The sequence below is a fragment of the Acidisoma cellulosilyticum genome, from assembly GCF_020621385.1.
Lineage (GTDB): Bacteria > Pseudomonadota > Alphaproteobacteria > Acetobacterales > Acetobacteraceae > Acidisoma > Acidisoma cellulosilyticum.
On the sequence record NZ_JAESVA010000010.1, the window covers coordinates 108,350 to 163,999 of the forward strand.

57 protein-coding genes (2 of these 57 only partly in view) are annotated in these 55,650 nt (G+C 61.6%); 43 read left to right on the forward strand and 14 right to left on the reverse strand.

Going from position 1 to position 55,650, the window contains the following annotated elements; genetic code table 11:
* Positions 1-473, forward strand: partial view of an ATP-binding protein gene (locus ACELLULO517_RS22395; protein ID WP_227309662.1) — the 3' end only. 2,425 nt of this gene lie to the left of the window's left edge; the window shows 473 of its 2,898 coding nt (coding positions 2,426-2,898); the start codon falls outside the window, past its left edge; the stop codon is at positions 471-473.
* A 128-nt stretch (positions 474-601) separates the two neighbouring features.
* Here ACELLULO517_RS22395 and ACELLULO517_RS22400 read toward each other — a convergent pair whose 3' ends face one another.
* Entirely contained in the window at positions 602-1,357 is a 756-nt protein-coding gene (locus ACELLULO517_RS22400) for an alpha/beta fold hydrolase (protein ID WP_227309663.1), read from the reverse strand.
* A gap of 540 nt (positions 1,358-1,897) precedes the next feature.
* Complete coding sequence (locus ACELLULO517_RS22405) at positions 1,898-2,464, reverse strand: hypothetical protein (protein WP_227309664.1); 567 nt, start codon at positions 2,462-2,464, stop codon at positions 1,898-1,900.
* Between the two features lie 1,001 nt (positions 2,465-3,465).
* Between ACELLULO517_RS22405 and ACELLULO517_RS22410 the strand changes: the two genes are divergently transcribed.
* The gene (locus ACELLULO517_RS22410; RefSeq protein WP_227309665.1) at positions 3,466-3,951 is read left to right on the forward strand and encodes a DUF4126 domain-containing protein; all 486 of its coding nucleotides are present in this window, start codon (positions 3,466-3,468) and stop codon (positions 3,949-3,951) included.
* 189 nt (positions 3,952-4,140) lie between these two features.
* Positions 4,141-4,602: a nuclear transport factor 2 family protein gene (locus tag ACELLULO517_RS22415; RefSeq protein ID WP_227309666.1), complete on the forward strand. Its 462-nt coding sequence runs from the start codon at positions 4,141-4,143 to the stop codon at positions 4,600-4,602.
* A 601-nt stretch (positions 4,603-5,203) separates the two neighbouring features.
* On the opposite strand, the gene ACELLULO517_RS22420 is transcribed toward ACELLULO517_RS22415, so the two are convergent.
* A protein-coding gene (locus tag ACELLULO517_RS22420) for an IS3 family transposase (protein ID WP_227309667.1) occupies positions 5,204-6,384 on the reverse strand; the annotation gives its coding sequence in 2 pieces (ribosomal slippage) (positions 5,204-6,111 and positions 6,111-6,384; 1,182 coding nt in all).
* A 742-nt stretch (positions 6,385-7,126) separates the two neighbouring features.
* Between ACELLULO517_RS22420 and ACELLULO517_RS22425 the strand changes: the two genes are divergently transcribed.
* From ACELLULO517_RS22425 to tnpC, 4 genes are all read left to right on the forward strand, one after another.
* Entirely contained in the window at positions 7,127-8,452 is a 1,326-nt protein-coding gene (locus ACELLULO517_RS22425) for a glycosyltransferase (protein ID WP_227309668.1), read from the forward strand.
* 153 nt (positions 8,453-8,605) lie between these two features.
* Complete coding sequence (tnpA, locus tag ACELLULO517_RS22430; protein WP_227309669.1) at positions 8,606-8,977, forward strand: IS66-like element accessory protein TnpA; 372 nt, start codon at positions 8,606-8,608, stop codon at positions 8,975-8,977.
* Positions 8,974-9,321, forward strand: coding sequence for an IS66 family insertion sequence element accessory protein TnpB (gene tnpB / locus ACELLULO517_RS22435; protein WP_227309670.1), 348 nt, complete (start codon positions 8,974-8,976; stop codon positions 9,319-9,321). Before tnpA ends, tnpB begins: the two co-directional genes overlap by 4 nt.
* Positions 9,322-9,371: 50 nt before the next feature.
* Positions 9,372-10,955, forward strand: coding sequence for an IS66 family transposase (gene tnpC / locus ACELLULO517_RS22440; RefSeq protein ID WP_227309671.1), 1,584 nt, complete (start codon positions 9,372-9,374; stop codon positions 10,953-10,955).
* Between the two features lie 111 nt (positions 10,956-11,066).
* Here the strand turns inward: tnpC and ACELLULO517_RS22445 are convergent, their stop codons facing one another.
* Entirely contained in the window at positions 11,067-12,005 is a 939-nt protein-coding gene (locus tag ACELLULO517_RS22445) for a LysR family transcriptional regulator (RefSeq protein WP_227309672.1), read from the reverse strand.
* Positions 12,006-12,105: 100 nt separating this feature from the next.
* On the opposite strand from ACELLULO517_RS22445, the gene ACELLULO517_RS22450 reads away from it, so the two are divergent.
* The 6 genes from ACELLULO517_RS22450 (at position 12,106) to ACELLULO517_RS22475 (ending at position 17,815) form a co-directional block, all read left to right on the forward strand.
* Complete coding sequence (locus ACELLULO517_RS22450) at positions 12,106-13,530, forward strand: aldehyde dehydrogenase family protein (protein ID WP_227309673.1); 1,425 nt, start codon at positions 12,106-12,108, stop codon at positions 13,528-13,530.
* Entirely contained in the window at positions 13,527-13,916 is a 390-nt protein-coding gene (locus ACELLULO517_RS22455) for a carboxymuconolactone decarboxylase family protein (RefSeq protein WP_227309674.1), read from the forward strand. The genes ACELLULO517_RS22450 and ACELLULO517_RS22455 overlap by 4 nt, the downstream gene beginning before the upstream one ends.
* Before the next feature lie 96 nt (positions 13,917-14,012).
* Positions 14,013-15,482, forward strand: coding sequence for a class II fumarate hydratase (fumC, locus tag ACELLULO517_RS22460; RefSeq protein ID WP_227309675.1), 1,470 nt, complete (start codon positions 14,013-14,015; stop codon positions 15,480-15,482).
* A gap of 16 nt (positions 15,483-15,498) precedes the next feature.
* Complete coding sequence (locus ACELLULO517_RS22465) at positions 15,499-15,756, forward strand: cupin domain-containing protein (RefSeq protein WP_227309676.1); 258 nt, start codon at positions 15,499-15,501, stop codon at positions 15,754-15,756.
* Positions 15,753-17,057, forward strand: coding sequence for a threonine/serine exporter family protein (locus ACELLULO517_RS22470; protein WP_227309677.1), 1,305 nt, complete (start codon positions 15,753-15,755; stop codon positions 17,055-17,057). The genes ACELLULO517_RS22465 and ACELLULO517_RS22470 overlap by 4 nt, the downstream gene beginning before the upstream one ends.
* Positions 17,054-17,815 (forward strand): DUF1275 family protein, encoded by a 762-nt coding sequence (locus ACELLULO517_RS22475; protein WP_227309678.1) that lies wholly within the window; start codon positions 17,054-17,056, stop codon positions 17,813-17,815. Before ACELLULO517_RS22470 ends, ACELLULO517_RS22475 begins: the two co-directional genes overlap by 4 nt.
* 50 nt (positions 17,816-17,865) lie before the next feature.
* Here ACELLULO517_RS22475 and ACELLULO517_RS22480 read toward each other — a convergent pair whose 3' ends face one another.
* A complete protein-coding gene (locus tag ACELLULO517_RS22480) occupies positions 17,866-18,396 on the reverse strand; it encodes a Dps family protein (RefSeq protein ID WP_227309679.1) in 531 nt (176 codons plus the stop codon).
* Between the two features lie 329 nt (positions 18,397-18,725).
* On the opposite strand from ACELLULO517_RS22480, the gene ACELLULO517_RS22485 reads away from it, so the two are divergent.
* The 5 genes from ACELLULO517_RS22485 to ACELLULO517_RS22505 all read left to right on the forward strand — a co-directional run bounded on the left by ACELLULO517_RS22485 (position 18,726) and on the right by ACELLULO517_RS22505 (position 23,409).
* The gene (locus ACELLULO517_RS22485) at positions 18,726-19,514 is read left to right on the forward strand and encodes a DNA/RNA non-specific endonuclease (protein WP_227309680.1); all 789 of its coding nucleotides are present in this window, start codon (positions 18,726-18,728) and stop codon (positions 19,512-19,514) included.
* Positions 19,515-20,726: 1,212 nt separating this feature from the next.
* Positions 20,727-21,236 (forward strand): hypothetical protein, encoded by a 510-nt coding sequence (locus ACELLULO517_RS22490; RefSeq protein WP_227309681.1) that lies wholly within the window; start codon positions 20,727-20,729, stop codon positions 21,234-21,236.
* Between the two features lie 62 nt (positions 21,237-21,298).
* Positions 21,299-22,360 carry a hypothetical protein gene (locus ACELLULO517_RS22495; RefSeq protein WP_227309682.1) on the forward strand — a complete coding sequence of 354 codons (1,062 nt, stop codon included), beginning with the start codon at positions 21,299-21,301 and terminating at the stop codon, positions 22,358-22,360.
* Between the two features lie 3 nt (positions 22,361-22,363).
* Positions 22,364-22,957, forward strand: coding sequence for a hypothetical protein (locus ACELLULO517_RS22500; protein WP_227309683.1), 594 nt, complete (start codon positions 22,364-22,366; stop codon positions 22,955-22,957).
* Positions 22,954-23,409 (forward strand): hypothetical protein, encoded by a 456-nt coding sequence (locus ACELLULO517_RS22505; protein WP_227309684.1) that lies wholly within the window; start codon positions 22,954-22,956, stop codon positions 23,407-23,409. Before ACELLULO517_RS22500 ends, ACELLULO517_RS22505 begins: the two co-directional genes overlap by 4 nt.
* A 141-nt stretch (positions 23,410-23,550) precedes the next feature.
* On the opposite strand, the gene ACELLULO517_RS22510 is transcribed toward ACELLULO517_RS22505, so the two are convergent.
* The 9 genes from ACELLULO517_RS22510 to ACELLULO517_RS22550 all read right to left on the reverse strand — a co-directional run bounded on the left by ACELLULO517_RS22510 (position 23,551) and on the right by ACELLULO517_RS22550 (position 32,001).
* Positions 23,551-24,618, reverse strand: a complete 1,068-nt coding sequence (locus ACELLULO517_RS22510) for a M50 family metallopeptidase (RefSeq protein ID WP_227309685.1) — start codon at positions 24,616-24,618, stop codon at positions 23,551-23,553.
* A gap of 64 nt (positions 24,619-24,682) precedes the next feature.
* Entirely contained in the window at positions 24,683-24,991 is a 309-nt protein-coding gene (locus ACELLULO517_RS22515; RefSeq protein WP_227309686.1) for a hypothetical protein, read from the reverse strand.
* Positions 24,992-25,057: 66 nt separating this feature from the next.
* Entirely contained in the window at positions 25,058-25,438 is a 381-nt protein-coding gene (locus tag ACELLULO517_RS22520) for a hypothetical protein (RefSeq protein ID WP_227309687.1), read from the reverse strand.
* Complete coding sequence (locus ACELLULO517_RS22525) at positions 25,431-27,851, reverse strand: DotA/TraY family protein (RefSeq protein ID WP_227309688.1); 2,421 nt, start codon at positions 27,849-27,851, stop codon at positions 25,431-25,433. Before ACELLULO517_RS22525 ends, ACELLULO517_RS22520 begins: the two co-directional genes overlap by 8 nt.
* A 65-nt stretch (positions 27,852-27,916) precedes the next feature.
* A complete protein-coding gene (locus ACELLULO517_RS22530; RefSeq protein WP_227309689.1) occupies positions 27,917-29,278 on the reverse strand; it encodes a hypothetical protein in 1,362 nt (453 codons plus the stop codon).
* 17 nt (positions 29,279-29,295) lie between these two features.
* Positions 29,296-30,501 carry a hypothetical protein gene (locus ACELLULO517_RS22535; RefSeq protein WP_227309690.1) on the reverse strand — a complete coding sequence of 402 codons (1,206 nt, stop codon included), beginning with the start codon at positions 30,499-30,501 and terminating at the stop codon, positions 29,296-29,298.
* A 9-nt stretch (positions 30,502-30,510) separates the two neighbouring features.
* On the reverse strand, positions 30,511-31,062 hold the full coding sequence (locus tag ACELLULO517_RS22540) for a hypothetical protein (RefSeq protein ID WP_227309691.1): 552 nt from the start codon (positions 31,060-31,062) through the stop codon (positions 30,511-30,513).
* On the reverse strand, positions 31,055-31,528 hold the full coding sequence (locus ACELLULO517_RS22545; RefSeq protein WP_227309692.1) for a hypothetical protein: 474 nt from the start codon (positions 31,526-31,528) through the stop codon (positions 31,055-31,057). Before ACELLULO517_RS22545 ends, ACELLULO517_RS22540 begins: the two co-directional genes overlap by 8 nt.
* Before the next feature lie 56 nt (positions 31,529-31,584).
* Positions 31,585-32,001: a hypothetical protein gene (locus tag ACELLULO517_RS22550; protein WP_227309693.1), complete on the reverse strand. Its 417-nt coding sequence runs from the start codon at positions 31,999-32,001 to the stop codon at positions 31,585-31,587.
* 179 nt (positions 32,002-32,180) lie between these two features.
* Between ACELLULO517_RS22550 and ACELLULO517_RS22555 the strand changes: the two genes are divergently transcribed.
* The 25 genes from ACELLULO517_RS22555 to mobF all read left to right on the forward strand — a co-directional run.
* On the forward strand, positions 32,181-32,651 hold the full coding sequence (locus ACELLULO517_RS22555) for a helix-turn-helix domain-containing protein (RefSeq protein ID WP_227309694.1): 471 nt from the start codon (positions 32,181-32,183) through the stop codon (positions 32,649-32,651).
* Positions 32,652-32,764: 113 nt separating this feature from the next.
* Complete coding sequence (locus ACELLULO517_RS22560) at positions 32,765-33,919, forward strand: hypothetical protein (RefSeq protein WP_227309695.1); 1,155 nt, start codon at positions 32,765-32,767, stop codon at positions 33,917-33,919.
* Between the two features lie 21 nt (positions 33,920-33,940).
* The gene (locus tag ACELLULO517_RS22565; RefSeq protein WP_227309696.1) at positions 33,941-34,570 is read left to right on the forward strand and encodes a DotI/IcmL/TraM family protein; all 630 of its coding nucleotides are present in this window, start codon (positions 33,941-33,943) and stop codon (positions 34,568-34,570) included.
* Positions 34,571-34,605: 35 nt separating this feature from the next.
* Entirely contained in the window at positions 34,606-35,574 is a 969-nt protein-coding gene (locus ACELLULO517_RS22570) for a DotH/IcmK family type IV secretion protein (RefSeq protein ID WP_227309697.1), read from the forward strand.
* On the forward strand, positions 35,574-36,851 hold the full coding sequence (locus tag ACELLULO517_RS22575; protein ID WP_227309698.1) for a DotG/IcmE/VirB10 family protein: 1,278 nt from the start codon (positions 35,574-35,576) through the stop codon (positions 36,849-36,851). Before ACELLULO517_RS22570 ends, ACELLULO517_RS22575 begins: the two co-directional genes overlap by 1 nt.
* An 88-nt stretch (positions 36,852-36,939) precedes the next feature.
* Positions 36,940-38,424, forward strand: a complete 1,485-nt coding sequence (locus ACELLULO517_RS22580; protein WP_227309699.1) for a hypothetical protein — start codon at positions 36,940-36,942, stop codon at positions 38,422-38,424.
* Positions 38,425-38,444: 20 nt separating this feature from the next.
* On the forward strand, positions 38,445-38,996 hold the full coding sequence (locus ACELLULO517_RS22585) for a hypothetical protein (protein WP_227309700.1): 552 nt from the start codon (positions 38,445-38,447) through the stop codon (positions 38,994-38,996).
* Between the two features lie 91 nt (positions 38,997-39,087).
* On the forward strand, positions 39,088-39,594 hold the full coding sequence (locus ACELLULO517_RS22590; RefSeq protein WP_227309701.1) for a hypothetical protein: 507 nt from the start codon (positions 39,088-39,090) through the stop codon (positions 39,592-39,594).
* Positions 39,595-39,664: 70 nt separating this feature from the next.
* On the forward strand, positions 39,665-39,985 hold the full coding sequence (locus tag ACELLULO517_RS22595) for a hypothetical protein (protein ID WP_227309702.1): 321 nt from the start codon (positions 39,665-39,667) through the stop codon (positions 39,983-39,985).
* Complete coding sequence (locus tag ACELLULO517_RS22600; protein WP_227309703.1) at positions 39,982-40,575, forward strand: hypothetical protein; 594 nt, start codon at positions 39,982-39,984, stop codon at positions 40,573-40,575. The genes ACELLULO517_RS22595 and ACELLULO517_RS22600 overlap by 4 nt, the downstream gene beginning before the upstream one ends.
* A 17-nt stretch (positions 40,576-40,592) precedes the next feature.
* Positions 40,593-43,655 (forward strand): ATP-binding protein, encoded by a 3,063-nt coding sequence (locus tag ACELLULO517_RS22605; protein ID WP_227309704.1) that lies wholly within the window; start codon positions 40,593-40,595, stop codon positions 43,653-43,655.
* Between the two features lie 3 nt (positions 43,656-43,658).
* A complete protein-coding gene (locus tag ACELLULO517_RS22610; RefSeq protein WP_406566287.1) occupies positions 43,659-44,150 on the forward strand; it encodes a helix-turn-helix domain-containing protein in 492 nt (163 codons plus the stop codon).
* 313 nt (positions 44,151-44,463) lie between these two features.
* Positions 44,464-44,940: a DotD/TraH family lipoprotein gene (locus tag ACELLULO517_RS22615; RefSeq protein ID WP_227309706.1), complete on the forward strand. Its 477-nt coding sequence runs from the start codon at positions 44,464-44,466 to the stop codon at positions 44,938-44,940.
* A complete protein-coding gene (locus ACELLULO517_RS22620) occupies positions 44,933-45,889 on the forward strand; it encodes a type IV secretory system conjugative DNA transfer family protein (RefSeq protein ID WP_227309707.1) in 957 nt (318 codons plus the stop codon). Before ACELLULO517_RS22615 ends, ACELLULO517_RS22620 begins: the two co-directional genes overlap by 8 nt.
* Positions 45,890-46,051: 162 nt before the next feature.
* The gene (locus ACELLULO517_RS22625) at positions 46,052-47,206 is read left to right on the forward strand and encodes a type IV pilus twitching motility protein PilT (protein ID WP_227309708.1); all 1,155 of its coding nucleotides are present in this window, start codon (positions 46,052-46,054) and stop codon (positions 47,204-47,206) included.
* 1 nt (position 47,207) lies between these two features.
* On the forward strand, positions 47,208-47,456 hold the full coding sequence (icmT, locus tag ACELLULO517_RS22630; RefSeq protein ID WP_227309709.1) for an IcmT/TraK family protein: 249 nt from the start codon (positions 47,208-47,210) through the stop codon (positions 47,454-47,456).
* Complete coding sequence (locus ACELLULO517_RS22635; RefSeq protein ID WP_227309710.1) at positions 47,453-47,887, forward strand: hypothetical protein; 435 nt, start codon at positions 47,453-47,455, stop codon at positions 47,885-47,887. The genes icmT and ACELLULO517_RS22635 overlap by 4 nt, the downstream gene beginning before the upstream one ends.
* A 17-nt stretch (positions 47,888-47,904) precedes the next feature.
* A complete protein-coding gene (locus ACELLULO517_RS22640) occupies positions 47,905-48,441 on the forward strand; it encodes a lytic transglycosylase domain-containing protein (protein WP_227309711.1) in 537 nt (178 codons plus the stop codon).
* Between the two features lie 2 nt (positions 48,442-48,443).
* Positions 48,444-49,616: a secretion/conjugation apparatus DotM-related subunit gene (locus ACELLULO517_RS22645; protein WP_227309712.1), complete on the forward strand. Its 1,173-nt coding sequence runs from the start codon at positions 48,444-48,446 to the stop codon at positions 49,614-49,616.
* A 61-nt stretch (positions 49,617-49,677) separates the two neighbouring features.
* A complete protein-coding gene (locus ACELLULO517_RS22650) occupies positions 49,678-50,217 on the forward strand; it encodes a hypothetical protein (protein WP_227309713.1) in 540 nt (179 codons plus the stop codon).
* A gap of 96 nt (positions 50,218-50,313) precedes the next feature.
* Positions 50,314-52,569, forward strand: coding sequence for a type IV secretory system conjugative DNA transfer family protein (locus tag ACELLULO517_RS22655; protein WP_227309714.1), 2,256 nt, complete (start codon positions 50,314-50,316; stop codon positions 52,567-52,569).
* A gap of 16 nt (positions 52,570-52,585) precedes the next feature.
* Entirely contained in the window at positions 52,586-52,951 is a 366-nt protein-coding gene (locus ACELLULO517_RS22660) for a hypothetical protein (protein ID WP_227309715.1), read from the forward strand.
* A gap of 20 nt (positions 52,952-52,971) precedes the next feature.
* Positions 52,972-53,664: a hypothetical protein gene (locus ACELLULO517_RS22665; RefSeq protein ID WP_227309716.1), complete on the forward strand. Its 693-nt coding sequence runs from the start codon at positions 52,972-52,974 to the stop codon at positions 53,662-53,664.
* A complete protein-coding gene (locus tag ACELLULO517_RS22670) occupies positions 53,654-54,004 on the forward strand; it encodes a hypothetical protein (RefSeq protein WP_227309717.1) in 351 nt (116 codons plus the stop codon). The genes ACELLULO517_RS22665 and ACELLULO517_RS22670 overlap by 11 nt, the downstream gene beginning before the upstream one ends.
* Positions 54,001-55,650, forward strand: partial view of a MobF family relaxase gene (gene mobF, locus ACELLULO517_RS22675; RefSeq protein ID WP_227309718.1) — the 5' portion only. It continues 1,464 nt past the right edge of the window; only the first 1,650 of its 3,114 coding nucleotides appear in the window; the start codon lies at positions 54,001-54,003; the stop codon falls past the right edge of the window. The genes ACELLULO517_RS22670 and mobF overlap by 4 nt, the downstream gene beginning before the upstream one ends.

The following is a 55,650-nucleotide window of genomic DNA, read 5'->3' on the forward strand; positions in this document are numbered from 1 at the left end:
AACACCACGCCTTAACGCCCGCACTCCATGCGACGTTGGCTGAGGGCCTCATGAACGTCGGCCAGATCGATGAGGCGGCGGAGGTAGCCGAAGCCGGGCTGCGTCTCAGCCGGGCTTTCGGCGAAACCTTGAACGTACCCGAGCTGCTGAGAGTGCGCGGGGAGATATGGCTCCGTACGTCGCCGGCGGATTTGGACGCCGCTGAGCAGGCATTTCAACGCTCGCTGGCGCAGGCCAAGGCGCAACGCGCTCTCAGCCTTGAATTGCGCTCGGCGATAAGTCTTTCGCGGTTGTGGTCCAGCCAAGGCAGATCCGAGGACGCTGCCGACCTGCTTGACGGCCTCTACACACAGTTTGCCGAAGGACGGCAGACAGCGGACTTGAGACTTGCGGGTCAAGTCCTATCTGAACTCAGGTGCAGCCGCGCTGGTCATGTTCCAGCTTCAGGCCCGGCCCTGGCGGCGGGCGTGTAGGAAGCCCAGACGAACTCAATTACGTCTCCCCATTGTTGACGAAAACATGCAACGGGGACGGATCCAGTTTTGGCCCTGCGAGCCGACGTGAAGGGAGGGAGCCCTCCTTTCACTGCCGATTTAAGCTCTCATTCTCCCTTTGCGGCCTCTTCGATGAGCGCGGCGATAGACTGCGGATGTGAGACCATGGATGCGTGGCTCGACGGTACCGTAATGGTCGTGGCGTGCATGCGTTGGGCGAACATTGCTTCGGCCTGCGACGGAATCATGAGATCGTTGGCCGAGATCGCGTAGTAGTCCGGCTTGTCATGCCAGGCGGCGATCGTCGGAACGGCACCGAAGGCGGCTGCGGCGATCGGCTTTTGCTTCTTGGCCATTGCCTCGCCTTCGGCGGCCGGGATGTCGCCGACGAAGACATGCGCGTAGGCGGTGGGGTCAATCGACAGGAAGCCCTTGCCGTCCGGATGGACCGCCTTCAGACCTTCAGTCGGTGGCCCGCCGCTCGTGAGAGCTTGGAGCGTTTCACCCTTGTCCGGTGCGAAGGCCGCGACATAGACCAGCGCCTTGACCTTGGGAATGTCCCCAGCTTCGCCGATCACCACGCCGCCCCAGGAATGGCCGACCAGGATGGTCGAGCCCTTTTGGGCGTCCAGCACTTTCTGGGTGGCGGCGACATCGGCCTCAAGCGAGGTCATCGGGATATCGACCTCGGTAACCTTGAAACCCTTGGCGCGCAGCAGGTGCGCAACCTTGTCCCAGCTTGATTTGTCGGCGAAAGCGCCCGGTACAAGCACCACGTTGTGGGCGGTGGCGGCCGAGGCGGCGATGGGAGCGGCCATGGTTAAAACCGTTGCAAGAGCGGCGGCGGCGGAAAGCATTCTCATTGGGCTATCCTTTCGATAGCGATCAAGCCGTAAGATCAAAGGAGTTCTGATTCGTGGGCTCGTCGCTAACAGCTATTCGGGGCTCCACAAAAGCGTGCATTGTCCGGTGATTGTGGATCCTGAAGGAGCCCTCCTTTTTGCTGAAAACTCTCCGCTACGCGAGTTGTCCGGTGTAAAGCCGCGTCATGTATTGTAAGGGCAAAACTCTCAAGTTTCGTCCACCCAGCCAGAGTGATCAAGGTTCTGACGACAACCGATCGCGTCACGATCGAGGGCGTGACACGGCCAACATCGACGGAATGTCCTGACCGCCGCGGATCACACGCTGCTGGGGCGCTTTGCCGCAAGCCTACGGTGCGATTTTGAGGCCATCAAACCGGCACTGGCAGTCCCTTGGACTGCCAGTGCCGGTCGAAGGCCACGTCAGTCGCGTCACAATGCTCAAGCGCACGATGTATGGCCGCGCTGGAGTCGGTTTGCTGCGTGTACGCGTTCTGAACGCGTCCTGAGGCGAAACAGCACGCAGAATGCGGGACCCGCCTATGAGGCGACGCTTGGATCCGAGGTCTTTTCCAGACTTGTCAGCATAAAATCCATCCCGTTAGCCATGTCCTGCACGTTCGGCCCTCCATTCGCGGTGCCGGCGCTGTAGCCCATGAGTTCGACTCCATCAGGCAGGGAGTCGTACATGCCGACCGCTCCACTCTCGCCACTCGACGCGGTCGGACTTTCATTCTCAGAACTGGAAGGCGTACCAGCCGACGACGCGCTACCGCCGGTCATTCCCGTTTCCCAGTCTTGAACCTGCTCTTCGACGCTCTTCGCCATTTGTTGTACTTGGCCGCTGCTGACGGGGGACAACGCGACGACCCCGATTGTGATTCCATTCGATAGATGAGCGGCAAAGGCGGCAGAAGGATCGGAAAGGTTTACAGGAAAGCCCGTACCTGTCGCAGCACTTGACGAGGATGACGCCTGCCCGGCGTCCTGAAGATCCTTCAACCAATCGGCAAATGTCGCGGCAGCGTCGGAGTCGGTGTTTTGAGGCTGTGAGACGGAAGAATTGGCCGCTCCGGTACTGGACGCAGAAGTCGCACTTACAGACATCGCTTGTTGTCCTCAGAGATGAGATGTGAGCTGGAACGCAAGATAGATGCCAATGGTTTAGCTTGAGAATTGGAGGGTTTTAGAGCGTCCGAGGCGTTGAAGGATCGGCAGATTTTGCCAAGCCGGCAGGGGTTGCCGAGTGGCGGCACGGATTGCCGAGTGGCTGTCGCCTCCGTGGCCACGATGCTCCCCACCTCCGGTTCGCATCATTCCGACTTATTCCATGCCATCGTGTAGGAGGCGCACCAGGGCACGTCGGCGGCTGGCCTCCTTACGCGGCAACCGGAACCAGGGATCGTTCCCGTCTGACTTCTGAAGTTCTTCTTGGCACTTCCGCCGTCTTACATTTTCGAAATTTCCGAAGACACACGATCTGCGGCGACGAGAAGGGCAGCAGTCCGGTCGAAGGCCAGATCTGCCGTATCAAGGTGCCGGAGCGCACGATGTATGGTCGCGTCGGATTCGAACTGCTTCAAGCGTGGGTTGTGAAAGCAGCATAGGATGCGGACAGCACGCAAAGCGCGGGAGACCCAGTTTCACTCCGGCATCAAAACCTTGGTGGCTGAAGGCGCCCGATCCTGATCACCGTTGATGCCGCCCCTTGCGTCCCGGGCCGGCATCGCCAGGCTCTCCGTGGGCCGACTTACGCTCAGCCCATCAACATTTTGCACCCTGTAACAGCACTTAACTATCCCCACACCGCGTGGAGTGTGAGGTTAGGGTGTGGTGGAGCGAGCAGCGCGAAGAACTAGCGGGATCGTCTCGGTAATGTTCGGAGCGCGGACAGCAGGAGTGAAGGCAATCAGGTACCGCCATGGAGAGGCGAAATGTCTCTTATTCTCGCCCTTCGGGAGACTTCATGGCCTTGCGCCGCGTACTGTCGCCGCCTTTGACATCAAAGATGTCAGGGGCGCCGCCACGCAAATCGTCCAAAACCATCAATACGTGACCGTGCCCTTCCTTGCAGACGAGATCGCGCCCGTCGTGTCTGCTGGAGAGGAATGGATCTATCAGGAGACACGCCCATGATATTCTTGCTTGCTCTTTTGATTGGCGTGGTGGCCGGCTTGCGCGCCATGCTGGCGCCAACCGCCGTCAGTTGGGCAGCCCATTTGGGCGTGATCAACCTGTCAGGCACCTGGCTGGCGTTCCTCGGCTACCATTGGACACCATGGATCCTCAGCGTTGCCGCCATTGCCGAATTGGTGACGGATCAACTTCCCTCTACGCCCAGTCGTAAAGTGCCCCCACAGTTCGGCGGAAGGATCGTCATGGGTGCCTTGAGCGGGGCCGCGATCGCTGCTCCGTCAGGCGCTTGGATCGGTGGTGCAGTGGCCGGGATCGTCGGCGCGGTCGCCGGCACCTTTGGTGGGGCGGCAGGGCGGGCGCGCCTGGCCGCCGCCTTCGGCAAGGACCGACCGGCTGCATTCATTGAAGATGCTGTGGCCTTTCTCGGCGCCGCCCTGATCCTCGTCTTGGCAATGTAACTCAAGATGGTCGAGGTCACTGCTCGCGTCCACGGGGACCACTCCTTTGAGCAGCTCAGCCGACTTTAACAGAATGTGACCAGCGCTTACTGCCGATAACAATCCACAGGACAAAATGCGAGCTAGTTGATTGGGCCGGCACGCTCTCACGGTGCCGGCCACCCCACGTAGCATGATAGGGAGGCCAAAATGACCGCACTCGTTCCACCATTCACCCACGAAACCGCCGCTGCAAAAGTCAGGGGCGCAGAAGACGGCTGGAACAGCCGAGATCCGCAACGGGTCTCCCTCGTCTACACGGAGAATAGTTACTGGCGGAATCGGGCCGAATTCATAAATGGCCGGAGCGAGATCATCTCGTTCCTCACGCGCAAATGGAACAAGGAACTGGATTATCGGCTGATAAAGGAACTGTGGGCTTTTACCGATAATCGGATCGCGGTCCGCTTTGCTTATGAATGGCATGATGATGCCAACAACTGGTTCCGCTCCTATGGAAACGAAAATTGGGAGTTCGACTCAGCCGGCCTGATGCAGCGTCGGCTTGCTTGCATCAATGACCTCCCAATTAAGGAAGCTGATCGGAAGTTCCATTGGCCCCAGGGACGCAGGCCGGATGATCATCCCAGCCTTTCGGACCTGGGCCTCTAACGGCCTGTCTCTAAACGATGCTAGAACGGCTCATTTCGGCTCCAATCTGCCAGGGACTCAATGTCCGCTCTCCCAGGGAGCTTATGCGGGACCGGACAGGCGGAAAACCACCCCTCGTCCGGAGTGTTGATTGGCATGGGCGTGCGTCATCCTCGTCGGTTGAGCAGGACAGACGCTGTGGCGTAGCCCGTTTTGGTTGCCGGTCGGCGACATCCTCCCTTGCGGGAGCGCCACCTTACCCGGGAGGCAGGTTGGCGTCGGGCGTCAGTCCAACTCATGGTGTCGGGCTGTTCCTAGCCGACTCCGGCCCGTGTGACAATGTGGCACCAGCTGCGCGCGGTCGGTGGCGGCTTAACATACGGAATGGTAGATTGCGGTTTATCGTCGGCACGGGCAGATCGACGCAATCCTCCATCAATTTTTCGCAAACGAGGGGCCATATGTCGAACGGGCTGGGAAGGACCGTGGTCATGCTAATTGGCGTGGCTCAATGGATTTATGCGTTTATTCTCTCGGTTTGCGTAGGCATGGCCAATAACGACGAGAGCCCTAACTTACGAATCAGTTTTCATACTGGCAAGCCCCCGATGACTGGTCCACTTCATATGTAGTTAATCCTGTGGCTTTGGACCGTGGCTAATTTGAACGCGGCCGGTTCGTTGAACACCGGTTGCGGCGCCGGCCATATCAATGCCTCTGGTGCTGGCGGCCTGTATCCAAGCGATGAGTGTGGTCGGATCGTGTTGTATTGCCGGCGCCAGGCTTCGATCAAAACCCTGGCTTCCTGCAACGTGTAGAAGATTTCTCCGTTGAGGAATTCGTCGCGCAGCCGGGCATTAAAGCTCTCGATATAACCGTTCTCCCACGGGCTTCCTGGCGTGATATAGGCGGTCTGGGCGCCAACAGCGGTGATCCAAGCCTGCACCGCATTAGCGATGAACTCGGGCCCGTTGTCTGAGCGGATATGCCCCGGCACACCGCGCAGCATGAACAGGTCAGAGAGAACATCGATGACATCGGTCGAATTCAACCGCCGGGCCACCTGGATTGCCAGTGCCTCGCGGGTGAATTCATCGACGATGTTCAACATCCGGATCTTGCGGCCGTCATGCGTGCGATCCTCGACAAAGTCATATGACCAGACATGGTTGGGGCGCTCAGCACGGAGGCGAATGCACGAAGCCTCATTCACCCAAAGCCGTGCCCGCTTCGGCTGCCGTTGCGGAACCTTGAGCCCTTCACTGCGCCAAATGCGCGCCACACGTTTCTTGTTAACGGCCCAGCCCGCCTGATGCAGCAGTGCTGTGATACGCCGATACCCATAGCGGCCATACTGCCGCGCCAACTCAATAATGTCGGCCGTCAGTGCAGCTTCGTCGTCGGCAGTCTTGGGAACCAAACGCTGTGTGGTGCGATGCTGCCCGATCACGCGGCAGGCAAAACGCTCCGACACACCAAGCGTCTCAACAACATGCTGGATGCCAGCCCGGCGGCGTGCCGGGCTCAAAACTTTCCCGAAGCCACTTCCTTCAAAACCAGCTTCTCCAGCGTCAAATCTGACACCGCACGCCGCAGCCGCGCATTCTCAGCCTCCAGCTCCTTCAGGCGCTTCACCTGGTCGACCTTCAGCCCACCATACTCCTGGCGCCACCGGTAATACGTCGCGTCCGTCACCCCAATCGACCGGATCGCATCAATCGCCGACTTGCCCTGCGAGGTCAAAATCTCAACCTGACGAAGCTTCGCAATGATCTCCTCAGGCTTGTAAATCCGTCTCGGCATCTCACACCTCCACCAAAAAACTACATCAATGGTGGAGCAGTTCTAGGGGGTTGGACCAATACCGGCGCCGATACCACTCGTACCATTCTCCTTCTTTTGCTCATACTATTGAGCTGGTGCGGTGCTTTTGCCTTTGTAGGCAAGTTCCGGTGGGCGTGGTTCTACACCTGGTTTCTCGGCCTCTTTCTGTTGGCGGCGGGACTATTCAGCTATTGGACAAACGGCGGTCCTGTCGAGGCTATTGTGGGGGATGAGTCGCTGCTGCACGGTACCAGTGGTGTCCTGGTGGCGTTCGCCGCTGTCGGGTTGGTGCTGCTGAACCTTCCGGCCACTCGCCGTCTTTTTTTCCGTGGCTGAGACTCTGACTCCGAACTTCTGTGCAACGTAAGAGGGGCAAAACTCCGGGCGGCTATGGGGCTGAGCATCTGTGGCTGACGAGGTTTGGCCGATAAGGGACTGGCGCAGCATCTGGAATGGCCAGCCTACTACCGAGGTAGTCCCAGAAAGCGATGCGCAGCTTGGAGCAGGTCTTTGCCAGCCCAAGGAATGCGTCAGGACAGTCACCTCCGGTGTCGCTGCGGGTGCCTCCGCTGACTTTGCGTTTGGTGACCTGGCAGCGGATGTCGTTCTCGGAGCCGTTGGTGTGCAGCGGCAATTCGGGCCTTCGCTTGTGATAGCCCGGCGATGGGGAGGTTGACGGGATGGTCGCTGCATTATTCAACAGTAAGGGTCACTTGCCAGCATGAAAATTCTCATCGCCGCGACCCCCTTAATGGGTCACCTTAATCCGCTGCTGGCCATCGGATATATGTTGGTCAACGAAGGCCACGAAGTAGCCGTCATATCCAGCAGCGTTATGCGCAGCCGCATCGAAGCAATAGGCGCGGAATTCCGGCACTTTCCCGCGCAGGCAGACCTCGATCTACGCGACATCGCCGCGGCGTTCCCCGAGATTAAGAACATATCTCCGGGGGCCGAAATGTCGCGTTTCTATATGGAGCGCGTGTTCATCGACCCCATACCGGCGCAATACATGGGCCTGCGGGTGGTTTTGCAAGACTTTCCTGCGGAGGTCATCATCGCCGACAATGGGTTTTTCGGCGCGTTCCCGATGCTGCTTGGACCGCGTTCGGAACGTCCCGCCATCGTTTTTTGCGGTGTCTCGCTTCTGCTCTCTCGCCGCGACGATGACGCACCGCATTTAGCCGGCTTGCCACCTGCAAGCAATGAAGCGCAGCGCGAGGAATATGCTGCTGTCTTTAGAGAGCATGAAAAGGCTGTCCTCGATCCGATCACTCATTACCTGAATAAATTTCTAGAAGGCCTCGGTGTCCCGCCACTGTCATTGAACTTTTTCGACGCAATGGTCGCTCTTCCGGACGCCTATTTGCAAATGACGGTTCCGAGCTTCGAATTCCCGCGGCGGAATTTGCCAGTCTCCGTGCATTTCGTGGGGGCTCTGCCAATCATCCCAAACCAGGCCCCGCTGCCACCCTGGGCAAAGGACTTAGATGGATCGCGCAAGGTTGTTCTGGTAACTCAGGGGACCCTCTCAAATCACAATTTCAACCAATTGGTCGCCCCAACGCTTGAGGCGCTCGCGAATGAGCGCGATGTGCTCGTGGTCGTCACCGCCGGCGGACGGCCGATCGATGCCATACCAAGCCCGATCCCAAACAACGCACGCCTCGCCAGTTATCTGCCGTTCGAATGGATGCTGGCTAAGGCCGACGTATTTGTAACGAATGGTGGTTATGGCAGCGTCAATCAGGCTCTGAGCTTTGGCGTTCCTCTCGTCACCGCCGGGCTAACCGAAGACAAAATTGACGTGAACGTCCGCGTCGCTTGGTCCGGGGTAGGCGTGAATCTTGCGACCAATGAGCCAAAACCAGAAGCTCTACGCGAAGCGATCAGGACCGTACTAGATAAGCCGAACTATCGCGCGAAAGCGTTGGCCATGGCCGAAGAATTCCGCAGCATCGACACCCGCTCCGAAATCCTGCGTATCCTGAGGGAGGTTTCGCATGTTCCAAATGATCGGGGTGCCGAGCCAAACCTCCGAGTTTAGCGCGGATGACTCGTTCTGCACGACGTCGATGAGTCGGTGGCGCGCTTGTTGCGACGTATCCGCCCGGTAAAGGCCGCCTAGTGAGGCCGATAGTTGCGGGTGATCTTAACGGCGTTCGTACGAGCGCTGTTAAGATCAGGGGCAGGTTGCTGGATGGAGATCATCACCGGCATTGAGCGTCGTCGGCGCTGGCGTCTTGAGGAGAAGCTCCGGATTGTCGCGGAGACCGAGCAACCTGGTGCATCGTTTGCCGATGTCGCCCGTCGCCATGAGGTCAGCCGTGGTCTGCTGTGGAACTGGCGCAGCCAGGTTCGGCGCGGTGCGTTGGTGGCGGAACCGATGCCGACATTCCTGCCCGTACAGATCACGGCAGATGCTCCGGTTGCGGTTCCAGGCTTGATCCCAGCGATAGCGGCTTCGGCAGCTCGGGTTGAGATCACCCTGCCTGACGGCACCTGCATTCGGGTGGGTGCAGATGTCGGCCTGGCAACTCTGCGGCGCGTCATGACTGCGGTGCGCCGATGATTGTGCCGCCAACCGGTGTTCGGGTTTGGCTGGCCAACGGCCACACGGATATGCGTCGTGGGATGAACGGTTTGGCGCTTCAGGTGCAGGAGGCCTTGCAGCGCGATCCCCATGCCGGCGACCTCTACGTGTTCCGGGGGCGGCGTGGCGATCTCGTGAAGATCCTCTGGCACGATGGGCTTGGCATGTCGCTCTATGCCAAGCGGCTGGAGCGCGGCCGTTTTCTGTGGCCGTCGCCGGCAGACGGATGTGTTGCGATCTCGGCGTCCCAACTCGGCTACATGCTGGACGGTATCGACTGGCGCAATCCACAGCGGACTTGGCGGCCAGAAATGGCTGGTTGACGATATAAAAGAGGCACACAGACGGCGCGGCGTGTGCTTGAATCGCCACCATGCCGGCCACCTCCGCCCCTGCTCCGGACGAGATCACCGCGCTGCGTCAGGCGTTGGCGGCCGAGCAGCTGGCGCGGCGCGAGGCCGAGGCACGGGCATCCGGCGCCGAGGCCATGGTGGCGCACCTCAAACTTCTGATCGCCAAGCTGCGGCACGAGCAGTTCGGCGCCTCGTCCGAGCGCGGCCGCAAGTTGCTGGACCAATTGGAACTCCAGCTCGAGGAATTGGAGGCCGCAGCCGCCGAGGACGAAAACTCTGTCGAACCAGCGTCCGCCGGCACGCGTGCTGGGCGTGGCACGATCCGCCGCAAGCCGGTGCGCGGACCGCTGCCGGCGCATTTGCCGCGCGAGCGGGTAGTGATCGCTGGACCTGTGGCCTGTCCCTGCTGCCGCGGCAAGTTGTCCAAACTCGGCGAGGACGTGACCGAGACGCTGGAGGTTGTCCCTCGGCAATGGAAGGTGATCCAGACCGTGCGGGAGAAGTTCACTTGCCGGGTTTGCGAAACCATTAGCCAGGCACCAGCACCATTCCATCCGATCGCCCGTGGCCGCGCCGGGCCCGAACTGCTGGCCATGATCCTAGAGGCGAAGTTCGGACAGCATTTGCCGTTGAACCGGCAGAGCGAGACCTATGCCCGCGAAGGGATCGAACTTGACACCTCGACCTTGGCCGATTGGGTGGGAGCCTGCACGGCCAATCTTTCACCGCTGGTGGCATTGATCCGGGCGCATGTGATGGCAGCCGAACGACTGCATGGCGATGACACCACGGTGCCCGTGTTGGCCAAGGGCAAGACCAGCACCGGGCGGTTATGGACCTACGTGCGTGACGATCGGCCGTTTGCTGGACCAGCACCACCTGCCGCCTTGTTCCATTACTCGCCCGATCGCCGGGGCGAACATCCGCAGTGGCATTTGGCCAGCTACGCAGGTCTCTTGCAGGCTGACGCCTATGCCGGGTTCGCAGAGCTTTACCATCCTGGTCGGCGCCCGAGCCCAGTGACGGAGGCCGGGTGCTGGAGCCATGGACGGCGTAAGCTGTTCGACCTGGCGCAGCTGGCACGTGCACCCCTTGCAGCCGAAGCGGTCCGGCGGATCGACGCGATTTTCGATGCCGAGCGCACCATCAACGGCTTGCCCGCAGCGCAGCGCCTGGCTGTGCGGCAGAGCCATGTGGCGCCGCTGGTGACGGAGTTGGAAAGCTGGATGCGCGCCACGAGGGGCAAGATGTCGCGCCACGCCGATGTCGGCCGCGCGATGGATTACATGCTCAAGCGCTGGGATACGTTCAGCCGGTTTCTCGAAGACGGACGGATTTGCCTGACCAATAATGCCGCCGAACGTGCGCTACGCGGTGTGGCCTTGGGTCGCAAGGCTTGGCTGTTCGCAGGCTCCGATCGTGGTGGCGAAAGGGCCGCGGCCATGTACTCGCTCATCGTCACCGCCAAGCTAAACGGCGTCGATCCGCGCGCTTGGCTCGCAGACGTCCTGCGCCGCATCGCTGACCAGCCCGCATCCCGCCTGCACGAACTGCTGCCCTGGAATTGGCGATCTCTCGCTCAGGCTGACGCCGTAGCCGCCTGACCATCCATCCCCGCGGCTCTCGCCGGACGGATACGTTGCGACGGCGGACGCTGGCAGATGCTCTCTAGAACTTCGCAGCCTCAACACGGAGCGCGATTTGGAAGGGAGGCCCTATGGGCCAGGCCAGAATACGGAAACCCTGTGGTCGGACGGGCTCTCACGACGCATTTCCTCAATGAACGAGATCAGGGCGCGCAATCCGACGGGCTGATATCGACGGCTTGGATAATAAAGGGAAAGCCCCGGCGATGTTGGAATAAAGCCGTCCAAGACACGGCGGAGCTTGCCTTCGCCGACGCTCTCGCTGATCCACCATTCTGCCATGTAGGCAAGACCCGTCCCTGCCAGCACGGCCTCCAGCATCAGGCCCGCATCATCGAGGGTGAGCCGGCCCGGCACGTCGAGCGTAATGTCCCGACCGTCCTGCTCGAACTCCCAGCGATACATGCTTCCGCTTGGCATTCTTGCACGGATGCAGGTGTGGTGTACGAGATCCTGCGGCGTCGCAGGTACGGCCTTGCCCTCGAAATAGGCTGGCGACCCGACAACGGTAAATCTCTGTACTGGCTCAAGATGCACAGCAATCATATCTCCGGGCACCGTGTCGCCCGGTCGTATTCCAGCATCGAAACCCTCAGCCACTATATCGATTGGGCGATCCTCCGTCACGAGATCCACCTGCATCTCAGGATAGCGACGGAGAAACTCCAAGATGACCGGCGAGAGAACGCGTCGCGCCGCGCCAACGGAGCTGTTGATCCGCAATGCGCCGGCGGGCTTGTCGCGATAGCTGTTGACCGCCTCCATCGCGTGATTGATCGCGCCCATGGCTGGTTCGATTTCCGTGAGGAATTGTTCTCCCGCTTGCGTTGGAGAAACGCTGCGTGTCGTCCGATTGAACAGCCGCACGCCCAACCTGGCTTCGAGTCCTGCGATCGTCTGGCTGAGAGCGGTCGGGGAAACGCCGAGGTCGGCCGACGCGGCGCGGAAACTCCGTCGCCTGGCGACCGCTATTGCCGCTTCAAGCTCCACGATCCCGATCTTCCGCATTATCCAGTTTCCTGCATCAGTTCATACCACATAATGCAGATTATCATAGACATTCCTAAGCCCTACATTCACTGCAATCGAGACCGTCAGGAATCAGGAAATGCAAGAAATCACGCATGTCTACATCGACGGCCGCTTCGTCGAGCCGCACGGGACCGAGCTATTCGACCTGCATAACCCGGTGACGGGAGAAATATTCGGGCGCGTCAGGCTGGGTGATGCGGATGATGCGAGAGCCGCCATCGCCGCGGCGAAACGCGCCTTTCCGGCGTGGTCGCGCAGCACGAAGGCGGTTCGCATTTCCCTTTTGCATCGACTTCACGATGCGATGGAAGCCAAGAAGGACGCGCTGCTGGACGCGATCATTCTGGAATACGGCGCACCGATCTCCCGGTCGACCTGGATGGCCGCTCACGCATCGAACAGCTTCATGGAAGCAGCGCGCACTTTGGAAGGTTTCGATCTGAAACAACGGATCGGCACGGCTGAGGTCATCATGGAAGCCGTTGGCGTGGTCGGACTGATCACGCCATGGAACAGCGACGCCGGCTTCATCTGCAGCAAGCTTGCCTACGCGCTGGCCGCCGGGTGCACGGCGGTCATAAAGCCCAGCGAAATGAGCGCGGCTCAGACGCAGGTCGTGCTCGAAGCGCTGCATGAGGCAGGCGCACCCGCCGGCCTGTTCAATATCGTCAACGGGCGGGGCGACGTTGTGGGCGCGGAGATCACCGCAAACCCCGATATATCGAAAATCTCGTTCACCGGCTCCACCGCGGTTGGCAAGACGATCCTTCGCGGCGCTGCCGACACGCTGAAGCGCGTGACCCTGGAACTCGGCGGCAAGTCGCCCACGGTGATCCTCGACGATGCCGACTTCGCCAAGGCGATTCCCATGGCGCTGGAGGCCGGCTTCGCGAACAGCGGCCAGGCCTGCATCGCCGGCACCCGCATCCTCGTCCCCGCCTCGAGACTGGACGAGACGATTGCCTTGGCCAAGACCGCTCTCGGGAAGGTCAAGGCAGGCGCGCCGCGTGATCCGGACACGACCATCGGGCCGATGGTCAGCCAGGCCCAGTACGACCGAGTTCAGCGCTACATTCGGCTCGGCGTTGAGACGGGCGCCACCATTGTCGCTGGTGGCGAGGGCCACCCGGAAGGCCTCGGCGGCTATTTCGTGAAGCCGACCGTCTTCGCCAATGTCACCAACGATATGACGATCGCCAGAGAGGAGATTTTCGGCCCGGTTTTGTGCATGTTGACCTACAAAGACGAGGCCGAGGCCATTTCGATCGCCAACGACACCCCTTATGGGTTGCAGGCCTATGTCATCTCGTCCGACCCGGCTCGGGCAACGGCGGTGGCGAGCCAGATCGAGGCAGGGCGTGTTGTCATAAACGGCGCCCCGCATGATCCCGCAGTGCCATTCGGGGGATTCAAGCAATCGGGCATCGGCCGAGAATATGGGGTTTTCGGGCTCCAGGCCTACCTTGAGCCGAAGGCCCTCCTTGGTGCGGCCTCAACATGAAGGATGAACATACCGATGGCGCCCGCGTCTACGCCGAACTGCGAGGGGCGGATAGAGCGGCGGAAATGCAGGATCTGGCTCAGGGGACAGGCGCGGAGGCCGTCATCGCGGACCTTTCGCTGGAGTTCGTCTTCGGAAAGGTGTGGGGCCGTGGCGGGCTGGATCGCAAGCAGCGCAGCCTTGTGACAATTGGCGTGTTGATCGCCCTTCGCCAGCCTGCGGAGTTGGAGAACCATCTTCGCGTCGGCCTGACGAACGGCCTGACCCTAGCCGAGGTCGAGGAAGCAATCGTGCAAACGGCCCCCTACGCTGGCTTTCCAGCGGCGTGGGCGGCCGCGCGTGCTTTGGCGAACGTGTCCTCCGATAGGAAAGATGCGCCAGGCTAGAACCTTCAGGACTGACGCAAGCCTTGCCCGCAAGCGGCAGGCGTGGGCGTCACGCTTCAAGGATCGCAGACGTAACCGATGATTGGAGACGCGTTCATGCCGCAAGAAACGGAAAACCGCACCGTCTATGACGTGCCCATCGGGCTGGAGAGCGCCGCTCAGTCATCCAAAACACGGTCTGAATTCGACAGTATGGGCACGGTAGACGTACCGGCCGATCGCTATTGGGGCGCCCAAACGCAGCGCTCGCTCGAACATTTCTCGATCGGTAGCGACCGGATGCCAAAGGCGGTCTATCACGCTTACGGCTATGTGAAGAAGGCGACCGCACTGGTGAACCACCAGGCTGGCCGGCTGTCTGACTGGAAGAAAGACGCGATCATCCGAGCCGCCGACGAGACGATCAGCGGCTTGCTCGACGAGAATTATCCGCTGTTCGTCTGGCAGACCGGCTCAGGCACCCAAAGCAACATGAACGTGAACGAGGTGATCTCGAACCGCGCGATCCAACTTCTCGGCGGAACACTCGGCTCACAGGAGCCGGTCGGCCCCAACGACGACGTCAATATGGGTCAGTCCTCCAACGACACTTTCCCGACCGCGATGCACATCGCGTCGATCGAGGCGATAGACGCTGTGCTTGTGCCCGAGGTCGAAAGGCTCGCCGACACCATCGAGCGTAAAGCCGATGACTGGATGGATGTGGTCAAGATCGGCCGCACCCACCTTGAGGATGCAGTGCCGCTGACGGTTGGGCAGGAGTGGCATGGATGGGCGGGCCAGATCCGGGACGCGGTGGCGGACATCAAGGCGAGCCGTGGAGGGCTCTATTCGCTGGCGGTAGGCGGCACCGCCGTGGGCACCGGGCTCAACGCGCCGCCGGGCTTTTCCAAAGAGGTCGCCGCCAAAATCGCCGAACTCACGGGCAAGCCCTTCGTCACCGCGCCGAACAAGTTCGCGGCGCAAGGCTCCCTCGATCCGATGGTACGGGCGCACGCCGCCCTGCGCGGCCTGGCAGTGTCGCTGATGAAGATCGCCAACGACATGCGCTGGCTGGCGTCGGGACCACGCTGCGGCTTCGCCGAGCTATTGCTGCCCGCCAACGAGCCGGGCTCGTCAATCATGCCGGGCAAGGTCAACCCCACCCAGTGCGAAGCGATGGTGATGATCGCGATTCAGGTGCTGGGCAATGACACCGCCGTCGCCTTCGCCGGCAGCCAGGGCAACTTCGAGCTGAACGCCATGCGCCCGGTGATCATCAACAATTTTCTCCATTCGGCGCGCATCCTCGCCGATGGCTGCGCCAGGTTCCGCGAGTTCTCGGTCGAAGGCACCGAGCTGAACCGCAGGAAGATCGACGAATACGTTCAGGGCAGCGTGATGCTCGTGACCGCCCTGTCGCCGATCATCGGCTACCAGAACGCCGCTCACATCGCCGAGAAGGCGATCGCCGACGGCACCACGCTACGCGAGGCGGCGCTGGCCTCTGGCAAGGTCGACGCGGCGCTCTTCGACAAGACCATCAATCCCCTCGCCATGGTCGGCCACGGCCTGGCCGGCGCGTGAAACACAGGGGGAAGTCATGATCCGCTGCGTGAGACTACGGGCTGGCGGAGACCGCAACTCCGTCCTTGATGAAGACATCAGTGCCCTTGCCGAACCCGAGCGCGGTGACATCATCGGCAAATCGACTGCGGCGAGGAACATTGCGTTGCGTGAGACGGCTTCCGGCGGGTCATTCAAATGGCACCAGGTCCCGGAGCCGTGTTACTTTACTACCCTCTCCGCGACGCTCGAATTCGAGACCGAATCGGGTGCGATCTTCGTCGATAGGCTATGATCCAGTCATTATCAGTCGACCGCCCAGTTGGAGGCGAAGAGGTCTCTGAGCAATTGGTCAGCCAGGCTCGGCTTGTGCTCGGCGTTGCAAAGATACTGTTTGAAAATGGCCAATCCACCGACCAGACGGTGGTGACCGCCACCCGTCTGGCTCGTGCTCTCGATCTCGACGTCACGATCATTCCGCGTTGGGGGGAACTGCAACTCGTCGGAAGCACGGGCGACGGCCGCGCCCTAGAAGCCATCGCGGCGAATCCTACAGGCATCAACATGGATCGCGTGGCCGCGGCCTCATCGCTGTGCGATGATCTCGTCGAGAGCCGCCGGACAGCGGATGCGGCGATGCCGACACTAGCGACGATCGCCGCCCGTCCGCCCGCACCGACATGGCAGTTCGCTCTCGCGGCAGCGGCGGCCGCCGTGGCCTTAGCCGTGATCTTCGGAATCCAGCACGCATCGTCCGCGATCATCATCTTCTTGAGCGCCGGTGCCGGCGCACTGCTGCGGCGCCGGCTCGCGCCGCTGAGTGGCAACCTCTTTCTTCAACCGTTCTGCGCGTCGCTCCTGTCCGGTGTCGTCGGGGCTTTGGCTGTGCGATACCACCTGAGCAGCTCGCTTCGCCTTGTTGCGGTCTGTCCCTGCATGGTGCTTGTCCCGGGACCGCACGTTCTAAACGGCATGATGGACTTGATCCGCGGGCGTGTCGCGCTTGGAGCCTCGCGCCTGCTTTACGCCACGCTCATCATCGCCGCCATCACCGCCGGACTGTTGCTCGGCTTCGCATTCTTCGGCATCTCGCTGCCGGTCGATCCCCAGGCGCCGCCAGTTCCATTGTGGATGGACATGCTTGCGTCCGGCGTGGCCGTTGCGGGCTATGCGATCTTCTTCTCGATGCCGCCGAGCATGATGGCGTGGCCGGTGGCCGTTGGCGTCGTGGCACATGGAGTCCGCTGGGGCGCACTCGAACTCGGCCAGGGTGTGACAATGGGGGCGTTGCTCGCCTGTGTCGTTGTCGGCATCGCTTTGACGCTGATTGCCCGGCGCCGGCACATGCCGTTCGCGGCGATCGGCTTCGCGGCCGTCGTCTCGATGGTTCCTGGCGTCTTTATCTTCCGGATGGCGAGCGGCTTGTTGCTGGTCGGCGCCGATCCGACCGGCTCCTCCGAACTGCTCGCAGACGCGATCGGGAACGGCATCACCGCGACGACCATCATCTTTGCCATGAGTCTCGGCCTGATCGTCCCCAAGCTCATCATCGACCAGCTTGATGGTGGCAGTTTCGGGAAGGGATCGCCTCGATGAGGCCGAAGGACACTTTCGCCACATGTACGCCAGCCGTCGAGACATGCGTGGTGTTGGATCGGTGGCTGCCGGCATCGCTAAGCGTTGTTGCGGGCATGGTCGACGTTGCTGGATATATGTCGCTCGGCCACGTCTTCACGGCACACATCACCGGCAATCTCGTGGTGATCGCCGCGGACTTCGTCAGCCATACGCCGATCAACCCGGTTCAGGTCATCGCCATTCCGGTGTTCGTCCTCGCCGTGGCAGCAGTATGGATGCTTGCATCCGCCTGGGGAAAGGATCGTGCGAACCTACTCACGCTCCTCTTGACCCTCCATTTTGCCTTACTGGCCGCTGTGCTGCTGTGCGCGGTGTCCACACACTCCTTCTCTTCGCCTGACGATTTCACATCTGGTCTGACCGCGATGATCGCGATCTCAGCGATGGCTTGCCAGTTCGCGCTGCCGCGGCTGGCCCTGCCGGAAACGCCTTCGACAGCCGTAATGACGGGCAATCTCACCAACGCCATGCTCGCTCTTCTGGATCTGCTCGCCGCAAAGCCGATCACAGCAGCGGTTCGTTCGAAGCTCCTGGACTCGATCTATCTGATCGCGGGTTTCATCATCGGCTGTCTCGTCGCAGCCGCTGCCCTTCCGCTTCTTGGCGATTGGATCTGGTCGCTGCCCACCGTGCTTGCAGCGGCTACTACGATCACGATTGCAAACCTTCGGCCGCCTGGCTACGAGCATGATGTGCAGCGTCAAAGCCCACTATGAAGGCATGAGGGACATCAAAAAGGGCGGCACTGATGGCCGCCCTTTTTATGTTAGCGATTGGTACCTGGCCCGGAACGGGTAGATTCGAACAGGAACCAGACGCGCCGTTCGGTCTCGTCGATCCAGTTTTCCAACAGGCTCGCCGTGGCGACATCGCCATGTTCGTCGCAGACGTTATGGACCTGGCGCATGATGGAGGCGAGTTGCTTGTTGTCGTCGCGCAGCTCGGCCAGCATGTCATCCGCGGTCACGTAATCGGCATCGTTGTCCAAAATCCGCTGCTGTTTGGAAATCTGGCCGATGGAGCGCAAAGTGGTGCCCCCAATTTTGCGGGCGCGTTCGGCGATAGGGTCGGTCATGGCAAAAATCTGGCCGCCTTGGTCATCGAGCAGCAGATGGTAATCGCGAAAATGCGGGCCGCTCATATGCCAGTGGAAATTCTTGGTTTTGAGATACAGCGCGAACACATCGGCCAGCAGGCCGCTCAACGCTGCGGAAATATCCGTTGTGGCCGCTGCCGTGAGGTCGGTCGGCGTCCCTAATCTCTCATTGGCGTGTCCGGTAGGCTGCGTTTTGCTCATCTCACTCTCCCTCTGCCCCGCCGATATTGGCTCAGCGTCTAAACTGGGGGGTAGGTTCGTGCATGGTCAAGCCAATGAGCTTGTTAAATGGTGAAAGGGCTTGTTACGAGTTGTCTGAAAGATTGGAGAGCCCGTATCTTGCGCCAATCAGTGGGAAGGCCGCCTCGCAACTCGGTCCCCGATCTCTATCGATGTGAGTACCGTCAGAAACTTTCCGAGGCAGTTTCCTCACACCGCTAGGGCCGTTCGCAAAAACCTCCAGTAGGTTCATCGGCAAGATCGTCGGTGGGGTGTGGAGAGTGAAAAATAGGGGCAAGCGGATAGGATGGGTGCGGTGGCTTCTGACTCCGTCCATACTTGTCGCCATGCTGGCGGTCGGACATGATGCTCGTGCCGCCGAGCCGTCGTTCAGCGCATGCCTGAACGAGTTCTGGCGGCAACGACCTCCCGTCTTCGCAGTCCAAGGGCCGCTATATGCACTCTGCGCCAGCCATTTCGCCACGCTGTACTCGAGCCGGACGGAAACGCCGCTCTATTCAGCCGAGCACCTGACCGCGCAGCAGATAGAAGATGCGGTGCGGATGCCTCGGAACAACGCGTTTCATGATGATGGCCGTCTGCCCTCTGCCGTCGCCTCGACGCTCGAGGATTATCGAGGCTCTGGATTTGACCGTGGGCACATGGCGCCCTCGGGCGACGAACCTGACAGTCTCTCGCAGTATGAGAGTTTCGCGTTGTCGAACATGGTCCCGCAGAACCCCAACGATAATCGGTATCTCTGGGCGGACATTGAAACCGCCGTGCGCGAACTCGTGCTGGCAGGCGGAGACGAGGTCTACGTCGTCACGGGGCCGCTCTTCGACTTGAAAGGCGCGGGAGCACTCCAGGGGAAGGTCGAGGTTCCAGCATATATTTATAAGGCGGTCTACGATCCGGTGGCGGGCATCGCTGGCGCCTATGTCGCACGCAATGCGCCGGGATGGGAATTCTGGAAACTTTCTTTGACCGAGTTTCGGGATCGGTCGGGGATAGACCCCTTTCCTGGGGTCCCAGAGGGCATCGAGGCCGATGCTTCGAAATTGCCCGATCCGATTCACAGGCGTTACGCGCGCCCATAGGGAATGGAGGTTCTTTCTTGATGAATCCTAAGCCGCAACGATGCGGGGAAATGAAGCGGACAAATGTCGCCAAGGATGGCCCGAATAAGAGCGAGAGTCAGACATCTAATGTGCGACAAAAGCGCGCACTTAGTTGGGATCCATCTCACTCTTGGCGGATGCGGAAAGCTGACGAGCGACCCTTTCTAACTTCTCTTGAGCGTCGATATCTCCGCGATGTTTTGCTAGCCTTGGAGAGGTCCGATAAGGCGTTCAGAAGGGGCTTCGTCGTAAAGCCACAAGGCGATCGGAACTTGACGGATGTCAAACTCCCCGCCCCGCTGGCAAAGCTGGTCGTTAATGGCTTGATAACCATTGAAGAGGTCGGGAACGAGCTTCGATGCTATTTGACTGACCTCGGGATTGTAGCCGTCGAAAACTGGCTCCTAACCAAGCCGCCGAATTTCAAGTTGATGTTTCCAAGACTCTATCGTCAACTGACGAATGCAGACGCCAATACTTACGCCCAGCGTAGCTCTATTATCCGAAGATAGTCGCATTTTTAGATTTGCTTTTTCAAGATCTGCAAAAATTGATCATGATTGGAGGTGATTCGGATGACCCAAAAGGTTCATAAATACGCCCACGGCTGGTTCGGTATCGGAACGTATTCCGATTGGTTGGGCAGTCATGATTGCGGTATCGGCGGAGTGTCGTCGCACTCACGCATATTTGAGTGATATTCGTTAGGAGATGATGCCGGGAGCTGGGGAGTTGCCATGGTGTTGCAGGATCAGACACTTAAGGCGATGCGCCAACTTCTTGTTCTGCAGTGGAGCAGTCCGCGAATATTTCTCCAGAACACCGCCGCGGCGCTCTGTGCGGGATATTGATGCCGTCCCGCTTCGGTGTGGAACATCGGTTGTTCACCGCACAAATTTCCACTTTCAAGAGCCGCTTCGGCTGGCTACAACTATGATCGATCGATTGTGAAGAGGGAGAACCATCAAGACATTCAGAAACTAAAGTCAAGCAATCAATCAAGTGAGCTTATGTCTCACAGCAGTGAAACTATTAGACGCAAAGAAGGGAACTAGAACGGCGGCGCTTTTTCAAGTAGCCCAAGCAATCGGGGCGGTTCGTACTGAGACCTGATTGACTCTTTGGGCAAGCTGTTCGGCGGAACGATGTCAAATCGGTCCCTCGGGGCGGCAAGAGCTGAAGGAGAAGAAAATGGCAGATGGATGCGGATGTGAGCCGGAGGTCAAACCTCCCGCGATTGGTTTCCTTGGCGCGGGAACAACCTCCTTCGAGGGGACGGACAGCGCACTGACGAAGGCAGCTATGAGAGTGGCAGCGGTCAACGACCGTCTCGTCAAAATGAATCTGGAAGACACGCCCAGAAATCATGCTTTCGCTGAAGCTCTCGATGACGGACGTGATGCTCTTCTGGAATTGGTCGAGATCCCCGCGCAAAGTCCGCGGGCATGTTGCATCAAGCTCACCACGTTGAAGCAGATGACGATCTGGTATCAAGAGGGTGATCCTGATATCCTTAATTGCTTTGTCGCATATGCCCACGAGGTCACGGCGCTGTTGCACCAATCCTCAATCGACAAGCCTGGGACCGATGATCCATCGCCGGCGCTCGCTTTGAGCAAATCCGTTCGCTGGTTTCTCGGAATCGCCGGGGCTGTTCCCAGCGCTCTTTTCAGCCGTTGGGACTCTGGCGGTCTCAGTTAAAAAGGGAGCGCCGTTCGCAAAACGCCCGCCTAGCCTGGACTCCTCAAACAGGAGTTCAAAGCATGCGTTGGACAGCGGGTCTCTTCCTTATTTTCGCCACCCCAGCACTTGCGGCATCACCACAGTGCGCGATGCCCGGGCCGATCGTGATCAAGACGGCGGCTCCCTCTGCTCAGCCGGCTGTCCCACCCATCGGCGCCGCACAACCCCAACAGGGCAAGGCGACGGCTCTTCCCGAGAACCTCGCAAACCTCCCGTTCGCCCAGCATATCGCGTCGGCCGGCGCGCAGGTCTCTGATCTCGGGACGATTCATGGCCTCCAGGCGATCTCGGCCCGAAGCGGCAGCCAATTCATGATTTTCGAGCTATCGAAGGATGGAGCGGCCGGTGTCTCCGGCGTGCCGATCGACCTCACCGTCGCGCAGCTCCAGACCGTCGCATCAGGGAACATCACCGATGTCGGCGAGGCCCATGGATTCCAGGGCTATTTCGTTCGCAGCGGCCCGCAATTCCAAGTCTTTTACGCCACACCTGACGGCCAGGGACTGGTCCCTGGCGTAATGTGGGATGCCGCCGGCAAGGATCTGACGCGGCAGCAGGTCTCCCAAATCCCCGGTGCGGTGCCGACGGTCCAAATTGGTGGCGCTGCGAGCGGAGGAAAGGCACAGCCCGGCCAAGAGCTATCGCTGCTCGCCAAGTCCACCTACGGCACTGAAGGCTCAGCCTCAGCGCCGCGTGTGTTCATGCTCATGGATCCCCAGTGCATGTATTCGATCCGCGCCTTTCAGGCGTTACAGCCCTATGTTCAGTCCGGACAGATTCAGCTCGCGATCATTCCCCTCTCGGTTCTGGATTACGAAGACAACGGCCAGAGCACACGAAGCGCGCTGGCGTTGCTGAGTGACTCGCCGGATCAGATCGTTGGAGCGTGGCAGTCGGGAAGCGAGAACAACACACCCGATCCCGCGGCACAGGACCGTTTGGCGAATAACATGGTGATCGCCAATGCCGTGGGCCTCAAGGGCACGCCAATGTTCTGGTGGCAGGGCGCGAATGGTACGCCCAACCATTTTGACGGCGTGCCGCCGGATGTCTCCAGCTTCATCGCCGGTTTGAGGAGCTGAGGTATGGGTGACCGGGAGATCACCGAGCAGGTCCTACCTCCTGGTGAGGCGGATGAGCGCGCACGCGGCCAAGAAAGGGCCGCCAAGCGGCAGCGGTTCAAGCTGCTGCGTCGGTCTGCTCGCGGCGTCAGTTGGCTGCTTGCCTCCCCGGCCGAGTGGTTCGGGCTGAAATCCATTCGGGCCGGCGCGTCATCGATCAGTCAAACCTATGAAGACATCCGCAAGCCCCGCCCCCGCGACCGGCGCTTCAAAACCCAAGACAATCGCGTGTTCGATATGGTCGGCACCGCCTTTGCTTACGGGATCACGATCGAGGAACTGGAACGCCGCTTTGCCGCGCGTCGGCGGCAAACAGCGCTTCTTGCCTATGGACTGTTCGGGCTCGGGTGCATCCTCGTCCTGGCGTGGGTATGGGTTGCAGTCAGAACGGTATCCGATGGTGGTCGCATTGTGTTGCTGCTGCAATTTCTGCCGTTCTTGGCTCTGTTTTATTTGCTGTCGTTTTATCAAGCCTTGATAAATTTCCAGATCAGGATGGGCCGCGCTGCGAGCTGGCTCGAATACATATTCGCGGAAAAGGAATTCTTGCCCCAATGACAAATCGATTGACCGCGCGCTTACTCTCGATCTCCATTCTTGCGGGGTTGACCGGCTGCGCTATGCCCCAGCAGTCGGGCACCTCGACCCAGACCTCCATGGAGGTGATGGGAAACACCCTCGGCTCACTCACGCCGGTTTATACCCCGCCGCCCGGAACGCCATTTCGCTGCACCTACATCGGTCCGAATGCGCCGATTTTCAGTGTGCCGGGCGACATCGGCCGCAACGGTCTGGGCTACGCCTGGTCGCCTGTTGCCACGATGGGCGCCAGGCGCGGCGACTGGCTTTTGGTGGTGACACGCACAGGTGTCATCGGCTGGGTGTACCAGCCGCACGAAGTGCCGACCTCAGAAAGCCCCGGTCACTGGATCAGATACTGCAACGTCCATCAGGACGCTCAGGGGCGGATCGTGTTTCATTGGAAAGGGGTCCAGCCCGGCGAATTCTAGAGAGAGCTTGGCATTCATTATCATGACGCGACATTAAGCCGCCGGGCTTGGACCGGCGGCTTATTTGTTGGTCGCGGCGCAATCCCGGCTGGTGAATCGGGCCGCTACATTTAGATCGCTACCGTGCGTTGGGGACGGTGGCTACTTCGGAAGCCACTGGAAAAGGCCAAAACCAGCCAGATCATGAATGGTGGATAAAGCGAAGAGCCCCGCGATCGCCGCGACCCCCGTGCGCGTTGCCAATTCCTGAACCCGAGCCGAGGCCGGGCGGCCGGCGACCCATTCAAAGAGGCAGAACAGGAAAGCCCCGCCGTCGAGGACGGGGATCGGCAGCAGATTCATCAGTGCCAGGTTGATCGAGAGTACGGCCGTCAGCGCCAGAAGCGGGATGGGACCGCTTGCGGCCGCAACGCCCGCCAGGTGAGCGACGCCGAGCATGCCTGTGAACTGGCCGGCGCCCTGTCCCGTGGTGATGGTGCCGACGATCCCGTTGACCGTCAGAGAAAGCACCGTCCAGGCCCGCGCCGGCGCAAGAAGAAGGATCTGGCCGAAGCCAAGCTGGCGATGACCCAGGCTATGGGCCTCGATTCCGAGATACCCGACGTTCCGGCCATCGGAATGCCGCGCCTCTAGGCGCGGTCTCAGATCGAGCTGCGCACCCTGCCGTTCAATGCGAAGATCGACGATCTGGTCCGGCCGCGCCTGGAGAAAGGCCCCGAGATCAGCAAAGGTCACGATCGAGGTGCCGTCGGCCGCGACGATCAGGTCGCCTTGTTCGAGCCCAGCCCGGGCGGCCGGGGATCCAGCCTCGATCGTCGTGGCAATTGGAAGAAGCGTGGTTTCGCCGCGGCCGGCAAGGATGCAGACATAAAGCCCGATCGCGACCAGCATATTGGCGGCTGGGCCGGCGAGAACAATCAACATGCGGGCTGTCGGTCGGAGGGCTGCATAGCCGCCGGCGCGGCTTCGATCCCGCTCGCCGGCGAAGGCGACGTATCCACCGACAGGGAGAGCGGATAGACTCCAAACGGTCCCTCGGTGATCTTTCAGCCGGAAGAGATTCGGGCCGACCCCGATGGTGAATCGCTCGGCCACAAGCCCGGTGGCGCGCGCCGCGAGGTAGTGGCCAAGCTCGTGGCAGATGATCAAGACATTCCCGATCATCAGGATCGCGGCAACCGACATGACCGCTAGAAGGGGCTGGGGCACGGAGCCTCCTTTCCGGAAGCCCGCGGGCGTTCCAGTGCTATCGTTATGGGTGGAGGTTGGCGGGCTAGAAGGTGCCGGGGGGCGTGAACCGGCTGCCGCCGCTCGCGCCGGTCGCCCAAGGGGCGGTTTCGTAGGAGGGGCGACCGTCCTGCGTCGAGGGCTCGGTCGGCTTCACGATGGTCCCGTCGCGGTCGGCGACCGGCGGGGTCCAGATGGCGTTTGATGTGCCATAGCCCGCATAGGGATCGTAGACCGGGTTCTGCATCGGCGGCGGCGGCGGCGGATGGTAGTCCGACACCTTCTTGATATTGCCGCTCTCACAGGCCGCGAGGGAAAGCGTCAGGATGGGGAGGAGGAGTAGGGCTCGGCGCATGACTGTGCTCCATGGTGATGAAGCACAGTCTGGCCGGCTTATTTGCGAACGGAGCGGATTATCCGGTCAGGCGCTATCGGCTGGACGCTCGGTGCCGTAAAGTCGCCAATGGACCAACTGCATACCCCTGTCCTGCGCAAGATCTTCGGCCGCCTTCTTACCGGCCGCGAGGTCGGCGTTCTGGCTCCGTAGCTCCCGGTTCTCCCGCTGAAGCTGGGCGATCAGACGCTCGCGCTCAATCTCTTGTGCCTTCGCAGCGTCGATAGCTGGCTGCAGGGCAGCAGTCAGCGCGTGGTGACGGCGCTCATACCATTCGAGCCAAGCTCGAAGGTGAGCGATCTCTCCCTCATAGTCGCGTCGAGCGCGGATGTCCGTTAGTGTGGCCCCCATATCCCGGATGAACATGGCATCCGTGATAATATTGGCGGCAGTAATTGCATCACTCATTGTCTTCGCTGCCTCCGCTACTATCGGTGGTTGCGCGCAGTGTTGAGTCCATGGAGCCCTCGGCTCCTTGGCTCGACGGTCCACCAATATACCCGGCGGGGCCACGAGGCAAACTTTGTTGCGAACCACGGTTTGCCCCATCTTTTATCGACTGCATGCTGGCGCCGAGTGCCTGGCGGCTGCCCCGGGCAATTTGGTCACCTGGCCCCCACGCAGCCTGCTGGTAGAAGGCCTCGTGATCGACCCGATTGGCCGGTGCGAGCCCGATGAGACGGGGCAGGTGATGCGGGATCAACGTCACCATCCGGAAGGACATGAGCGCGGCCGTCACATGAAGCATGACGAAGATGTTTACGAGAACGACGACGCCGATCATGTTGGTCACGAACCAGCCGCCGTCCAGCACGAAGCCCGTGGCAATGCCGAAGGATTGGCGGATCAAGAGCGACATACAGTCATAGACAAAATAGCTGAGAAACAGGCCGATCACCATGAGAACCGGCCGGAACATGACGTTGAACAAGAGGCCCCAGCCCTCAATGCCCCGGCCGTGCAGCCCTTCGCCCCCGAAGGTCATGTGAGCCAGCATCCAGAGCGGCACCGCCACCATGGCCTCGCACACCAGGATGATCCAGCCGCACACGCCGGCCATCCAGAGGACGTACGGGATCATCGGCAGCACATAGGCGATGATGATCCCTGGAGCCAAAATGGCCGTTAACAAGGCAAAAATCGGTATCGCGAGGAAATTCACCAGGGCATGCCCGGCCACGGTCGCGGCAGCACCACCCCATTGGAAGGTCAGGACCTGGTAGACCGTCATGCCGGCGGTCGCGGCCTTCGAGGCGAGGAGCCCCGCCGCCACGAAAGCGAGCAAGGCCGTGTTCATCAGGGTTTGACCCAGCCCCATCAACCCGCCGAACGGGTCGGTCCAGGTCTGATTGCTCGGCAGTAGGAAGCTGACGATATGATTCAGCGTCCATTGGGAGATGTGCATCGAGTTGAAGATCTGTTCGAGCACCGAGCTGCCCTGCTGCTCGTTCGTGATGGAGGCGAGCGTCGTTGGCACGCCCGAGGGCGGCTCCGACTGATCGGTCGTGGTTGCGGTCGTGCGTAGGGTAGACATGTAGGCGCTGGCGGCGCTGACCATCGGCGCCAGATCATAGGACATCGACTGTCCGATGCCCTCATATGTCGGCGAGGTTACATCCGGGGTCGCATTCAGGAGCGACAACGTTGCTGCATTTAACCGCGCGATTTCCAGGTAGTAAGCGCCAGCCGATGTCCAGCCGAGCGCCGATTGCTGGGTCTCGCTCGTTTCCAAAGGAGACGTTCCATCCGCTTCCGCCTGTTGTGCCGTCAGCAAGTCGAGATTGCCTTGGCGGGCGGCCGTGGCATTGCCCTGGATCGCACTATTGATCGCCGATTGCTCGCTCGTTGCCGTCGTCTGGAGTTCCTTGGTGTAGTCGTTGACGGCACTCGTGTAGATCGATTGCAGAGACGACAGCGCGGAGCTGTTTTTCGTCTGGTAGAGGTTGGTCGCGACGTTCTCGACTTGCGAGCGGATGTCGCCGTTCAAAACATTCTGCAGAATCGCCTGCTGCACCCCCGCCATGTTGACGTTGACACCTGCGACAGTTGTCTGATTTTTCGGAGGTTCGTTGACCGTGACTGAGCCGCAAGCCGGGTCGCCCGATTCATTGCCTGCCGAGAGGCTATAGCGCCAGGTCACATAGGAACCGTCCGTCGTATCGGAACCGGAGACAGGCTGCGGAATGGCGACCAGGTTGCTACCGCCGGGGTTCGCAGAACCGCCGGCGAGGTTCACGAGGTCCATGCACAGCTCGGAACTGATCAGGCCCGAAACCACGTCGCCCGTTCCAGGTATGACAGGCTGGGCGATGATCATCGCATCAGGCCCGACCGATTGCACCGCGTTGGCATAGAGGGCCTTGCCCATGCCGACCCCCCACAAGGCCGCCTGCTCGACGAGTTCCTGTCCTGCCGAGAATCCCGTGCCGAGCGGGAACATCATGACGGCGGCGAAGCCGACGCGCACCACGAAAATCCAAGACTGGTTGCTGCCGAGGATCTGTGAGCTTTCGGCCGCCCGGTGGATCGTCATGATGGTGTTGTAACAGACGAACGCGCAGGCGATGGCAGCGACGTAGCCGGTGAATTGACCAATGATCTGGCCGATGACGGTGGCTTCGCTACCGGTCGAAGTCGCGGTGGTCGTCGTGCCGATCGAGGCGCCGGTCGGGAACAGGCTTTTAACGACCTGCGCCGCCCAGTCATTGCCGGGATCGAGCGCGGACCAGCTCACATCATAGGGGTTCGTCGTCTGCGCAAAGGCAGGCCCCGCGATAACCGTGATGGCGAGGACGAGGAACAGGAGAGTGCAAATTCGCATGGCTACCTCGGGGGATTTTCCCCGAAGCTGCCATGCGAGATTGCGAACGGCGCCCCGAAAAGACCTTAGATCGGCGACGGGCCTGGTCGGCTGGCGTTTTCCGGTCCCGGTGGCGTGAAGAACGATTTTACGGCCTCGACGGCCTTCTGGATGATCTCAGCGGCCTGCTTGGAAATGTCCTCGAGGCTGCTCTTTCCTTCGCGCCGCGATGGCGTGCTTTCGGCTTTATCGCCGATCTCAGCATCGAGCTGCTGGAACTTGGCGGTGAGATTTGCCGCGTCCGGCCGGCGCGCGATGATCTGTTCCACCCCGGTCCTGGCCTCGCCGTATTTTGCCAACGCCTCGGCCGCCTTGTCGTAGGCGCTTGCGAAGCCCTTCTCCTCGACCAGGGCGGTATTGAACTGCTGCCGTAGATCCTGGTAGCGGCCACCGTCGCGCATGCCGGCCATGACGCCAGACATGCCTTCAGGGTCGGAGCGTGCGGCTGAGGCGATGCGGTTCATGATCGTCGCCCCGTCGCCCGTCCGGAAGCCCTCCATCGCATCCAGCGCGGCGCGCCCGGCACGCTCGGCATTCTGGAGACCGTTGTTGTCACGCCCTTCGTTCACCCGGGATTCGAACGCCGCCAAACGGCCCGCGAAGGGTTGAGGGGCGGAATCCCACGGTGCCGACGCCCCGCCGCCAGTGACGTGTCGGACAACTCCGTTGATGTGATCGAGAACTGTAGGTTGACGCACATGCACGTTTGCCTGTTGAGCGGCGGCCTGGGCCCGTGCTTCCTCCTGGGTTCGGGCAGTCTCCTCTTGGCCTTTCTGCGACGGCCGGCCCTGCCTCGTTCCGGCCTGGCTTTCCGGGCTGGCATCGGCACCATCTGGTCGATCTGTGCGGGCGTTGTTGGGAGCGATCGTCGCCTCGCCTTTAGGGGCCTCCGGCGGGGGAGCGAGAGGTGGGGCGCGATCGGCTTGCCTGACCGCATGTTCCAGATGGTCGAGACGGTCCCGAATATGATCGGTATTCTGGTCGGTCTGCCGGCCAATTTCCTGTGCGGTTGTGCGGAGATCGCGCACTAACTCCGGATTGCTGATGCTCGGCGTCGATTGGAGAAGTGCGATCATGCGCTCGTTTTCAAGACCTGGAGCCGAACCCGCAAGTCGGACCATGTCGGACCGGGCAGCATCGGAAAGGGGGAGCTGGTGGCCCAGCGCCTTCTCGACATCTTCAGTCGTCCTGGCAACCGAATGCTGGAACTCAGATTGATTTGCTCGCAAGGGTTCCGAATGTTCGTTGCGGAGGATGGTAGTTGTATCGGCCAGTTGCGGACTACGTTCGCGGATCTCATTCGCGTACCGGCCAGCCGCGTCCAGCATCTCCTGTGTAGCCGGTTGACGTGGTTCCTGAGCGCTGCCGCCCTGATCGTTATCTGCCATTTTACTGTTCTTCCCTGTTAGTTGCTGGTGCCCGTCACAGTCGGCGTGGGCAATGTCGAGGTCGGCACGTAGTCGTGCTGCGTATCGACGGCGAGATGAGCGGCCTCGAGCGATCCGCGCTCCAGGCTCGTCTTGTAGATCTGGAATTGAAGATAATTGTTGAGCGCCAGTTCCGTGGCGATCTCACGCTCGACTGATGGCGGGGGCATGCTCTGGAGTTGAGCTGCCCAGGTTTCGTCCGACACGCGGCGTTCTGACTCGATTTGAAGCACCTGAAGCCAGGAACCCTGCGTTTGTGCCGTCAAACCCATATTCGTCAGATAGGTCTGCTGAACAGCCGTCAACGGAACCGTCTGTGATTGTTCGCCAACAATGTTGTCGAGGAATGTTTGCGCCGCCGATATCCTGGCGTTGTAGGCCCGGCGCGCAACTTGCGCGTCCTGGCCTGCTAGTGACGTAAGCTGACTGCCACGCAGCGGCGCCGGCGCGACCGCCTCAATGAGATTTGTCGCGTAATCTTTCGCCGCTGTGAGAGCCTGTTGGGTCGCATAGGTGCCACCTGCAAACAGGGTCGAGAAACTCTGGTCGGTGTCGGCGGTGGTTGCGTTCGCAGTGCAGGGAAGCCCGGCCGCCTGATCGTTCGCGTCGCAATAGCCGCCGACATGTTCTGCGTTCGCCGCCGCTGCCCCCTGTGCCTGGCCATAATAGGACGGCATGGTTGGCCAACCCTGATCACGCTCATCCTGGATTTTGGCAATCGTGTAGGCGACCTGAAACGCTTGGTGGGCCGCCGATTGTGTGCTCACGCCACCATCAAGTGCCGCGCATTGCGTCGGGCTTACGGTTTGCTGGTCGCGGATCTGCGCGTCACGGAGCTGTAACATGTATTGCCCCATCGCCTCGTTCGACGCGTCAGCTATTTGTTCCTGCGCACCTATCTGGGCCTTTGAATAATTCGCGTTTTGCGTGAAGCCTTCCTGCAACAATGTATTCGTACTGCCGAAGGTCGTGCTGCCGATCGCGGAAGAAATTGAACTCTGGATCGTCTGCACTGCTTGGAGCACGCTGAGGATGCCGCTCTCTTTGGCGAGCGTTTGAACTTCCTCGGCGATCGACGCGGGATCGATAACAGGCAAATCGGCATAAGCGGGTGTGACGTGGAAACCGACGGCACCGATCACTATCCCGACGACCGTCGCCCCGAAAAGGGTACCTTTGCGCATGGCCGTCTCCTAGAAGGTGCCGTTGATGTTCTGCAGGGCTGTGTATCCGGTCGGATACATGCCGTTGCCGGTGATGTAGAGGCCGGTGCCTGAGCCGTTTGTGCCCACGCCGCCGCCGAGTGTGCCGATGGTCGGGCCGCCACCGCCGAAGGTAAGTTTCGGACAGGACAGGCCGCCGCCAAGACCGCCGAACCCGAGATTGAACCCGGTAATGGTCAACCCGCATTGCACATTGCCCAGCCAGGAATTCCAAGTTTGCTGGACAGCGCTGCAAATCTGGCCCTCGACCGTCTGGAGCAACGAGGTCGGGTTCAACAAGTTCGTCACCAGATTGAGGCCGACGCCATTGAAGAAATTGTTGAGGCAAGAGAGGCTCGTCACGCTTTTAGGCTGCGTGATCGTGGTCTGATCGGCCGCCATGCGGGCCGTCATGCCGTTCGCGGCAGCCTGGGCGAGCGCTGCGCAGCCGACGCTGCCGGTGGTTGTGGATTGTGCGGATGCGGGGGAAGCGGACATCGCGGAGACCGCGAGGATCGCAGCCGCGGCGATGCTCTTATACATTGGAGGACTCCTTGTTGGCGGTGTCCGTCGCCGACACCAGTTCATCCATTCGCTCGATGGAAATCAGTCTTTGAAGCGTCGCCTGGCGCGCGATCGTCGTGACGGTCGCGAACAAAGCGCGTCCTGCCGGGGTCTCGTGTTCAAGCAGGGCGTCCTCAATGGTCAGGTGACCCGACAACCCGGTTGCCCTGAGCCAGTGGAAAAACGTGAGCGCCCGTGCCGTGCCGACCTGGGCGAGGACAAGCTGGATATCGCCCTGAAACGCCCGATCCAGCAGAGCGGTGGAGAGAGCATCAGGACTGTGCTCGGCGATCTGCTCAAGGATTTGTCCGAACTCGACCAGCAGGCCAGTTGCCTGAACCGAGGCTTCGATAGGCCGCACGGCGGGGGGCCATGCATCGTCCAAGTGGACAGGGCGCACCGCATCCAGCCAGTCGGTCACAACTTTGGTTCGCAGGTCACGCATCGCACAGCTCCTTTCACGGATTGCGGGGAGCATCGCGCGCGGTTCTGCGAACGGCGCTATTTTCTGATTTCGACGGCCATGTGGGTCAACACGAGATGCAGGCCGAGCGGCTTGATCGCCTCGCGCAAATCCTCGTTCCAGCCTTTCCCGCCCTGCCAGGAGACCATCGATGAGGCGCTGACACCGGGTCCGTAGGTCACGCGCACGGCAGCAGGTACGATCTGGCGGCAGGCAAAAGCTAGTGGCACGTTGTTGCCGAACCCTTTGGCCACCATCCAGTGCCACGCCGGTTTTTGGGGCGTTTTCGCTGCCAGATCCCCGGGATCGACAATCGGCGCCATGCTGACCGGCTGCGATGCAACCGCAGCGGGTGCAGCACTCTTCACGACGAAATCCGCCCGGGCGGCCGGACTTTTCGCGAGCAGTGTCACCGTGAGGAATGCCAAAAGGATAGTATTGCGGTAGATAGTCATCACGCGCCTCCGGCTAATGCGTCAGGCGAATGGTTGAGCCGTTTTTTTGCGAATGGGGATTGCGAAACAGCGATACGGCGGGGGATAAAGTCCCATCGTTTAACGCTCGCGGTCTGAGGAGCGGCATGACTAGGGCATTGCTGCATCTGCTTTTTGTTGGAGGAGTTGGACTAAACCCTATGGCCAGACAACCAAAAGAAAATGCTCCACCGGACGAAGAACTTGACGAAATCATCCGCAACATTGCGGACCGACTTGCGGCCGCCCGTAAGGACCGTGGCCTGACGCAAGCGGCTCTTGGAGCAATGGCGGACATGACTCAACAGCAGGTATTCGGATTAGAGCAAGGCACTTCGAACGTCACAATACGTACGCTTGCCCGCGTCGCGAAGGTCCTGGATGTAGATCTTAATACGCTATTTAGCAAAATTGGAGCCAGTTCCAGCACCAGACTTGTAGAGGCGTTGGAATCATTTCGCACTTTACTTGAGGAACGCGCTGAGCAAGAGCGGGCTTTCCGCCGAGAGATAGGGGAACTGATAGACCGAGCAAGCGCGAATGCCATTCGCAGGGAGCCAGAGCAAAAAGAGGGCGGCGATGGCTGCCCGTCTGAAGCAGGGGCCTGCTCAGGGGCGATTAAAAAACAGTAGGAGATTTGTTTTTAGCTTGAAAAACATAAAATAGGGTTTTAAGTCTTCCCTCCAGTCCCTGACTGGAGGTTAATGTGGCGTTAACGGGCGTCCGGAAAGTTGAGGAAACCAGGGTGGCGCCTCCGGCGCTGCCCGATTTCCATCAGCCTCCGCCCGCCACCCAGCACTACCCTCTCTTCGACCGATTGCTGGCCTGTATGGTCAGTGCGGGCCAAGGCATCCAGGCGCTATGCCTATTTCTGAGCTTGAGTCGGGCCGTCCTTGACGAGCACATCATCCGGCTGGGCATCGCCACACCACATGACCGTCCAATGCGCGGAGGCGGGGCGAAAGCGTGGTCTCTAAGAGACACGCTACGTCTGATTGTCTGGCGGCTCGCGGCCGTTCATCCCGATGTAATCGGTCAGAGGCTGGATACACCACGTTCAGCAAACGCCGTGCGCGCGAAGGCCCGCCGCCTTGGCATTCCCTGTCCTGACCGCAAAGCACTGCATAAGCCCCAACCAGACAGCTTACGTGATCCTGGGGTGGTGGATTTCATGGCCTCGATCATGCTCGCGGGCATCGAGCCGGGGCAGACGGCCGATGAGGCGCTGAAGCGTCTGCGTGAGAGCGTTGTGGTGAGCGCGGCCGAGGTGGTTTCACTTCCCGTCAAAGAGGGACGGCCGGCTAGGAAGCGCAACAAAGCGGCGGGACAGCGTGAATTCCCATTTTTCGGGATTGTTCCTGACCAGGCCGACCAAAAGGTCGCACAACCCGAAGTCCTCGAAATCCCTTCGACAGAAAATCAGGTCGATTTTAAGGAAAATTTGACCTGGTTTGCGGGCCTCAAGGGGCGAACAAAAGCTCAAACGAACCGCGTGGCGGTTTGGGTCGCCTTCATGCTCATGGCGGGCGGTCTCCATTATAAAGAGGCCGCGAAGAAACTCGGCGTCACACCCGCAGCGTTCCGGACGTTCAAGACCAACGTCGCCATTCCGAGTGACTCTGACCGTCGGAAGATGGGCGGCGTCTTCGACCTCGACGCCGCTGAAGCCACGCTCAAGCGCTCAGGTTATGAATTGAAGCGTTGTCTCAAGAGCGATAATTGGTTTTGGGCGAAGAAATCCGAAAAGGGTGTGCGACTTTCGCCACCGTTTCGCAGAGGTGAAAAAATAATCGGCGAGCGTGGTAACAAGTTCACCATAGTTACGCGCGCGATGCTTGATGCGGAAAATCGCATAAGACATGTGCCGTTCGCAGAAATGGCAGCCAAAGTGCCTGCATGATGCAAACATGTAGGCACTATCATGAGAAATTCCTCTAGCACAATTTCGCGACGGCTTTCCGATCCGGATTTCCAGGGGCTCCTCGTCAACCGTTGCCTCGGTCTGACGATCGCGATGGCCGCGCTGCTAGGGGTCTCGATCGCGCATGACGCCTGGCAGTGGACCCATCCGGTTCAACCGCGATATTTCTTTACGGATGGCAAGAATACGCCACGTCCTGTCGTAGCACTCGACAGTCCCATCGTGGATGATACACAACTTTTGCAATGGACTGTGGGAGCGGTTCTCGCTCCTTATAACATCGACTACTACAATTACCCTGCTGAGCTGAACACGGCGAGCCGCAAGTTCACGCTCCACGGGTGGAATACTTTCGCGCAGTCTTTCATCGGCGAGGGCAATTTCGATGAGCTGAAGCGGGCAAGGCTTTTGTGTCACGCGCAGTCCGAAAGGGCCGCTTTGATCCACCAGACGAGCTACCAGCAGGGTGCGCTCGCCTATGAGATCCAGGTTCCTGTCGTCCAGACCTGTGAAAACGTCAACCAGGCCAGCACGAACAGAATGATGATTACCGCGCTCGTCGTTCGCACAAATGCCGACGATCATCCAGACGGGCTGGCGATCGATCAACTCGTGGCAAGCCCGGAGTAGCCGTCATGGAGGGCAAACGGATGAGCCACGGGTTCATGAAACGAACACGAGACTGGGCGGCAAGCCTGTCGGTTCTGGCGCTGATGGCAGCGTCACCGGCATTCGCGCAATCAGATGGCACTGGCAATTCAGGGGTGCCGTCGCCGAATTCTGCGAACGGCAATGCCGCTGAGCAGCAGGCCGTTCAAAATGCGATCCCCCTCTCTCCGGAGGCAATCCAGGAACTGGCCAAGCGCTATAACGCGACCAGGCAAGCCGAGGAGCAGTCCGTCATTCCCATGGCGGCGCCGATGAGCCGGCAGATTAATGTCAGCTTCGCGCCCGGTGCGGCCGTGAGCATCATCCAGACGGTCAAGGGCTACCCCACCGCCGTCTCCTTCTTCGATGCCACTGGCCAGCCCTGGCCGATCCAATGGGATACGAACTCCGACCCGGCGGCGGTCTCTGGTGCGGCGAGTTGCAGCGCGCCCAACAGCCATGGTGGTCCGTCGGTGGTGGCGATCGGCTTCTTCGTCTGCACGCCCACCAAGGGCAGCAATGTCCTGGAGATCACGCCGATATCCCTCGCTCCGCGAGGCGGTCTTGTGGTGTCCCTGCAGAACTCGCCCAAACCCCTCACCTTCCTCATGATGGCGGGGGGCGGTCGGTATGATGCAGACCTTTCCGTCCATGTCGGCGATCGAGGCCCGAACGCACAGGTTTCGATCATGACACAGCCGGACGCGCCGGATACGGGGGCGCCATACTTGACCGGGATGCTCGAAGGCGTGCCGCCGGCGGACGCAACCCCGCTCTCCGTCGAGGGCGTCTCGCCAGACGAGCTGACGGCCTGGCGCCTGGGAGGCAATGTCTACATCCGCACGCCGGACACGCTGCTTTCGCCCGAGTGGACGGCATCGGAGGCCGAAGCCGGTACGACGGTTTACGCGGTCCCCAATACGCCGGTCGTGCTGCTCTCCGTCAACGGCCGGACGGTGTCGGCCCAACTGAAGGATTCCCAGTGATGTCGGACACTGCCCCCTGGTGGAAACCGAGCCTTAAGAGCGGAACGCTTCTCACGAGTGCCGGACAGGCAGGCCCGCGCCGCTTGTTGATCATCGGCGTCAGCGGGCTCGTCCTGGTAACGATGGCGGTCATCGTCATCAGCAGCGGCCATCATGTGCAACCGTTTTCCCAGGACGCGCATATGAAGCCGGTTGACCCCCTTCCAGGGGGGCTGCACACCACGCCCGAGCAAGATCAATTGGCCCTCCAGGCAGAAACGGCGGGCGCGAGCACGGCCCTCGCCAAGGGCAACTCCTATACGCCGCCCATCGCCCCGAGTGCTTCGGTTATCGTGGCTCCGACCGTGCAGGCGACGCAGCCATCTGCGGTGGCGTCGTTGCCGGCCCCGCACTTCGTGCCGCCACCCCCGCCGCAGGTCATCCCGGTGGAGGAGCCCGCCTTCCCGCCGCAGACGATCGCCGCCCCGCAAGCGGCGCCCCAGCCGATCCAGGCGACGCCCGTGGCTGTCACAGGTGCCAACCCGCAGGCCGTCGCGGCCTACAATCAGCAGATCGCCGATCTCTTTAGCCAATGGGGTGGCCGCCCGCCGGAAACGGATGTCGTCATGCCGCCGAGCGCGACACAGACGGCGAGCCAGCCGGTTGGGACAGGGCATGCCGGGCAGGCAGCGGATCCGCCCGGTAAAACAACCGGCAGCGCTTCGAGCGGCGCCGCCTCCGGGACAGTGCTCGTTCCGGCTGGCCGTGGCATCTACGCCCATCCGATCCTCGCGCTGAATTCCGATGAAACGAGCCCCGTGGTGATGCAGGCCGATAGCGGCCCGATCGCCGGGGACCGCATGGTCGGATCCTTCGAGCGTCAGGATGATCGCCTGATCATCCACATCAGCAGCATCGTTCATCAAGGCCAGGTGATTAGCTGCGATGGCGTGGTGATCGCGCCGGACACTATGGAAGCCTCGGTCGCCACGGGCGTGGACGAGCATTATCTCTCCCGCGTTATTCTTCCGGCGGCTGCGGCCTTCATCCAGGGGCTCGGGCAGGCGATTGCCACCACGTCGAATTCGGTGTCGGTGCTGAGCCCGTTGGGTGGTGCAACCACGGCGACCAACCTGAATTTCCGTCAGCAGCTTGGTGTCGGCGCCGGCACGGCCGGTGCGCAGGTCGGCACCTTTCTGAACCAGGCCGCACCGAAAGGGCCGACCGTTACGCTCGATGCCAATGTCGGCGTCGGTGTGATGTTCCTGACGGACGTGAAGACGCAGGCAAACCAGTAAAACCCGTTTACCGGTCAGGAAACTCTCTCCGTTCGCAAATCAAAGGGCGATGCTTCGGCATCGCCCTTTTTTGCAGGAGCAAACGGTCATGGATACACATGTCGCGGACCCGACCTTAGAAGATGTCCAGAGCTATCAGGCGCGTCTGCCGGGTGAGCCGGGGACCGATCGCCAGGAGAGCAGCGCTGAACCCCTTCGTGCTGGCGAGCGGACAGCGACCGCGACCACCTCCTCCAAGAACCGTCGCAAGAGCGGCTTGTTGTCCGGCGTGGCGATCATCGCCGTGGTCGTCATCGCAAGCGGCGGCTTTCTGGTGTCGCCCTACAACACCTTCGTCCCTTTCCCGCCCGCCTTGAAACTTCAGGTCGCTCAGCTTCTGCATGGCCATTTCGGCACCGGACAGCAGCGCGTCGCGTTGGCAACTCCTGCGCCCTCCCCGCCCCCGCTCGCCCATCCTGCGAGCCCGCCGGCCCACACTCCCCCGTCAGTGCTGCCCACGCCCCAGCAGACGGCGCAGTCCGATGTCTTGGCACCGTCAGCCGCATTGGCGGCCGTGAAAGCGCCAGCCGCGCCGGCGCCCGTGAAGCAGAGCCCCTACGTTCCGACCACACCGCAGGATGAAGTGGCCGAACTGGAGGGGCTTGCGGCCCCCAGCCCGGGGCAGGTGACGCCGGCGCCCACCTCCGCAGCCACGCCGGGGACCGCCGCTCAACCCAAGCTGCCGGCGACGGCCACGCAAACCCCGATCAAGCCGGTCCAGGTCGCGACCCAGGCGGAAGTTGTTCCGCCGGGCTATGTTCCCCATGAGCCCGGCGCGGCGCCGCAAAATGCTATCGTCACCCCGCACCCTGCGGTGCCTCAGACGGCGAAACCCGCTCCCACGTCTCACCCGGCGGTCGTGGTTCCGGTGACGGCGAATGCAGAGCCCACGCCCACAGCGCAACCTCAGTCGGCCGCGGCAATAGTAAAACCGCCGAGTGTTGCCACCCCGACCGCGGCGCTTGCGGCAGCAACGAAGCTCGAGGCCGCCCCAATGTCGCCATCCGATCAGATTCAGGTGCTCGAACTCGTGACGCAACTCGCGACACTCATCCGCGACGAACGTACGCAGATTTCCAACCTTCAGGCGGATGAGCAAAACGGGAACAAGGCGACGGCGGCGAAGCTGAGCGATTTCGAACGGCGTCTCGCTCTGGTCGAAGCCAACGCGGCGATGACCTCGGCTGCAAGCGTTCTCCCCTCGTCCCCGGCTGCCCCCACCGTTTCCCCGACGGTTGTGGCGCTGACCAGTGCGCGGGCGGCCTTGAAGGAGGCGAGCCAACCAGCGCCGGTTCACGCCCCTGCCCCCGCTGCGGCACCCGCACCGGCACCGCCGGCGACACCCGAGATCTATCGCGTCCAAGCGGCTTCTCCCGGTCTCGCCATGCTTGCGGAGGTTGATCACAGCGGCGGCGACGGCGCGCAGATCGAGGTCCAGGTCGGCGACACGATCCCTGGCTATGGACACGTCATCTCGGTGACGCAGCGCGGCACGAACTGGGTCGTCAAAACCGATAACGGCCTCATTCAGTAGCTCCGAAAGGGAGGCCCGTCATGCAAGGCCTGATTAATTTTGCTACTGCGATTGCCGACAGCATCGCCGTGGCACTTCCCGCCTTCTGCTATCTCTCGGCATGCGGCTGTTTCATGTTCTTCGCCTGGTCGCTTTGGCGCTGGTCGGAGCCACATTCCCGCTACCAGCATCACCGCATCGACAAGCCGTGGGTGCCGTTCATTTCGCTAATCTTGAGCGGGGTCTTTGCAAGCTTCCCGCATTTCCTGACCATGGCGAATGTCAGCGCAGGCACCAATATGACAATCGGACTGACGAGCTACGCGGCGACCACGCCGCCGAACGGCTCGAACCTGATGGGCGCGACGCCGGACGCGACAGTCGTCAATGTCGTGCAGATGTTTCAATACATCTTCGAAGCCTTTGGCGCGTTCTGCGTCTATTGGTCGATCCTGCGTTGGCGCAGCATCGTCAACGGCGCGGCCAATGGCTCGCTCAGCGCGTGCAGCGTGCAATTCGTTTTCGGCGTTCTCTGCATCAACATTCTGACCGTCGCGACTGGTATCGAATCCTTCTTCAATACAGGCGGTTAAAAAACCGAAAACTGTGCTGCCGTTCGCAGTCTCCTGGATCAGCCTGATGCGTGAGGGGCCTTTCCCTCATCAGTCAAACAGGAGCGTTTTCGTGAAACTCATCCACACACATGCACGGGAGGCCACGTTCAAGCGTGGTGGGGCCGTGCTCAATACCAAACCGGCCAGCTTTTCCCTCAAGCTCGGCCTCGGCGAGCTGGGTCGGAAGATCATGCCCGCGTTTCTGCTCGCCAGCGGCAGTCTGCTCGCCTTCGCCGGTCACGCCATGGCGCAGGCGACCTCGCCCACCGGTGGTCTCGGCGCGCAGGTCAACACGATGTCGAGCGAGGCGATCAACTCGGGCGGCGAAGCCTTCGGGATGGGCTGCTATCTGGCCGCAGCCCTCTGCTTCGGCTTCGGCGTCTGGGCGCTCTGGCAGAGCCGCCAGCCGCAGAACCGTGAGAGCGGCCATATCGGTCGCGGCATCGCGGGCCTGGTCCTCTGCGGTCTGTTCGCCACGGCCGGCGTCTGGATCGGCAAGGCCTCGATCTCGGCCTCCGGTGGCGCTGCCACCGTCAATACCACGCCGCAGATGGTCCAGTTCGGCCAGGGCGGCTGAAACGGCACCGGCCTGCTCGCGCGGACGCTCTGCGTTAGCAGGCCGGTTCTACTTCACGGAGGTCAATACGATGGCTGTTTCTGGTCTTGAAGGCTCCCTGACGACATCGAACAGAATTCTCAGCGGGCGCCTAGCGGGCGTCCTCTTCGTTCTGTCGGTCGCTTACATTTCCGTCGCAATGACCCGGGCGCCCGAGATCAGCGCCATCGCACGAGGCATGTTATTTCCCATGAAACTGTTCCTGGTCGCCTCGGCGCCGACGGTCGGCGGGATCGCCTTCCTGTGGTCCGACCGCGCGATCAGCGATGTGCGGCGCCGCAGTCTCATGCGTATTCTCCTCGTGCTGCTCTGGGCGTTCGCAAGCGTGACCCTCGTAAGCCTCCTGTCATGATGACCCTGCGGCCCTTGTTGTTGTCGCCGGGCAGGACCGGCGCGCTGTCTTGCGACGATCCGGTCTCCACAACGGAGGCGATGTGCTGTTATTGCGGCTGCGATATCGGCAAAGGCCGCGACATGGTCGGCAGTATTGAAGGCGAAGACTGCGTTCTCTGCGCGCTCGTGCAAAATCTTGTGCGTCCGCGCATTGATGAGGAAGCCTGCATCGTGTGGGTTCCCGAGCTAAGTCAGCCAGCGGTGAACGTTATGATCCGGCGCGTGCATCTGACGCTCCGCGCCCACAAAGAGCGCGTCGAGACCGATGCCAAACCGACGAAGGCCGTGGGCATAATCCCGGCCCTTTACCATGTGGCGCAAGCACTGCTGGACCGACGGCGTGAAGCGGCGGCGCGCCTCGGCACGTCATCACCGTCAGAATTGGCGGACGCTCTGCTCCGACTGCCTGCGGACGCTTATAGCGGCCGCGACAGGTTGCTGGGCGGCGCTCGGCTTTTGCCTCTCGGCAGACTCTATGACGGATCCTCGGACATTTATCCGGAGATCGTGGATAGCTGGGCGGCAAGCCGCCGTGCCACACGCAATTAGATGGCGGGAGACCAATGATGCTGAAAAGTCTTGCGACCGGACTGGCGAATGTCTCGCTCATCTTCAAACAACCCTTAGGATCGTTTTGCGATATCGAAACGTCACACAACGATGCGCTGATCGATAAGCGCGGCAATTATGTCACCTGGGTCCGCATCGACGGCATGCAGCGTATGGCAGAACGCCAGGATTACGCTGGGATCACTGAGGCGATGCGCCTTGATCTCTCGGGCGCGTTGGAAGCCAGGGGACATGCCATCGTTGGTTGGTACATCTCCGACCCGGACGCGGCGCTGGTCGAAATCGAGCGCGTCAATCTGACATCGTGCCGCAATATCGCGAAGGCGCTCGGTCTTGAGATGGACGGCATCCTGAGTGAACGCGCTTTGCTCTGGCCGAAACTCATGCGGTGGGAAGCGGCTTATTTTATTCTTTGGACGCGGACCTCCGTCCTGACCAAGGAGGAGCGCCGCCAACTCAAACACGAATACGCAGAGAACGCCCGTAACATTGGCCGTGTCGGCAACACGCAGCGTCTCTATCTGCGTAGCGACGTTATGTCGGCTCGCCACTCGGCCTTTGTGACGCGTGTCACGTCGGCGCTCCGCGCCCATGACGTGAGCGCGAAGCTTGTTGATCCTCACGAGGCCCTGCGCATGTCGCGCGAGGCGATGTATCGCGAGATGGCGGCGTCCGAATGGCGGCCGAGCCTGCCGGGTGATGGGTTGATGGCGCGCTGCCCCGAGGATGGCGACAGACGGCCTCCGGCCGAAAACGTCCTCTGGCCACCGGTCCGCGACCAGCTTTTCTATGCCGACGCCGTCACACGCGGGGGGCAACGGGTGGATTTCGGCGAGAACGCCTTCGGCCCCATCGATATGGAAATTGGACCCGAAGATCCCCGTCCCTTCGTTGAACTGGCGGCGACGCTCGGCCAGGATCGCATCCCCTGGCGCGCGTCCTTCCTGCTCGAAGGTAGCGGGCGATCGGCCATGCAAATGAAGGATGTTGGTGCGTCCTTCCTGTCGATGTTTCCAGGCAATGCCGATCTAAGGCGCGCGCTCGCCTATGTCGATGAATTGCGTCGCAAGGAAAACCATATCAGCGTGAAGTTGCGGGCCAGTTTTGCGACCTGGGCACCGGCTGATCAGCCCGCCAAACTTCGCCGTCGCGTCTCGACGCTCTCACAGCGGATCGAGGGCTGGGGCAATACCAAGACGACGGCAGTGATCGGTGACCCGCTGGAAGGTGCGATGAGCAGTGTGCCAGGCTTGGCTCTCGGCTCGACGGCCAACCCGGCACTTGCGCCGCTCAGTGACGCCCTCGGGATGCTCCCTTGGAGCCATACAGCCTCCCCCTGGGACAGCGGCAGCGTGCTGTTCCGCCGAGCTGACGGCGGTATCTGGCCCTATGACCCATCGGGCGGGAGGGTGCGGCCCCTGACCGTTGATATTTTCGTAGCACCGCCGGGTTCGGGCAAATCCGTGCTGGCGAACACGATCAATATCGGGCTCTGCCTGAGCCCCGCCGTCATGGGCACCAATGGCGCGAAGCTGCCGCTGATTGGTAAGGCTGATATCGGCAAGTCCGCTGAGGGATTTGTCAAACTCGTGCAGGAGGCACTTGGCCCGAACCGGAAGCATGAGGCGATTTTTTCGTCGCTGTTGTTTGCGCCGGGCTATGAGTTCAACATCTTCGATTTGCAGGTCGGCTGCGAATACCCGCTGCCGCTCGAAAAAGCTTTCCTACAAAACTTCCTCGCGCTGGCAACGACTCCGCCCGACCAAAACACGCCGTTCGAAGGCATGACGCAGTTGATTTCGCTGGTCATCGACGAAGTGTATCGGAACTGCACCGAGCTGGGCGGCGGGGCGAAGAACTATCATCGGGGCGTCGATGAGGAGGTGGACCAGGCGATCGAAAAGCTCGGCATCGAACTGCATGATGAATCGCCTTACTGGCGCGATGTCGTGAATGCCCTCTGTGATCGAGGGGAATATCGACTGGCGGAACGCGCGCAGCGCCATGCCGTCCCGATCCTCGAGGATCTCATCGGCGCCGTGCGCTCCGACCAGGTCAAGGACATGTTCGACAGCTTGCGACTTGCTGAGACTTCTGAAAAGGCCTCGCAGATCTTCGAGCGCTACATCTCCGATCTGATCCGCCGCTATGAGACCCTGAACGCGGCGACGCAGCTTGATTTCGGCCCCGCGCGAATCATCGTGCTGGATTTGCAGTATGTGGCACCCGGCGGCAATTCGGCGGCGGCTAATCGCCAGACCGAGATGGTCTACCTTCTGGCCCGCCACATCCTCGGCCGCAATTTCTTCCTGCACCCGGAATACATCAAGTTCATTCCAGAGCGTGTCCACGGTTACCACAAAGCTCGGATCACCGAGATCTATGAGACGGTGAAGCGGATCGATTACGACGAGTGGCACCGCACTCAGGGCAGCGTGCTCGTTCGCGCCCAGGCCGAGCTGGATGTTCGAGAAGGCCGCAAACACAACGTTCAATTGGGATTTGCCAGCCAGCGGTTGTCGGACATGGGCGACGGCATCATCGCGCAATCAACCGGTCGCTTCGTGCTGGGCGCTGATGACCAAACCGAGCGCGAGGCAATCATCGAGCGCTTTGGACTGACGGAGGCCAGTGGCAAGATCGTGCGACATCGTCTTACCGGGCCGCGCAGGGACGGCGCGCCGTTTCTCGCAATACTTCGCGCCGAGTCCAAGCATTACGAGCAATTCCTCATCAACTCGCTCGGGCCAGTCGAACTCTGGGCGCTGTCCACGACGCCGGCTGACACCAGCCTGCGCAACCGGCTCTACGATCGTGTCGGGTTTACCGAAGGCCTGCGTCGTTTGTCGAAGGTGTTTCCTGCCGGTTCCGCCAGCGAGGAGATCGAGCGGCGCACCAAGGCGCTCATGCGCAAGGGCGATGCCGCTGACAACGTCAAAGCCGGCGTTATCGAGACGCTCGCCTCTGAACTCATCGAAGGGCGTGGGCTTGGTTTGGTTCTTCGACCGCAAGACGAACCCTCACCAGCCAACGACACAATGCCTGTCGCGGCGGAGTAGTGGATGGGCGTTGTGGACAAGACGATTTGGCGTGACGAGCCTCAGTCTGATCGCACGTCGCCAAGACCATCTGGCATAAAGCCTACGCGGCCCCAACCGATCCGTGACGCGATCATGCGCTTCATTTCGCAGCCACGCTCGGCTGGAGAAATCGCTGAGCATATCGAGCGGCCTGTGCCGACCGCCACGGGTCATCTGCGCGCGATGATGGAACGCGGTCTTGTCCGCAGGATCGCCTTCGGCACCTACGCTCTTGCTGACTATACCGGGCCGGCTGTCCGCATCCCACAGCGGCGCTCCCAATCGACAAGGGAAATGCGCAGCACCATCCGCGCCCACCTGGGCGATCGGTGCAGCGTGCAAGGGCTGCATCTGCGCACCGGCATTCCGGAAAGGGCGGTGCGTGTCACGCTACGGGATCTCTGGTTTTCGGGGTTGCTCGAAGGAGATGAGACGAGCGGCTACCGCCTGGTCAAACACCTACGACAATCCTGATGCCAGGCGCGAGTACAAAGATGCCGTTCGCAAAATCACCGCTTAGCCTTCCGAGCATGGAGGCAGCTATGGCGCATCTCACAATCAGTCTTGGGGCAGCCTTGATCGTCCCTTTCAGCATCCCTCGTGGATGGAATGGCCATCGGCGTGAGCGGGCATGGCGTGTCCGCCTCCGGTGGCAGGCGCTGTGTGAAGCTCGGATGGTCGCACGTGAGCGGGAAGCTGAGGGAAAGCGCATCCGCTTTCCCAGTGCTCACTCGTCCGGAAAGTCGCTGCAACAGAGCGCACTCGGTTCCGGGAGGGATATCTGGTCATGAAACACGGTCTACTCGGTCTTTTGCTTGGCACGGCCATGCTCGCGGGTTGCGCGGCGCCGCTCCACCCGGTGCCGACGACGGTGGAAGCCGCCGGCATGCCCAACCCCGAACTCGCCCTGCAGAAAAGCATCACGAATGTCGATGACGAAATGTCCGAATTGGGCGAGATGAACCCTACGGCCGCGTCGGCTCCCGCAGTGTCGCAGCCCGTGCTTGCGGACCCGCTACAGAAAACCGTCTCCTTTACCTGGAATGGTCCGCTGGACGGCGCGGTTTCCAAGTTGGCGCTGAGCGTCGGCTACACTTTCTACGTCACGGCCCCGCAAAACGCGCAGCCGCTGAATATTTCGATCTCGGCCAACTCGGAGACTGCCTATCAGGTCTTCCAGCAGCTCGGCGCCGATGCCGGTGCAAGGGCCACGGTCCAGGTCGATCCGCTCCATCATCAGGTCCAGGTGATCCATCATGCGTAAGCTGCACGCGACCGTCATGCTCGGCACGATGTTCATATCCCTGGGCACTGCTTCTATCGCGGATGCCCAGACGAATTCCCTCACATCGCCCGCCGTCCCGCCCTTCCCGAGTCCGGCGCAGATGGAGCAGAACCTTCCGACACTCGGCAATCCGATCAACCAGCCCATTACGGGCGCGTCCGAGGATCCGCTGGTGGTTGGCACCGAGGCGCCCCCATCTCTGGAAGCCTTGCAGGATACTCGTCCAGGCGACCAGCCGAACGATGGGCTCTCGGCCAGTCGCCAGGGCACTTTGCAGACGGCGGCCATGACCTACGGCGCTCAGGGTGGACTTGCCGCCCGCAGTTTTGCGCTCAACGAGATGTTGCGGCGCTACGAGGCGCAGCTCGACACGACCTATGATTTCGGCGCGCTGGTGCTCCCGGTGAAAGGCGGACAAACCCTGATGCGGCCCCCAATCGTAAGCGCCGCACAGATGGCCTTCGCGCTCGGCGACAATGGACAGGTCGCGAGGGAGACGTCGTGCATCTACGAGATCACCCGCGAGGCGCAGCTCGCATCCACGCCGCCGAATTGGCGGACCTATCTGGTGCGAAGCTGGGCCACGCCACGGCGCCCGACCGACGCCGCACTCCCGCGCACCAAGCAGGAGGTCGCCTATTGGGATAAGTGGGTCGCTGAAGGCTGGGCTGACGGCGAGACGCAGGCCGATGAGATTTTCCTGTCCGACCTCGGCCGCTTGCAACGCGACATGGTCGGCATGGCCCGCTATCGGGTCCTGTTGCGGGCCAACCTGGTCGAACAGCCCGTGCTCGCCTTCAAGACCCAGGCGGCGGACGGTGGTCGCGATAGCCTGCATATCAACGACCAGGTGATCCGGATCACCAACCAGCCTGGGCTTCAGGGCAATCCCGGTCATTGGACCCCCGGCGCGGGGTGCCCGCAATGAGCAAGATGCCTGAACTTCCCCGGCAAGAGAACCAGGGAGCGGAGCAGAATAAGGTCGAAAGAGCCTGGCCCTACCTTCCGCTTTCGCCAATCGAGCTTCGGGTTGCACCGCCCGGCCGCGGCCGGACGGTGCTTGCAAAGGCCCTGCCAGCGGAGAACCGCGATGTTTGACGGGGCCGATCATGGCATGGAATGGCCCGACCGAGATCGCAAAGGGCTGCGCTGGGTCGCGGAAGCGCGCAAAAGCGCGCCCGGTCTCGACTCCCTCCTGACCTGGGCCTACCAGCAGGGGGCGTCGCGCGTTCACTTTCAGACGGGACATCCGGTCTGGGTTTCCGTCCACGGTCAAAATCACCGCGCCACCGAATATCCGATCGACGAGATCGAGTTCAGCCATATCGTCAACCATCTCTATGGCGCCGATGCGATGGCGCGGCTCCAAGGTGGCACCGACTTCGATACCGCTTATGCGATTCAGATTGATCGCTCGACCCGCCTGCGGTTTCGCTTGAACGGCACGTCCACCAGGACCTTCCGGCAGACCGGCGGCAATGTCGTGCTCCGTCCGATATCTGATCTTCCTGCGACCCTTGAGCAGCAACTCGTCGAACAGGGAATATTAGAGGCTTACAAAATCCGGCAGGGGTTAATTATCGTAGGCGGCGCAACGGGTTCCGGGAAATCAACCCTGATCGCCGGAATGACCGTCGCAAAACTGCTAGAACCGGATGGACATTACAATATCGTCGAAGGGGCGGCGCCCGTCGAGTTCTTGCTCGAGCGTGTGCGCGGCCTCACATCGACGATCAACCAAAGCGAGATCCCGCGCGACCTTCCAAGCTTTGCGGCCTTCGTGCGCGGCGCGATGCGGCGCGAGCCGACAGACATCAATGTCGGCGAGTGCCGCGACAGTGAAACCATGGCGGCTTCCATCCAGGCGGCAATTTCCGGGCATGTCGTCACCACGACGATTCACGCCAATGACGTAGCACTGACGATGCAGCGTATCACGAGCCTCTGCCCGAGTGACGAACGCGACAACCTCGTTTCGGCCATCGCCCAGTCGCTGCGCCTTGTGATCAACCAGCGCCTCACCCGGTCCGCCGACGGACGGCGTACCGCCCTCCGTGAATTCCTCGCTTTCGATTCTGATCTTCGCCGGAAGTTTTTGCGCTGCGACCCTGCCGAATGGCCCGAACTCACTCGGGTCGCAGTGGAAGAGCGCGGCCAATCCTACGCGAAATCAATCCGAAACGCTCTCGAAGCGGGGCGGATAACGGAAGAAACCGCTGCCTTTGAATTAAGGGAGATCGGCTGAGATGTGGCGCAACACAGGTCAACCCGTCCGGGTTTTGATGCTTGATGCACGGGCCTGCCTGCCGGTGGTGTTGGCCGCCGTCTACTGGTCATGGCCGACGCTCTACATAGCGATCGCCGGCTTCGTCTTCTTTTCCCTCATCTCGTTTTTCGGCCTGACGCTACCCGCCCTGGTTCGGACGGTACGGCGGTGGACTGCCGGGAGGGTGAGGACGGCGGTGCCCGTCTGGCGGCGGAGGCGTTATTCATGAGTGCCGTCGATCTGGATCGTGTGGGCCGCACCATGCGCGTTCTTCTGGAACGCTCTGGACGCCTCGTCGTCTACGATGACCCGGCAAGCCGTTCTCGCCTTGAGATCAGTGCAGCAGCCGCAAGTTCCTCTACCGGTTTCCTGCCGGCGTTTTTGGTCGCGGGCGAGGCGATCTGGCGAGAGATGACCGGCAAGGGGTTTGCCCTGCAAATCGCGCGCGATGACCGGTCGCTTCTGGGCTACCGGGCAGAGGGAATCGGGGCCGGGACCTATGCCACGGTCATGTTGTCCGCGATGGAGGCGATGCACCAGGTCTCTGGCGGCGGCCCCGTCGTCGTCAGCGACTTCAACAATCTTTGGCGCGCCGCTGTCGGCCGTTTGGAACAGGCGCCGACCAATCCGCCGGCCGGGCGTGCGGGGATGGACCGGTGAGAAGGACCGCTTGCGTTATGGCGCTGTCGGCCCTGTTCGCGGGCTCGATTGCTGAGGCGCAAGCCGCGCAAGCGGTCTCCCTATCTCCGGCCACGATTCAATCCTGCATTCTGGCCGCCGCCAATCTCCACCGCGAGCCGCCGGCCCTTCTGCTCATCCTGCTGAATGTCGAGGGCGGAACGCTCGGCGCCGTTAGCCAGAACACCAACGGCACCGTCGATATCGGCCCTATGCAGGTCAACCAGATCTGGGTGCCGATGGTCGCAACCCATTGGCATGCGTCGAAGGACGCCACCTATCACGCGCTTCGCGACAATTTTTGCGCCAACCTCGAAGCAGGGTCCTGGATCTTGCGGCAGGGCCTCGACGAGGCGCACGGCGATCTCTGGGGCGGCGTCGCTTTCTACCACTCGCATAACCCAGTCTATCAGCAACAATACATGCTGTCCGTGCTGAAGCAGGCCCTGCGCCTGGAAGCGCTCCCGCGGAAGAAAACGAGCGCCCGCCTATCGGCACTCAACGCACCGGCCGGGCCACCAAAACAGAGGGGATGAGGATGCAACCGCAGCATGGTGGTGGTGGCCGCAGCTCCTGGCCGTCCAGCGATGACACCGCACTTTTCAACCTGATCATCATTCTCGTCGGCATCGGTGTCGGCTCGTATCTGCTCTGGACGAATTATCATGCCACGATCAGCAGCGGCGTGATGGCCGTGGTTCACACCGAGATCGGCTGGCTGGATCAGGTTACCGGACGCTTTCGTGTCGCCGATCAGCAGATGATGAACAGCGATCCCTCGGGTGTCACGCTCGCCGATCTCTACGGCATCCTCCATGCGACTGGCGCTTTCGTGCGGATTCCGGCCGCCGCTTTCATCGGCATCTTGGCTTTCTTCTGTTTCGTTCTTGCAGCCCCGTCCCGTTTCAAGCGCGCCTTTGATGTCGAGGGGCTGATCCGCGAGCAGGCGCTGCGGTTTCCCGGTGTGCGTGCATTCGTCCGGCGTAAGCTGAGCCTGGTGCGGCCCGACGAAAAAGCGCCACGTCCAGCGGATTACGCGCTGACTGCCAGCGAGTGGCTCGACCGGTTCGTGTGCAAGCCGGGCTCAGCCTTCGATGATCGACGCGCCTTCAATGCCCTCTCGATGCAGCTCGGTCCGACCTGGAAGGGTGTGTCCGACGCAACGCCGATCGTGCGCGTTCTCTTTGCGGCTTTCGCACTGCACATGGTCGAGCGCCGTGACGATGCCGTGGCCATGCTGGGGGAAATATCAACCGCGCTGGATTCCGATCGGAAGGAAGGAGGATCAGGACCTAGCGCGTATCTATCGGTTCCCGCCACCACGCTGCGTCGCGTGGATGAACTGCTCCGCGACACCCGGTGGTATGAGGAAGCGGTCAAGGTCGCGTCACGTCATGCGTTCACCGCCCCCGCCTTGATGGCAGTCTTGAACTATGCGCGGCTTCGCGCCGGGGTCTTGGCCCCAGCTCAGTTCGCTTGGACGAAGCTGATCGACCGGCCGCTTTGGTATGCCCTGCACTCCCTTGGTTTCGAGAGCGAGGGGCTCGGCCGCTACGCGCATCCGAATCCGCGCGTCGAGGCGGCCGGCGCGCGTGACCATTGGGCAACGGAACGCGCAGCCGGTAGTCCCATCCCTTGGCCATCGGTTGCGCGCGCCATTGATGCGCTTCGCCAGGCCCACGCGCAACGCGCCCAATCCACGGAGATTTAGACGCCCGTTCGCAGTTTCGCCTGCGAAGATCGCGGCATAGACGAGACAAGGAGTTGAAACGATGGCACTGATGACGTTCGACATTCCTGACGGCATGACAGCGCAGGTGATCGTCGGCACGCCCGATAGCTTCGCTCGTCGCGAGCCGTTGCAGATTGCCTACGAGCCCGCGCATCCCGAACCTCCGCATAAGCGCCGCTCCCGGTGGTTCATGTTGAGCGGCGCTGGCATTCTTCTGTTGGTCGGCGGGATGTTCCTCGGCGGCAGCTTGAAGCCGCGCAATACCGCCAACGCCGCGTTCGCGGCCATTCCCCCGACGGTGGCACCGATTCAAATTCCGCCCGACGGACCGCCGCCGGCGACAACGGCGTTCCCGCAGCAAGCCCCGTCCGCTCCGGCCGCGCCCCCGCCTCCCCCACTCGCCGCGTCGGGCAGCAATCCGCCGCCCGCGCCCCCGTCCGGCGCGCAAGCCGGCCAAATGCCGCCCGACCTCGCGGCCGATCTGAAGGCCCAGCCGCAGGTCGAACCTGCGCCGGGTCAGGCGTCCGGCCAGGGTGCAGCCCCGCCGCCTCCCCAAAACGCTTTCGGCCTGGGGAACTGACGCATGGGCGTCCAACGCGAGATCGTTGGGCCGCAGGAGCAATTCGAGCGCAGCGGTGCGCAGAGTCTCCGCGATACGCGGCCTTTCACCACCCGATTGTCCGAGGGGCTGCGGAGTTCTGCATCCGGTATTGTCCTGGCGGTTGCGGGCGGTGCGACCTGGTATGAGCCGGCGCTGGTCAATCTGACGGTGCCAGCCTCGGCCCTCTATGCGCTGTGGGTGTTGACACGCTCGCCCCGGCTGCCGCTGCGCCTACCCTGGTCATCCAAGCGAAAGGATTACGGCAATCCCATTCCGGGCACGCGCAAGCCCCGAATGGCGAATGGCAGTTTCTTCCTGGGCTGGAGCATCACGGGCCAGGAGTTGTGGATCACGCCCGACGATCAACGTCAGCACATGACCATTCCGGGGACGACCGGCGCGGGCAAGACGACAGCAATCCTCAGCATGTTGACCAATGCGCTGGCTCAAGGCAGCGGCTTCGTCTTCGTCGATGGAAAGGCGGACCGCACGCTGTTTGGGAAGGTACTGGCACTCGCGCGGCGCTTTGGTGTCGAGGACAATGTCCGGGTCCTGAACTTCATGGTGGCATCCGGGATCAAGGACAGCCACACCTTCAATCCCTTCGCCATCGGGAATGCCGACGCACTCCGCGAGCTTCTCGCCAGTCAGCTCGGCGAGCAGGCGTCGAATGACGCGAATGGCGTTTTCCGTGAGCGCGCCGTGGCTCTTATGGGCACGATCACCCCGGTGCTCGTCTGGCTGCGCGATGTGCGCGGGATTCCCCTCAACATCGAAGTGATCCGGTTCTCGATCGAGCTTCGCTGGATCTGGAAGCTCGCCATCGAAAAAGTGGCACTGCTGCGCGACCGGGAGACCGGCAATATCCGCGAACTCGATGTCAGTGCCGACATTCCGGAAGAGATCGTCTGGCCGCTGAAGTCTTATCTCGGCGAGCTGCCGGGCTATGACGCGGCGCTGCCCTTGGACAAGCAGAAGGGTGATGAGCCGTCAAAGCAGCACGGCTACGCGCAATTCTACTTCACCGGCATCTTCGCGAAGCTTGCCGTCAGCCTCGGCCACATCTTCGGCGTGGAGTCTGGCGATATCGACATGCGCGATATCGTCCTCAATCGCCGCATCCTTGTCGTCAACCTGCCCGCGCTGGAGAACTCGGAAGCGACCCTCGCCGCCCTCGGCAAGCTGGTCGTGGCCTCATTGCGCGGGATGATGGCGCAGTTACTCGGGCTGTCGCTGGAGGGTGAATACACCGACGACGACAAGCCCGGCATGGGGCCGTCGCCCTTCCCGGTGGTGCTGGACGAGCTGGCCTATTACGCGACGACAGGCCTCGATGCCATGCTCAGCCAGGGGCGCGGGCTCAATGTCTCCTTCATGCTGGGGTTCCAGGAGGTCTCGGGCATCTGGGCGCGGCTAGGAGAGCGCACGGCCTCGATCCTCGGCAACGCCAACCTCACGATCGCCATGCGCCAGCAGGATTCCGGCCGCACGCGCGAGTGGATCGAGAAGACCGCCGGCCAAACCAATGTGACGCAGGTGTCGTCATATCAGGGCGGCCAGGATGGCTCTTACCGCGAAGCACGTAGCGCCGAGGTGCGCTCGGTCTCGCGTGTTGATTGGCAGGACCTGACATCGCTCATCGAGGGTGAGGCGATCGTGCTGTTGGGTGGCCGGCGCGTTTATGCGCGCGTGTTCCACGCCAAGTTTGATGAGACGGGGCCGAAGCGGCTTGGCCGCACCTTGATGATGCGCGAGCCCGATCCGAGTGAAACGCGGCTCCGGCTGAAGAAGGCCGATGACTTGGCGAAGCTGATTGCAAGCGGCGGTCTGACGATGGACGGCGGCATGACGGAGCCGTCTCCGGTGATCGCCGCGATCGTCGCCGGCATGCGGCGGGCGGCCCAGGCTGGCGGTTCGATTATGGACTGCGCCGATGCGGCCCTGTCGGAAGTATCTCAGCTATCACCCGGCAGTTTGCCGCGTGCCGCCGAGCCCGCCGATGGTGCGCCCGCAACGGTAGTAACGCCGATGCTACAGGTGGCGAGTTCTCAACCAATCCCTGGCACATTCGAAGGGGGACGCCCGTCCGATCCGGTCAATGCCACCCTGATCCGTCGTCTGGCGACCGTCGAGGAACTGGGCGGAGCAACGGCGGCGGCGGCACGAAACACCGCGATGCGGGTGCTAGCCGAACGGGACGAGGGGGCCGCAAAGGTCGTCCGGATCGAACCACCTCTGATGACCGAGCCAGAGTTCATCGCCCGGCTTCAGGCCATCGTCGAGCGGCTGCGCTCCCTTCGGGGTGACGAGATGAGAGGGGAAGCTGCGTGACGAAAGGGGGATCAGCGTGACGAAGCGCAAACCCGAAGCGGCAAGACCGCCGGCGCGGCGTGCCCAGGAAAATGAAGTCTATCGCGGACGGCAGGCAGCGGCCGGGATCGTCCGGATCACGGTCATGGTTCCAGCCGAGCGCATTCCCTACCTCAAGGCGCTCACGCTGGAATGGCGCCGTGAATCGAAGATGATGCTGGAACAGGACCAGCCGACAGCCGACCAGATTCTGCAAATCCATGCCGTTTGCCGCACGCTGGAGCTACCTCTTCCGGAACATGCCTTCGCCTCTCGCGGGGATGCCCAGGAGTGGTTACTCGCGCAGGAACCGAGCCTTGGTCAGTTGATGCTGCACCGCCCAAAACGGCCGCACCGACCATGAGTTCGTGAAAGGAGATCGTTATGCGTGCAAGACTTTTGATGTTGGCCGGAGCTTTGATCTGTATCGGAGGCAGCGCCGCCTGCGCCCAGCCCGTCAATCTCCAGGGGTCGGTCCAGGCGACGCCGTTGCCACCGCCACGCGTTGGAACGTCATTGCCAATGATGCCGGCGATCACCGCTTCAAATTATGCGACCGCGGTGCCCCCTCTGGAGGCGGCCGAGACGGCTGTTGCCGGCCGCCGCTATCGGCAGGCGGCAGAAGACCTCGAAGCGGCGGAGACCCGGCTGTTGAACGCAGGTGCCCAGCCCATCCGCAGCACCGTCACACCGGGCGGGCAGGCCCTTGCCCAGGTCCGGCTGGCGCGTGACGCCGTAAGGCGGCGCGACCGCCAGACCGGGCTGACGGCGATCAGCATGGCGATCGGGGCGGCGCAGGAATCCATCCAGCAGCCGGCGCCACCCGTAGTGGCCGAGGCACATCCCGCCCCTTTATCGGTCGTCGTAGCGACTGCCGTGCCTCCGGCACCCCTCCCCGTGCCCATGGTCACCAAGGCGCTGCTGCCCGGTCACTGGCAGGAGGGAAGCTGGGAATATCACTGGGAGCCACCTGAGACCGCGCTGCGGCCGGTTGAGACGCGCTCTGTCGAACAAGGGCAGTTCGTGTTCAAGAGCGGTATCGGCTGGGTTTGGGTGCCGAGCCACTATGTCAACTGACCGCACCGGCAGCGAACCCGGCAAGACAGGGGCAGAGGCACCGCCTTCAGGGCATTTTACCGAAGACATCGCCGTGTTGCGGGAAGAATCGCGCGAACAGCTCGAACTCCTCCGCACCCTCGTTCGCTTGCTGCTGCCGAAGGCTGATGATGACGGGCCTAAACTAGAAGATCTGCTTGCCGCGCTCATCGCGCAGCAGCGCGATATTCTCCTCGCGATCCGTCAGGTGCAATCCGATATCGAGGCCGTGCTGGAGCGCCTGGATGACGATCCCTCCCATGATGGCGGATCGTCGCACGTCAATGGCAATGGCTCTGCAAACGGGGCCGCACCGGCATGATGAACTTCCGAAAGATCAGCGCCGCGTCGAAGGGACTGCTGATCTTGCGGTATTTCACGGAGAACAAGCCCGAGGAAACGGCCGAGGCTGCGGCTGGTGTCGATCCCGCTGGACGCGATCTCGAAACGGGCGGGCGGATGACCGCCTATTACACCGGCCAGGACGGTCGGGCGATGTGGCGGCCGGACATGCCGAAACTCCTGGCGGAAGCCGTTGGCATCGACGCTAAGCGACCACCCCGGGATAAAGAGATGGCCCGGCTGTTTGAGGGGCGCCGCGCGGATGACGGCGCGGATTGGTCGGCGCAGAAGCGCAAGTTATCGGGCTTCGATATCGTCTTCAGCCCTGACAAATCGGTTTCGCTTGCCGCTGCCTTCGCGCCAACAGATGCGGAGCGGGCCATGATCCGCAATGCGACCGACCGCGCCGCAGACAGGGCCATGCGGTTTCTGGCCTCCGAAATCGGCTGGGCGCGCAAGGGACATGGCGGTGAAGATGGCGCAGATCCGGGTGCCGTCGGTTGGATCAGCTTTAGGCATCACACCGCACGGCCGACCATGCAGGTTCAGGATGGTCCCGGCGGCGAGACCTACCTTTTCGACGCGCCGGTCGCGGGCGACCCTCATGACCACATTCACAACTTTCTCATGAACGTTGTCGTGACCGCGGAGGGGCGCGTCGGTTCGCTCGACACCCGCGTCTTAACCGACGCCAAAGTCAAAACCATCGGGGCCTATTTCCAGGTCTACCTGGCCGAGGAGCTTAAGCGGCTCGGCATCGATATAGCGGTGGGTGCCGATCGCCAGGCGGTCGCCATCACGGCGATCCCCGAGTCCGCCAAGGAAGCCTTCAGCAAGCGCGACAATCAGATCCTCCGCAAGGCGAAGGCCTTTGCCAAGGAGCAGGGTCTCGATTGGGAAGAGATGTCGGCCGAGAAGAAGCTCGACATCATGGAGGAGGCCAGCGCCGAGGGCCGCCTGGGTAAGATGCAGGTCGATCAGGAGCGTATCTGGCGTGAACAGGCGGAGAAGCTCGGCTGGAAGCACGCCTCCGTCCTCGACAAGGTTGAGCATGCGGAGCTGAGCCAGGAGGACCGTTTTGAACGGGCTTACCGCTTCGCCGCCAAGGAACTTGCCGAGGAATTCCATACCGCCGCCGTCATCGATTACGACAAGCTCGGCATGTATGCGGCGCGCGGTCTTATCGGGCTGGGCGCCCAAGGGGGTCCGAGCGATATTGCGCGCATTGTCGAGCTGATCGAGGAGCGCGGCATCCAGTTGAAGGGCGAGCATGTCGCGCTGATTGTCGGTCACAGTCGGGACAAAGTGCGAGTGACGAATTCCGCGCAGGTCCGCATCGAAGAAAAATTGGGAGATCTCGCGACGCAGGCCGCGCGCGATAAGACCGCCGCCCTGTCGATCGAGAAGATCGGCGCGGCTATCGCTCGAAGTGGCTTGACCTTCACGCACGAGCAACGAGCCGCGATCTATGCCTTCGCCGAGGGCGGGGCACTGACGATGCTGACGGGCGTGGCCGGCGCCGGCAAAACGACACTGCTCGAGCCACTTGTCGATGCCTGGAAGGCCGATCGTCGGTTCAATGCCGGTGGCCGGGAAGTCATCGGAGCAGCGATGGCTTGGCGGCAA

Bases quoted from the DNA above. Each gene is read 5' to 3' on its own strand.
- ACELLULO517_RS22595 (WP_227309702.1), top strand. From the start codon at position 39,665: ATGGCTGTTTCTGGTCTTGAAGGCTCCCTGACGACATCGAACAGAATT.
- ACELLULO517_RS22615 (WP_227309706.1), top strand. From the start codon at position 44,464: ATGAAACACGGTCTACTCGGTCTTTTGCTTGGCACGGCCATGCTCGCG.
- ACELLULO517_RS22670 (WP_227309717.1), top strand. From the start codon at position 53,654: ATGTCAACTGACCGCACCGGCAGCGAACCCGGCAAGACAGGGGCAGAG.
- ACELLULO517_RS22610 (WP_406566287.1), top strand. From the start codon at position 43,659: ATGGGCGTTGTGGACAAGACGATTTGGCGTGACGAGCCTCAGTCTGAT.
- ACELLULO517_RS22530 (WP_227309689.1), bottom strand. From the start codon at position 29,278: ATGGCAGATAACGATCAGGGCGGCAGCGCTCAGGAACCACGTCAACCG.
- ACELLULO517_RS22550 (WP_227309693.1), bottom strand. From the start codon at position 32,001: ATGACTATCTACCGCAATACTATCCTTTTGGCATTCCTCACGGTGACA.
- ACELLULO517_RS22475 (WP_227309678.1), top strand. From the start codon at position 17,054: ATGAGGCCGAAGGACACTTTCGCCACATGTACGCCAGCCGTCGAGACA.
- ACELLULO517_RS22515 (WP_227309686.1), bottom strand. From the start codon at position 24,991: ATGCGCCGAGCCCTACTCCTCCTCCCCATCCTGACGCTTTCCCTCGCG.
- icmT (WP_227309709.1), top strand. From the start codon at position 47,208: ATGTGGCGCAACACAGGTCAACCCGTCCGGGTTTTGATGCTTGATGCA.
- ACELLULO517_RS22635 (WP_227309710.1), top strand. From the start codon at position 47,453: ATGAGTGCCGTCGATCTGGATCGTGTGGGCCGCACCATGCGCGTTCTT.
- ACELLULO517_RS22525 (WP_227309688.1), bottom strand. From the start codon at position 27,851: ATGCGAATTTGCACTCTCCTGTTCCTCGTCCTCGCCATCACGGTTATC.
- ACELLULO517_RS22470 (WP_227309677.1), top strand. From the start codon at position 15,753: ATGATCCAGTCATTATCAGTCGACCGCCCAGTTGGAGGCGAAGAGGTC.
- ACELLULO517_RS22455 (WP_227309674.1), top strand. From the start codon at position 13,527: ATGAAGGATGAACATACCGATGGCGCCCGCGTCTACGCCGAACTGCGA.
- ACELLULO517_RS22625 (WP_227309708.1), top strand. From the start codon at position 46,052: ATGTTTGACGGGGCCGATCATGGCATGGAATGGCCCGACCGAGATCGC.
- ACELLULO517_RS22450 (WP_227309673.1), top strand. From the start codon at position 12,106: ATGCAAGAAATCACGCATGTCTACATCGACGGCCGCTTCGTCGAGCCG.
- ACELLULO517_RS22645 (WP_227309712.1), top strand. From the start codon at position 48,444: ATGCAACCGCAGCATGGTGGTGGTGGCCGCAGCTCCTGGCCGTCCAGC.
- ACELLULO517_RS22600 (WP_227309703.1), top strand. From the start codon at position 39,982: ATGATGACCCTGCGGCCCTTGTTGTTGTCGCCGGGCAGGACCGGCGCG.
- ACELLULO517_RS22640 (WP_227309711.1), top strand. From the start codon at position 47,905: ATGGCGCTGTCGGCCCTGTTCGCGGGCTCGATTGCTGAGGCGCAAGCC.
- ACELLULO517_RS22520 (WP_227309687.1), bottom strand. From the start codon at position 25,438: ATGAGTGATGCAATTACTGCCGCCAATATTATCACGGATGCCATGTTC.
- ACELLULO517_RS22665 (WP_227309716.1), top strand. From the start codon at position 52,972: ATGCGTGCAAGACTTTTGATGTTGGCCGGAGCTTTGATCTGTATCGGA.
- tnpB (WP_227309670.1), top strand. From the start codon at position 8,974: ATGATTGTGCCGCCAACCGGTGTTCGGGTTTGGCTGGCCAACGGCCAC.
- ACELLULO517_RS22495 (WP_227309682.1), top strand. From the start codon at position 21,299: ATGCGTTGGACAGCGGGTCTCTTCCTTATTTTCGCCACCCCAGCACTT.
- ACELLULO517_RS22580 (WP_227309699.1), top strand. From the start codon at position 36,940: ATGGATACACATGTCGCGGACCCGACCTTAGAAGATGTCCAGAGCTAT.
- ACELLULO517_RS22465 (WP_227309676.1), top strand. From the start codon at position 15,499: ATGATCCGCTGCGTGAGACTACGGGCTGGCGGAGACCGCAACTCCGTC.
- ACELLULO517_RS22535 (WP_227309690.1), bottom strand. From the start codon at position 30,501: ATGCGCAAAGGTACCCTTTTCGGGGCGACGGTCGTCGGGATAGTGATC.
- ACELLULO517_RS22410 (WP_227309665.1), top strand. From the start codon at position 3,466: ATGGATCTATCAGGAGACACGCCCATGATATTCTTGCTTGCTCTTTTG.
- ACELLULO517_RS22575 (WP_227309698.1), top strand. From the start codon at position 35,574: ATGTCGGACACTGCCCCCTGGTGGAAACCGAGCCTTAAGAGCGGAACG.
- ACELLULO517_RS22405 (WP_227309664.1), bottom strand. From the start codon at position 2,464: ATGTCTGTAAGTGCGACTTCTGCGTCCAGTACCGGAGCGGCCAATTCT.
- ACELLULO517_RS22415 (WP_227309666.1), top strand. From the start codon at position 4,141: ATGACCGCACTCGTTCCACCATTCACCCACGAAACCGCCGCTGCAAAA.
- ACELLULO517_RS22620 (WP_227309707.1), top strand. From the start codon at position 44,933: ATGCGTAAGCTGCACGCGACCGTCATGCTCGGCACGATGTTCATATCC.
- ACELLULO517_RS22480 (WP_227309679.1), bottom strand. From the start codon at position 18,396: ATGAGCAAAACGCAGCCTACCGGACACGCCAATGAGAGATTAGGGACG.
- tnpC (WP_227309671.1), top strand. From the start codon at position 9,372: ATGCCGGCCACCTCCGCCCCTGCTCCGGACGAGATCACCGCGCTGCGT.
- ACELLULO517_RS22490 (WP_227309681.1), top strand. From the start codon at position 20,727: ATGGCAGATGGATGCGGATGTGAGCCGGAGGTCAAACCTCCCGCGATT.
- fumC (WP_227309675.1), top strand. From the start codon at position 14,013: ATGCCGCAAGAAACGGAAAACCGCACCGTCTATGACGTGCCCATCGGG.
- ACELLULO517_RS22505 (WP_227309684.1), top strand. From the start codon at position 22,954: ATGACAAATCGATTGACCGCGCGCTTACTCTCGATCTCCATTCTTGCG.
- ACELLULO517_RS22425 (WP_227309668.1), top strand. From the start codon at position 7,127: ATGAAAATTCTCATCGCCGCGACCCCCTTAATGGGTCACCTTAATCCG.
- ACELLULO517_RS22605 (WP_227309704.1), top strand. From the start codon at position 40,593: ATGCTGAAAAGTCTTGCGACCGGACTGGCGAATGTCTCGCTCATCTTC.
- ACELLULO517_RS22540 (WP_227309691.1), bottom strand. From the start codon at position 31,062: ATGTATAAGAGCATCGCCGCGGCTGCGATCCTCGCGGTCTCCGCGATG.
- ACELLULO517_RS22545 (WP_227309692.1), bottom strand. From the start codon at position 31,528: ATGCGTGACCTGCGAACCAAAGTTGTGACCGACTGGCTGGATGCGGTG.
- ACELLULO517_RS22500 (WP_227309683.1), top strand. From the start codon at position 22,364: ATGGGTGACCGGGAGATCACCGAGCAGGTCCTACCTCCTGGTGAGGCG.
- ACELLULO517_RS22400 (WP_227309663.1), bottom strand. From the start codon at position 1,357: ATGAGAATGCTTTCCGCCGCCGCCGCTCTTGCAACGGTTTTAACCATG.
- tnpA (WP_227309669.1), top strand. From the start codon at position 8,606: ATGGAGATCATCACCGGCATTGAGCGTCGTCGGCGCTGGCGTCTTGAG.
- ACELLULO517_RS22570 (WP_227309697.1), top strand. From the start codon at position 34,606: ATGAAACGAACACGAGACTGGGCGGCAAGCCTGTCGGTTCTGGCGCTG.
- ACELLULO517_RS22650 (WP_227309713.1), top strand. From the start codon at position 49,678: ATGGCACTGATGACGTTCGACATTCCTGACGGCATGACAGCGCAGGTG.
- ACELLULO517_RS22565 (WP_227309696.1), top strand. From the start codon at position 33,941: ATGAGAAATTCCTCTAGCACAATTTCGCGACGGCTTTCCGATCCGGAT.
- ACELLULO517_RS22555 (WP_227309694.1), top strand. From the start codon at position 32,181: ATGGCCAGACAACCAAAAGAAAATGCTCCACCGGACGAAGAACTTGAC.
- ACELLULO517_RS22445 (WP_227309672.1), bottom strand. From the start codon at position 12,005: ATGCGGAAGATCGGGATCGTGGAGCTTGAAGCGGCAATAGCGGTCGCC.
- ACELLULO517_RS22585 (WP_227309700.1), top strand. From the start codon at position 38,445: ATGCAAGGCCTGATTAATTTTGCTACTGCGATTGCCGACAGCATCGCC.